This window comes from Cupriavidus alkaliphilus (assembly GCF_014191175.1).
GTDB classification, from domain to species: Bacteria; Pseudomonadota; Gammaproteobacteria; order Burkholderiales; family Burkholderiaceae; genus Cupriavidus; species Cupriavidus alkaliphilus.
This window is the reverse complement of sequence record NZ_JACHWE010000005.1, coordinates 1-55699: the sequence shown is the minus strand read 5'-3', so window position 1 is coordinate 55699 and position 55699 is coordinate 1. Positions and strand designations below refer to the sequence as shown.

The following is a 55699-nucleotide window of genomic DNA, read 5'->3' as shown; positions in this document are numbered from 1 at the left end:
TCCTGCCCGCGCTGGAGCGGCTGGCGGGACGCATCCTCGTCAATGGCTTCGGCACCGGCGTCGAGGTCGGCCACGCGATGGTGCATGGCGGGCCGTGGCCGGCCACCGCTGACGGCCGCAGCACCTCGGTCGGAAGCCTGGCGATCGCGCGCTTCGTGCGCCCGGTGAGCTACCAGGACATGCCGGCCGGGCTGTTGCCCGCGTCGCTGCGTCCGGACAGCGCGCAGCGCCATGCCTGGCGCGTGGACGGCAAGCTGGCTGGCAGCGCCGGCTGAGGCCTAGCGCGACAGCGCCCGCAACGCATCGATCAGCAGGCTCATCGATGCGGTCGGCGGGCGTCCGCGCCGCGTGACGATGCCGTAGGGCCCCAGCTTGCGCGGCAGCGGCAACGGCAGCACCGCCAGCGCGCCAAGCCGGCCATAGTAGGCCGCGACCGATTCCGGCAACACCGCGATCAGTTCGCTGTCCGCCAGCAACGAGGTGGTCATCAGCACCGCGGCGGTCTCGATGGTCGACGGCGGCGCCGGCACGCCGGCATCCTCGAACGAGCGGTCGATCAGCGCCCGCATCGGGCTGGGGCGCGGCTGCATGATCCACGGATAGCGCGTCAGCTCCGCGAACGACAGCTTGCGGCGCCGCGCCAGCGGATGCTGCGGCCCGACCACGATCGCCAACCCCTCGTCGCCCAGCTGCTCGAACTCCAGTCCGCTGCTGTCCCAGCCATCCGGCACCCGGCCCAGCACGAGATCGAGCTGGTCGCGCTCGAGCTGCGGCATCAGCACGTCGCTGGTCTCGACATGCACCGCCACCTCCAGCCGCGGGTGATCGCGGTTGAGCTGGCGGATCACATCGGCAAGCAGCCCCGGCGTCGGCGCCATCACCGCGCCGACGCGCACGCGGCCGATCTTGCCCGATTCCAGCGCCACCAGCTCGTCGCGCAAGCCGCCCATATCCGCAAACACCAGCCGCGCGTAGCGCGTCGCCGCCAGCCCGAAGCGCGTCGGCCGCAGCCCGCGCGCATGGCGCTCGAACAACGGCACGCCGAGCAGGTCTTCCATGTCCTGCAGCATCTTGCTGACCGCGGGCTGCGTCAGCGTCAGCGCTTCCGCGGCCTGGCGCAGCGAGCCGCGCTCCTCCACCGCAAGCAGCAGGCGCAGGTGCTGCATCTTGAGGCGGCCGTGGAGGGTGCTGACGGGTGGGATCATGGGAAAAACCAGGGCGGGGATGCAAGGTCAGGCTCGCGCCTGTGATCGCAAATTCTTATCGCTTTGCCCGGGATGGTCAACCTGCGATATCACTGGGCTACCGGTAGCTGGCCTCGCTGCCATGCCCGCCCTATAGTGAATGGCGATGCGGCCGGTTGTAACGTCCTCCACTTCGGGGCCGCATCCGTTACATCCATGGGAGGCCAGCACCATGCATGGCGATGCCAACCTCACCGAGGTGACGATCCCGGCCGCCGGCGTGACCTTGCAAGCCGTCCTCGCCCTGCCGCCGGGCGCCGCGGCATTGGTGCTGTTCGCGCACGGCACCGGCAGTTCGCGCCATAGCCCCCGTAATCGCTACGTGGCCGCCGAACTCAATCGCGCCGGCATGGGCACCTTGCTGATGGATCTGCTGCTGCCCGACGAAGACCAGGTGCAGGCGATCCGCTTCGACGTCGCGTTGCTGGCCGAGCGGCTTGCCCATGCCACCAACTGGGTCACGCAGCAGGCCGGCATGCCGGCTCAGTTGGGCTACTTCGGCGCCAGCATAGGCGCCGCCGCATCGATTCGGGCTGCCAGCCTGTCGCCAATCCCGATCGGCGCCATCGTCTCGCGCGGCGGCAGGGTCGACCTGGCAGGCGCCGACGCCCTTGCCAGCCTGGCGACACCGACCATGCTGATCGTCGGCGGGCTCGATGTCAGCGTGCTGGAACGGAACGAGTCGGCTTTCGCCAGCCTGTCATGTCCGAAGAAGCTGGTGATCGTACCCGGCGCTTCCCATCTGTTCGAGGAGCCCGGCGCGCTGCAGTCGGTGGCCCGCCTGGCGGCGCAATGGTTCGAGCGCTATCTGTGCAAGGCATCGTCCTGAGCAACGCGTTGACTTTCGCCACGTTGTCTTCTCTGCTCCATCTGCCATGACGTGTCGTCTGCGATGGATGGCTGCATGTCCTTCGCGACGATGGAATCATCTGGCCCGGTGCAACTTTCCGCTTTCCCTTGCATGCCCGGAACTTTCCCCTTTGTGACAAGGCGCGAGCGACGCCGCGGGTACAATGTCCCGGCCCGTGGCCTTGCCAGGCGGGCGCATCCACGCCAATTTCTCAAGGGACAGGTCACCACCCATGCGCGACACCAGCCGGGCATTCCTCCTCGGTCCGCTGCTCAAAGGCGTGTCGCGTTCGTTCTACCTGACGCTGCGCGTGCTGCCGGCCGGCATGCGCGATCCGGTTGGGCTGGCTTACCTGCTGGCGCGTGCGGCCGACACGATTGCCGATACCGCCCTGATCCCGCCGCAGCGGCGGCTGGCGCTGCTGTTGTCATTGCGTGAGCAGATCAACGACACCGCCGGTGGTGCGGCTGCTGCCAGCGATATCGCGGCGCAAGTGGCCGGGCACCAGGAACAGTCGGACGAGCGCCTGCTGCTCGAATCGGTGGGACCTGCGCTGGCCGAGCTGACGCGGCTCGGCGCGGCCGACCGGCAAGCGGTACGGCAGATCGTGTCGACGCTGACCGAGGGCATGGAATTCGACCTGCGCACGTTCCCCGACGAACGCTCCGGCCGCGTGACCGCGCTGGGCGACTGCGACGCGCTGGATCGCTATACCTACATGGTCGCGGGATGCGTGGGCGAGTTCTGGACGTGCATGACGATCGCACACGTGCCGGTTGCGATCGAAGACAGCGGCACCATGCTGCGCCGCGGCGTTCGCTTCGGTCAGGCCCTGCAAATGACCAACGTGCTGCGCGACTGCGGCAAGGACCTGCGGATCGGCCGCTGCTACATCCCTCAGACAATGCTGGAACGGCACGGCTTGCTCGTGCCGGACCTGCTGGGTTCGGACGCCTCGGCGCGGGCGCGGCCCCTGATGTTCGAGCTGGTGCGCAAGACTCTGGAACACTTCGACGAGGCGCTGGCGTACACGCTGGCCATTCCCGTGCGCTTTGTCCGGCTGCGGCTGGCGTGCCTGTGGCCCGTGCTGATCGGCATGGAGACCTTGCTGCGCCTGGTCCACAACGACGACTGGCTGGATCCGGCAAAGGCGTCCAGGCTACCGCGCAGCGCGGTTTACCGGATCCTTGCCGGTTCGCTGCCGGCGGTGCTGTCAAACCGCCTGTTGCGCCGGTGGTGTGCGCGTCTGCGACGGGACCTCGACGCCGCCGTCGTCCGCTGACGCGCACCGGATCGTTACTACTTAGTCAGACTGGTACTTAGGCGAACGCGGCCCATACAGCAAGCCGCCGGGCTGGCCCGCGGCCAGCAGCCGGTAGCTGGTGCTGCCTGCAACGGTATAGCTGGCGTCCAAGGTGTGGTTCATCGCCTGCGTGATGGCCGCACTGATCAGCATGCCGATCAGTCCGCCGCCGCTGCTGGAGCTGTCGGTGGCCGCCACCGCGGTGCCGGACCACAAGACGTCGCCATTCTTCAGGTCGACCAGTTTGGCGTTGGCCGCCACCCGCGTCACGCTGCTGAGGATCTGATAGCGGGATCCATACTCGGTCACGGTGATATACAGCGCGGCGTCGGCGCCGAAGATCTCGCGCAGCTTGGCCGCCGGCACGGCATGGATATCGTCCGGCACCGTCAGGCCGTTCTGCCGGAAGGTTTCGTCGACCACCGCCACGGGCAACACGTAGTAGCCCGATTCGGCCAGCGGCACCGTGGCTTGCGACAGCATGGCATAGGTGGCCTTGATGTCGGGCGAGGTATTCTGCGGCGGCAACACCACGATGGAGCGCGGCCGGCTCGACTTGAAGGCGGAGTAATCCACCTGCTTGGTCGGCACGGCACAACCGGCAAACAGCACGACCACGGCCACGCCGGCGACATAGGTCAGAAGGCGGCGCATCATTGGGTGCTCCCTGCGGCGGTAACGTCCTTTGCGGCGGTGGAGCCGGCCTTGATTTCCGTGCGGGCGTCGCTGTTGACATTCCTGAGCAGGAAATCCATATAGGGCGTGGATTCCGGGAACAGGGTCTTTTCGGTCTGGAACTCCTTGATCATTTGATCGCCCTTGCCGATGTTCAGGTACAGCATGCCAAGCTGGGCGTGATAGCCCGGCGGCACCGAACCGCTCTGCGCCTTGATTTTCTGCAGGCCGCTTTCCAGTGCCGTGATCTGCGCTTCCTTGGATTCGCCCTTGAAATACTCGTAGACCTGTGCCTGGTAGCCTTCCCACTGATACATGGGCTTGGGTGCCGCGCAGCCGGCGAGCAGCAGACTGCCGGCGGCTGACATGAATGCTGCGCGGCGCAGCATGACCGTGTTCTTCATTGTTGTTCTCGTTGCGTTGAACCTTGCCGCTTATTGCGGGCCCGGCTTCCAGGCGCCCGTCTCGATGGCGCTGACCAGGTTGTTCACTGCCTCGCGCATGGCCAGGTCCATCACCTTGCCGTTGAGCGTCGAGTCGTAGCTGGCCGTACCGCCAAACCCGATCACCTCGCGGTTGGACAGCTTGTATTCGCCTGCCCCCTGGGTGGCATACACGACTTCCGAGGTGTTGATGTTGACGACGTTGAGATTGACCTTGGCATAGGCCACCTGCTCGCGGCCGCGGCCGAGGATGCCGAACAGCTGCACGTCGCCGACTTCCTTGCGGCCGAACTCGGTGATGTCGCCCGTCACCACATAGTCGGCGCCCTTGAGGCGCTGCGCCTGGTTCTTGATTGCCGCCTCGCGCTTGATTTCCGCCAGGTTCTCGCGCTCCAGCACGTTGAAGCGGTTTGTCTGCTGCAGGTGGGTCACCAGGCTGGTCTTGGCCTGACCGCTGAGGCGGTCGATGCCATCCGAGAACACCCCGCGCATATAGTTCGAGCGGTTGTCGAACTTGCCGACGGCAATCGGCGTGCGCACGCCGTGGTAGGGCCGGCTGGCGCTTTCCACCTTCTGCACCGGCAAGGCGGTCGAGGTCTCGGTAGCGCAGCCTGCCAGCAGCAGCGCGGCGGCCACGCCGAGCAGGCAGCACGATTTGATGTTCTTCACTTGATTTCTCCCTGTTGTCATTGAGCGGCACCCTGGTCCAGGCGCGCCGCCGCCGCATGGCCCGCACTGCGGCGCGGCCAGCGGCGCGCGCCATGCTACACCGTGCCGTGCAAGGGAAGATCGATCTGGATCAACGGGCTGGCGCGCCGGGTCGCATGGGGCGCAGTCCTGTCTTACGGCAGGGGCCGGCAAACCCTTAGCCACACCGGCTGACGATGCAGTAAAAAAAACCGGCCCAATGGGCCGGTTCGATGCGCTATACAGCAAGAGCGTGGCGGAAGCTCAATCCACCGTCGCCCCCGAAGCCTTCACCACCTTCGCCCACTTGGCCGTTTCCGACTTCATGAACGCGGCCAGTTGCGCCGGTTTTTCCGGGTTGGGCTCGGCGCCCTGGTCGGCCATCTGCTTCTTCACGTCGGGCATGGCGAGGATCTTCACCACTTCGGCGTTGAGGCGGTCGACGATGGCCTGCGGCGTGCCGCCGGTGGCGTACAGCGCGAACCACGAGGTGGCTTCATAGCCCGGCACGCCCGATTCGGCCACGGTCGGCACGTTGGGCAGCGCCGGCGAGCGCTTGGCCGAAGTCACGGCCAGCGCGCGCAGCTTGCCCGCCTTCACGTGCGGGTACGACGACGGCATGTTGTCGAACATCAGGCCGATCTGGTTGCCCAGCAGGTCGTTCACGGCCGGGGCGCTGCCCTTGTAGGGGATGTGCTGGATATGCAGGCCGGTCATCGAGTTGAACAGCTCGCCCGACAGGTGCATCGACGAGCCGCTGCCCGACGAGCCGTACGACAGCTTGTCCGGGTTGGCCTTGACGTAGGCGATCAGTTCCTTGATGTTGTTGACCGGCACCTTGGGGTTGGCGACCACCAGGTTCGGCACCATCGCCACGCGGCTGATCGGGGCGAAGTCCTTGACCGGGTCGTACGGCAGCTTGGAGTACAACGACTGGTTGATCGCGTGCGTGCCGATGGTGCCCATGAACAGCGTGTAGCCGTCGCCCGGGGCCTTGGCGGCGAGCGAGGCGCCGATGTTGCCGCCCGCGCCCGGACGGTTGTCGATCACCACCGGCTGGCCGAGCGCCTTGCCCAGCTGCAGGCCGACGATGCGCGCCAGGATGTCGGTGGTGCCGCCGGCCGAGAACGGCACGATCAGCGTGATCGGCTTGGTCGGATAGCCGCCCTGCGCGTGGGCCGCGCCGGCAAAGCCGGCGATGGTGGTAGCCAGTGCCACGCCGGCTGCAAGCAGGCGGCGGCGCGTGGTGGAGGTCTGGGAATCTTGTCTCATCGGTAATGCTCCGGTGCTATATCGTTCCGGCGGTGATCGGTACCGCAGGAGGTTGTGCTGAATGGCGTGATTGCCGTTCCCGAACGGAGCGCGCACACGCGCGCTGCCGGTGGGCAGCCCGTTTGCGGGCCGCCATGCGTGACGCTTGGTTAACGTCTTTTCTTGTTGAATGCTTGAGTCGCGCAGGCGGCCGGTCTTTACACCGGCGCAACGCCCAGCGTGGTGCCGCCGCACACGTACATCACCTGGCCGGTGACGAAGCCGTTGTCGGGCGACAGGAAGAACAGCGCGGCACGTGCCACGTCCTCGGGCGTGCCCATGCGCTTGACGGTGATGCTGGCAAGGATGCGCTTGGTCTGCTCCGCGCCTTCCGGATTGCTCTTGCGGAACAGCTCGGTGGCGATCGGGCCCGGCGCCACGGCATTGACGGTGATGCCGTCGCCGCCCAGCTCCATCGCCAGCGTGCGGGTCATGCCGATCAGGCCGGCCTTGGTGGCCGAGTACACCACGCGCTCGGGCTTGCCCAGCGCGGCGCGAGAGGCCATGTTGACGATGCGGCCGAAGCCTGCGGCGCGCATCGCGGGCAGGCAGGCCTGCAGCAGCAACAGGGGCGCCTGCAGGTGCAGGCCGGTCACGTAGTCAAGGTCGGCGACGGTGGCGCTGTCGGCGGTGCCGGGACGGGTGGCGCCGGCATTGTTCACCAGGCGCGTGACGGCAAAGCGCGACGTGACCTGCTCCGCCGCGTCGCGGGTCGCCTCGGCGTCGGTCAGGTCGGCCTGGAAGAAGGTCATGTTGGGATGCGACCACGCCGGCGCGGCGTAGTCGACATTGACCACCTGGGTCACGCCATCGGCCAGCAGCATTTCACAGATGGCGCGGCCGATGCCGGAACTGCCGCCGGTGACGAGGGTGGCTACGGGGAGGGACATCTTTGGACTCACTCAAAAAAACTACCGCTGTCCTGCTCCCTCTCCCGCTTGCGGGAGAGGGTTGGGGAGAGGGCGGGCGCCGCCACGAAGTGCAGGCCTGTCATGCTTGACGCTCGCCTGCCCTCTCCCCCGGCCCCTCTCCCGCAAGCGGGAGAGGGGAGACAACACTCAGCAATACACAACGACCGGGCTTAAACCCGCTCGATCACCATCGCAATGCCCTGGCCTACGCCGATGCACATCGTGCACAGCGCGAAGCGCCCGCCGGTGCGGTGCAGCTGGTACATCGCGGTGGTGACCAGGCGCGCGCCGCTCATGCCGAGCGGGTGGCCCAGCGCGATCGCGCCGCCGTTCGGGTTGACGCGCTGGTCGTCGTCGGCCACGCCCAGTTCGCGCAGCACGGCCAGGCCCTGTGCGGCAAACGCTTCGTTCAGTTCGATCACGTCGATCTGGTCCAGCGTCATGCCCAGTTGCCTGAGCAGCTTCTGCGTCGCCGGTGCCGGGCCGATGCCCATCACGCGCGGCGCCACGCCGGCGGTGGCCATGCCGACGATGCGGGCACGCGGGGTCAGGCCGTGTTGCTTGATGCCGGCTTCGCTCGCCAGCAGGATCGCGCAGGCGCCGTCGTTCACGCCCGAGGCGTTGCCGGCGGTGACGGTGCCGTCAGGACGGACCACGCCGCGCAGCTTGGCCAGCGCTTCCATGCTGGTGGCGCGCGGGTGTTCGTCGCGCTCGACCACGATCGGGTCGCCCTTCTTCTGGGCGATGGTGACCGCGGTGATCTCTTGCGCCAGCGTGCCGTCGGCCTGTGCGCGCGAGGCCTTTTCCTGGCTGCGCAGCGCCATCAGGTCCTGGTCTTCGCGGCTGATCTTGTAGTCGGTGGCGACGTTCTCGGCGGTCTCGGGCATCGAGTCCACGCCATACGCCGCGCGCATCGCCGGATTGATGAAGCGCCAGCCGATGGTGGTGTCGAAGATCTGCGCATCGCGCGAGAACGCGCTGGTGGCCTTGCCCATCACGAACGGGGCGCGGCTCATGCTTTCCACGCCGCCGGCAATCATCAGGTGGGCCTCGCCGGCCTTGATGGCGCGCGCGGCGGTGCCGGTGGCGTCCATGCCGGAACCGCACAGGCGGTTGATGGTGGCGCCCGGCACGTCCTGCGGCAAGCCCGCCAGCAGCGACGACATGCGCGCCACGTTGCGGTTGTCTTCGCCGGCCTGGTTGGCATTGCCGTAGATCACGTCGTCGACGGCCTTCCAGTCGACGTTGGCGTTGCGGGCCATCAGCGCCTTCAGCGGCACCGCGCCGAGGTCGTCCGCGCGCACCGCGGACAGGCTGCCGCCGTAGCGGCCGATGGGGGTGCGGATGGCGTCGCAGATAAAGGCTTCGGTCATGGTGCGTCTCTCTCTCTTTGTGATGGATATCGATGCCGGCGCTCAGGCCTGCTTCAGGGGCACGCCGGTCAGGCGCTGCAATTCGTCAAAGCTCAGGCCCTCGACCAGGTCGCGCGCGACCAGGCCGTCGGCGGTGACGTCGAGCGTGGCAAGGTCAGTGTAGATGCGCGTCACGCAACCGATGCCGGTCAGCGGATACGTGCACGTCGGCACGATCTTGCTTTCGCCCTGCTTGGTCAGGTGCTCCATCATCACGAACACCTGCTTGGCGCCGATCGCCAGGTCCATCGCACCGCCCACGGCGGGGATGGCGCCCGGTGCGCCGGTGTGCCAGTTGGCCAGGTCGCCCTGCTGCGACACCTGGAACGCGCCCAGCACGCAGAAGTCGAGATGGCCGCCGCGCATCATCGCGAACGAATCGGCATGGTGGAAGTACGAGCCGCCCGGCTTGATCGTCACCGGCTGCTTGCCGGCGTTGATCAGGTCGCCGTCTTCTTCACCGGCGGCGGGTGCGGGGCCCATGCCGAGCAGGCCGTTTTCGCTGTGCAGCAGGATTTCCTTGTCGGCCGGCAGGTGGTTGCCGACCAGGGTGGGCAGGCCGATGCCGAGGTTGACCACGGCACCGTCGGGAATGTCTTTGGCCACGCGGGCGGCCATCTGATCGCGGGTCAGGCGTTGCATGCTGTTTCTCCTGTATTCGCGCTCAGGCGACCTTGACGACACGCTTGACGAACAGGCCCGGCGTGACGATGTGCTCGGGATCCATCTCGCCCAGCTCGACCACGCGGCTGACCTGCACGATCGCGCATTTGGCGGCCATCGCCATGATCGGGCCGAAGTTGCGCGCGGTCTTGCGGTAGGTCAGGTTGCCCCAGCGGTCGGCGGTGTCGGCCTTGATCAGCGCAAAGTCGGCGTGGATCGGGGTTTCGAACACATAGCCCTGGCCGTCGATGATGCGCGTTTCCTTGCCCTCGGCCAGCGGCGTGCCGTAGGCGGTGCGGGTGAAGAAGCCGCCGATGCCGGCGCCGGCGGCGCGGATGCGCTCGGCCAGGTTGCCCTGCGGCACCAGCTCCAGCTCGATCTCGCCGGCGTGGTAGAGCGAGTCGAACACGTAGGAATCCGCCTGGCGCGGGAACGAGCAGATGATCTTGCGCACGCGCTTGGTCTTGAGCAGCGCGGCCAGCCCGGTGTCGCCGTTGCCGGCGTTGTTGTTAACGATGGTGAGGTCGCGCGCGCCTTGCGCGATCAGCGCGTCGATCAGTTCCGCGGGCATGCCTGCCAGGCCAAAGCCGCCGGTCAGGATGGTGGCGCCGTCGTGGATGCCGGCAACCGCCGCTTCCACCGAGTCGTATAGCTTGTTGATCACTTGCGTTCCAGGTCGGAAGATCCGCCAGGCTTACCGGAGCGGGCCGCAAGCCGCGGCGCATGAAAGACGGTCTCCGGTAGTCCTGCCGGAAGGATGTTCGTTGCGGCGGGCGGCGTGGCCTGCCCGGTGAACGAGTCCAGCAGTCTGCGCGTGCTCTGCATCGGTCGAAGTGGACCAGGCACTCGTCGATCGAACCTTCGGACCAGCCGGGAAAAGCCGGGGACAAGCCGAAATGTTCGATATACGAACTTGAATTCGCAGAATGAACAGGTTACACCTGGCCCTCGGCGACGGTCAAGCCGACCGCGCGGTCGGCAAACCAGTTTGTGCGATCAGCGCGCAAGGTGACGCAGACACCCTCTGTGTAGGACAGAGCCGACATCACAATCGGCTCGCACGGGATAGGGTGCGAAGCCGGCCGGGCCTATCGTTGAATCAGAACAAGGCAGCGCCGCACAGCAGCCTCCGGACCACCCGGCTGAGCCGGCCTCGCCTGGCACCACACAAGAACGAGGAGCCCGTCATCATGGCCACCGCCAACGTCCCGTTTGCTTCCACGCCCCATGCAGCAGCGCTCGCGCGCATCCTGCATGTCACCCGCAGTGCCTGGGCAATGGACACTCACCCGACCCAAGCAACGGCGGCGCCTGCCGCAACCGGCGCCGCTACGCAGCCGCTATCGCGCCGCGCGCGCCTCGCCCGTTCGGCCGCCCGCGCCTTCGAGGCGCAGGTGATGGCGATCCGCTGCCGCCAGGCCGTCGTCGCCTGACTGTCGCCTGACTGTCGCCTGACCGTCGCCTGACCCCTGCCTCCCCCGTCTAGGCCGCTACCGGCACACCGGTCAGCAGCACGCGGCTGCCGCCCGTGCCGGGCCGCACTTCCAGCCGCACGTCGATGCGTTCGCGCAGCTCGGTCACGTGCGAGATGATCCCGACCAGGCGCCCGGCCTGCTGCAGGTCAAGCAGCGTGCGCAGGGCGAAGTCCAGGCTTTCGGGATCGAGCGTGCCGAAGCCTTCGTCGACGAACAGCGTGTCGAGCTGGATGCCGCCCGAGCGCGACTGCACCACGTCGGCCAGGCCCAGCGCCAGCGACAGCGACGCGAGAAAGCCTTCGCCGCCTGACAGCGTATTGGCCGGGCGCGCCGCGCCGGTATCGTGGTCGAACACTTCGATGTCCAACCCTCCGGCGCTGCGCTGGTCGGCCTGCTCGCGCACGCGCTGCAGCACATAGCGGCCGCGGCTCATCGCCAGCAGGCGCGCGGAGGCGGCTTCCAGCACCTCGTCGAGCAGCGTGGCCAGCACGAAGCGCTGGAACGTCATGCGGCGCGGGTTGTTGCCGTTGGCCACTTCGGCCAGCCGGCCCAGCACGGCAAAGCGCGCCTCGATGTCGCGGCCTTCCTGATCCAGTTGGTGCAGCCGCTGCTGGCATTGCAGCAGCGCGTCGCGGGACCGGCCGCGCTCTGCCTGCTGCCGCACCAGATCCTCCACGGTCGCGGCCGAAGCCACCAGCGCCGCGCGCAGCGCGTCTACGTCGGGTGCATCGAGCGCTTGCGCGGCAGCTTCCGCGCGTTCGCGGCGGTCCGCAGCGGCGGCCAGCTGGCTATCGAATGCGCGCAGCGTGGCGTCGAGCGCCTGCATCGCGTCATCGTCCAGGCGGGCGTCGGCGTGCGCTCGGGGATCGGCAAAGCCGTGCTGCGCGAGGGCCTGCACCAATGCCGCTTCGGCGTTGGCCAGGCGTTCAGTGATCTGCGCGTGAGACTGCCGTGCCGACACCAGCGCGGCCTGCGCACCGGCATCCTCCGCCGCGGCGTGGCGCTCTGCCGCCTGCGCCGCGGCCAGCGCCTGCTCCAGTCCAGTCAGCGTGGCCTGCGCCTGGCGCAGTGCCTGGCCCAAGGCCACCGGATCGCGCGAGTCCTCGGGGACCTGCGCGCTCTCGGCCTGCCATTCGCCGCGGCAATGTGCCAGTGCCTGCGTGGCGGCATCGGCAGCGGCGACGGCATCGCGATGCACGGCTTCGGCGCTGTCGCGCGCCGCGCGCGAGCTCGCGATCGCGGCTTCGCGCTGCGCCAGGCTTGCCGATGTCTGCCGCTGCTGCGCCAGCGCCGCTTGCCGCGATTCGATGTCGGCGTGGACGCTGGTGGCCGCTGCCTCGCTGGCATCGCCCAGTGCCGCGGCCAGTTCTTCCAGCCGCTCGCGGGCCTGTGCGATCGCCAGCTGCGCGGCCTGGTGCTGGCCGGCACAGCGCACTGCTTCGGCCTCCGCTTCCAGCAAGGCATGGCGCGCGGCCTCCAGCGCCAGGTCCGACAGCGGCTGCGCCACGTGCCGTGCCGGCTCGGGATGCGCGGTGCTGCCGCACACCGGGCAGGCATCGCCTGACGCCAGCGTCTGCGCCAGGCGCGCGGCCTGGCCCGCGCGCCACGCCGCTTCGGCTTCGGCCAGCGCGGTTCGGCAGCGGTCGCGCCGATGCAGCGCCTGCTGTTCGGCTTGTGCATGCCCGGCGGCCTGCGCATGCGCGCTGTCCAGCGCGCGCGCCGCTTGCCGATACCGTTCGAATTGCCGCGCGCGGTCCTGCAGCGCGGCCAGCTGCAAGGCGCTCGCCTGTGCCTGCGCCGCGGCGAGCTGCGCCTGTCCCAGTGCCGATTCGGCGGTCACGGCGGCGGCGCGGCATGTTTCAACCTGCGCCATGGCGCGATCGCGTGCGGTGGCGGCGGTGGCCTGCCTGGCTTCGGCCTCGTGCAAGGCGCGCTGCAACGCCCCCAGCCGCTGCGCGCGCGGCAGCATCGCTTCCAGTTGCGTAACACGGCGCTGCGCGGCCTGGCGTACGTCGGCCTGCTGCACCTGCGCCTGCAAGGCCGCGGCGGCCTGCGTGGCCCGTTGCCCGGCGCGCGCCGCGTGCTCGGTCGCCTGTGCCAATACCGCGGCGCCGGCGGCATGATCGCGCTGCGCGGCCTGCGTGGCCTGCACCGCCGGCATCACGCGCGCGGCGCGCTGCGCCGCCTGCAAACGGCCGCGCTGATCATCCATGGCGGCCTGCCGCGCCAGCAGCGCGGCATGGGCGGCCTGCGCCTGCTGGCGCTCTTGCAAGCGCGCCGCCACCTGCTCGCCCGCCGCGAGCGCGGCCTGCGCGCCAGCGTGCGCAGCGCGTGCGCCCTGCTCCTGGCCTTGCAGCGCCTGCAGCTCTGCCTGCATGGCAGCGATGCCGTCCGCCAACGCTTGCGCCGATGTCACGCCGGCCTGCCGCAACGCTTCCTCGCGCTGGATGGCAATGCGCTCGGCGTCGCGCCGAATACCGGCGGCCTCGGTCTTCAGCAGCTCTTCCACGCGGCGGTACAGCTCGGTGCGGAACAGCCGCTCGAGGATGGCCTGCCGCGCCTGCGAGCTGGCGGTCAGCAGTTCGCGAAAGCGTCCCTGTGGCAGCACGATGACCTGGCGGAACTGCGCGCTGTCGAAGCCCAGCAGCTCGCGCACGGCATCGGTGACCTTGCCCGGCTGGCTGGCTTTGCTGACCCAGCCGTTGCCGTCGTGCTGGTCCAGTTGCGCCCTGGCCGGCTCGGTGACCCAACCCTCGCCGCGCTGCCTGGGCCGCTCCTGCACGGGCGAGCGCACCACGCGCCAGCGCTGCGCGCCCAGGCTGAAGCTCAGCGTCACTTCGGTGCGCAGGCCCGCTGCCGCATTGGCGCTGCGCATGGCCTGCGCGCTGCGCTCGCCGCCGGAGGTGTCGCCGTACAGCGCGAAGCAGATGGCATCGAGCAGCGTGGTCTTGCCCGCGCCGGTAGGGCCATGGATCAGCACGAAGGCCTGCTCGCCCAGCCGCGTGAAATCGATCTCCTCGGTCGCGGCAAAGGGGCCGAACGCCTGCAGCGTCAGATGCAGCGGTCTCATGCCGACTCCCGTTCGGCCGCGGCGATGCCGGCCAGCACCTGGTCGAGCGCGGCGCGCTGGTCCGGGTCCAGCTCGGCATCGGCCACTTCGCGGAAGAAGCTGGCAAACAGCTCGCCGGTGCCCAGCTGCCGCAGCTTGCGGCCCGCCTCGGACGCCAAGCCACTGCGCGCAAGCACCGTGCGCTCGATTGCCAGCGCGTTGGGATACACCTGGCGCAACCGGGCCATCGGGTCCAGCAGCGCGCCGGTATCGGTGAGGCGCGCGTGGATGTAGTCGTCGCATTGCGGATCGTCGGCACCCGCGGCCAGCAACTGTGCCAGTTCACCCTCCACCACGCGCACGTCGCGCAGCGGCTGCAGCGCCACAGGGGTGATGGCGACAGCCCCGTCCGCATCCAGTTCGATGCGCGACACCGACTTCTGGTGCGCGCATTCCGACAGCGAGTATTTCAGCAGCGAGCCCGCATAGTGGATGCGGCCGCCGCCCAGCGTCTGCGGCCGATGCAGGTGGCCCAGCGCGACCAGGTCGAAGCCGGCGAACAGGTCCGCGGCCACGGCGCCGCTGCCGCCCACCGACAGCGGCCGTTCCGATTCGCTGGCCGCGCCGCCCACCACGAAGGCATGGCCCACCACCACCGCGCGCACGCCCGGCGGATGCACCGCGCGGATGGCATCGAGCTGCGCGCGCAAGGCGGCTTCATGCGATGGCACTTCGGTGCCCATCGCATCGCGCACCACCGCGGGCTCGGCATACGGCAGCGCATAGACGCGGACTTCGCCGTGCGCGTCTTGCAAGGTCACGCAACTGGCCGCCGCCAGCGTGCGGCCGGCCACATGCAGCCCCTGCGCGCGCATCAGGCGCGCACCGAATTCCAGCCGCTGCGCGCTGTCGTGGTTGCCGGCGATCATCACCACCGGCACGCCGGCGTCGACCACGATACGGCCCAGCACGCCGTCGAGCAGCGCCACCGCCTCGGGCGGCGGCACGGCGCGGTCATAAACGTCGCCGGCAATCAGCACGGCATCCGGGCGCTCGGTGCAAACCAGTTCGACAAACTGGTCAAGGAGATGGGCCTGGTCTTCCAGCAGGCTGCGCGCATGGAAGAGGCGGCCGAGATGCCAGTCGGCGGTGTGAAGGAAACGCAATCCGGGGTCCGTTGAAGTAGCGGCGAAACCCGCATCATAATGCGTCGCAGCCGGCCGCTTGTTCAGCACAGGTTCAGGCGGGCGCGCGCATCATGGCCGCAGTCGCCCCTCGATCCATCTCAACGGAGAACGCACATGAAACGCATCCTGACCACCACCACCCTCGCGCTGGCGCTGGGCCTGGGCGCCGCCGGCGCCAGCGCCCAGTACACCGGGCCCTCCACGGTGCCCGTGATGACCGTCAAGGCGCTGCAGGCCGACGGCAAGGACGACCAGCAGGCCGTGCTGCGCGGCAAGATCGTCAGCAGCGTCGGCGACGAGCGCTATCTGTTCTCGGATGGCACCGGCCAGATCAAGGTGAAGATCAAGGCCAGGACCTGGCCCGCGCAGAAGCCGGTGGATGCGCAGACCACGGTGGAACTGGTCGGCGAATACGACAAGGAACTGATCGGCGAATCGCACTTCGACGTGAAGGAGATCCGCCTGCCCTGATGACGATGGGGCTCAGACCGGCTCGGCCTCGCTGTCGGCGATCTGGTACTTGCGCATTTTTTCCCACAGCACCTTGCGGCTGATGCCCAGGCTTGCCGCCGTGTCCTGCCGCCGCCAGCCGTTGGCGTCGAGCGCGGCCAGGATGCGGCGGCGTTCTTCCATGTCGCCGCGCAGGTCGGTGCGCTCGCCGCCATCGAACGCGCCCGGATGCAGCGCGCGGAACAGCGGCCGGATGCGCTCCTCGTCCCAATGCCCGGTCTGCTGGACGGTGATGCCGACGCGCTCGGCCAGGTTGCGCAGCTCGCGCACGTTGCCGGTGAAGTAGGCGGTGCCGACCGCGCCCTTGAGCCAGTCCGGCATTGGCGGCAACGCGTCATAACCCGACGCGCCCAGCATATGGCGCAGGAACGACTGCAGCAGCGCCACCTTGTCGGCCGGGCCGCGCTCCTCCAGGCTGGGAATGCGCATCTCGATCACCGCCAGGCGGAAGAACAGGTCGGCGCGGAAGCGCCCCTGCCGCACCGCGTCGCGCAGGTCCTTGTTGGTCGCGGCCACCAGGCGGAAGTCCAGCTTGACCGCCAGCGTCGAGCCCAGCCGGGTGATCACGTTCTCTTCCAGCACGCGCAGAAGCTTGACCTGCTGGAACAGCGGCAGGTCGCCGATCTCGTCGAGAAACAGCGTGCCGCCGTTGGCCTGCTCGAAGTAGCCGCGATGCGCGAACGAAGCGCCCGTGAACGCGCCCTTGGCATGGCCGAAGAACTGCGACTCGAACAGCCCGTCGGGAATCGCGCCGCAGTTGACCGCGACGAACGGGCCCTTGCCGTAGGTGCTGTTGCGCTCATGGAACAGGCGCGCGATGCGCTCCTTGCCGGCGCCGGTTTCGCCGTACAGCATCACGTTGCTGCCGAAGTCGGCAAAGGTTTCCACGTGCTGCAGCAGCTGGCGCATCGCCGCGGAGCCGGCCACCAGGTCAGCCTCACGCTCGCCTGGCGCGTCGGTCGCGAGCAGCTGCGGCAGCAGCTTGCCGATCTGGCTGCGCAGGTCGGCGCCGGTAAAGTCATCGGCCAGGATATGCGCGTACTCCGGCGGGAAGCGTCCGGGATCGGTCTCGCGCCCCGGTCCCGCCACCCAGATCACCGGCATGCCATGCGCGGCTTCCCAGTCCAGCGAAAAGCGCGCGGCGCCGATCACCGACACGCTGATCACCGCGATGCACGGCTTCAGGCGCGGCTCGGCCGGCAAGGCCTCGAGCGCGCCGGCGCGAATCACGTCCACGCCCAGCGGGGCGAGGAAACGCGTGACGCGGTCGGCAATCTCGTACTTGCCTTCCCACACGTAGACTTCAAGGTTTTCGTAGGCCCAGCGGTCTGTCTTCATTCTGTTTCTGCCATCAGGCGGTTTGGCGCGATCATGGCTCAGTACACCAGTTCGGCGTTGTTGCAGTCGATGCTGTGGACCCAGAGGTCGGCGGTACCGAGCTGGATGCCGAGGCTCAACAACAACGAAGTCAGCAGCGTGTCCAGCGGTGCGATGACGGGCAGGAGAATCGCACTGAAGTCCATCGTCGGCAACACTTGCACCCCCACTACCTCTGGAGCGACTTTCAGTGCCAGCACCTGCGTTAGTATTCCCGTGAGCGGCGTGTCCGACTGCAGCGGTTTGTGCCCGCCCGGGGCCAGTGCAACATCCTTTACTTCCTGGCCAATACTGCGCGTCTGGGGATCATCAACGACGACGAGGTCGAGCAACGGTATGGTCAGCGCCGAGGCCTGACCGATAGAAACCTTAGAAGCGGTGCATTGATCGGTCAGGCAAACGGTGAGCACGCTGGGCTTGACCTCCAGGATCGCCAGGCGGTCCTCGGGCCTGGCAGCGCACTGCAACGCTTTCAAATTGGCTCGCGCTTTGCCTACGCTGATATGCAAGGGCAAGGTCAGCTTGATATTGGCTAGCGGCGCAAGTGCTCCGACATTGACCTCCGCACTCACCTTCAGGCTGACTTGCGAGGTGTGTGCCGATGTTTGCCACGAACCGTCGGAAAGCTGTCGTGCGGGTCCAACCGCGGTCACGGGCGGCGAGATTACCTTCAGGCTGGCCGTGGCGCCGCCCAGCCCGAGCGGTAGCGCCGGTATGGGCACCGTGGCAGATAGTGCTGCATTGGCACTGGCAACTTGTGCGCCCGCAAGAATCAAATGTGCCACATTCAGACCAACTTGCGCGGCTGATGAACCCGTCGGCGCTAGTAGATCCAAGTCAAGCAGCTGGTTAAGCTTCACTGTCGCCGCGGCAGCAGAGATGCCGAGCGTCGCCGGCACACCTTGCAACCACGCGTCAAGGACTCGATTGCGGCCCGCTGCGTCAAGTACCAAGGCATAAAAATCCCCCAATGCCATTGTCGTGCCAAGCAGACCCTGAACGGTGCCAGCCTTCGCCTGGAGCCGCAACTGGTCTACCGTTACCGTCGTATTCAGCAACCCATTCCAATCGATACTTGCAGCGAGCGCATTGCCTAACAATGGGGCCAGCAGGCTCTTCGCCGTGTCGGCGGTCAGCACACCCGAGCCAAGCGTAAATGAGGCCACGGGCGGGCTGCCACTGGCGACGGCTTCGGCATACAACTGTCGCCCGGCACCGCCTGGTAACACAAACAATATCGGTACCGTCTGTGTGGCCTGCACACGCACAGCATTGGGCGACTCCTTCTCGGGGGCGTAGTTGGCAGAGAAATATCGAGGTGCGACATTGGCAGTCGGATCCCACATGCCCAGGCAAGCCGTCATTGCATCGGCCTTGCCGCCCGTGGCTTCGCCGCAACCCAACGCGCTGCCCGAAGGGTATCCGTTCTTCGCACTGATGTTGGCAACGGTACCGAGTACTGCATTGTTCAGTTGCGTCTGGTCGGGGGTAGCCATGGTTGGACTGTCCGCCCGCTTGAGCTGCTGCGCCGCCGACATCGCCGCCAGGTCCACCATGTTCTGCAGCTGCCGCTGGCGCATGAATACATGGCCCACGTCGATCGACACCAGCGCGGCGATCGCCACGGTGGCGATCAGCAGCGCCGCCATCACGCTGACGGCGCCGCGCGCGCAGCGACGGGTGCGGGGCAACGGCAGCTGGCGCAGGCTCATTTGCCGCCCAGCATCTGCCCGGCCGAGCCGGCGCGCGTGGTACTGGCGTTGGCCTGGCCGGTGTAGAACTCGGGCAACGCGAAGCGGAAGCTGTTCAGGTAGCGCTCATAGCCCAGCGCGGCCTGCTCGCCGTGCATCGGCAGCATCGGTCCGGCCTGGGTGCCCTCGCGCTGGATCGCCAGGCTCGTGCGCGTGTCGGCGCCGATCTCGCGCTGCGCGGGCCGCGCCGGCGGCACGCCGGCGGCTTCGGTCAGCGCGGCGTCGCCCTGCGCGTATGCCAGCGGAGCCAGTGCCCACAGGCAGAGCGCCACGCATGCGGCGCGCTTTGGGATCGCAACAAGTAGATTGGCTGTCATGGTGTAGCGCTGGTTTGCGCAGCGATGGCGATTGGCTTGGCCACGACCGCCACGGCGGCGGCGGGCGCGGAGATCGGTTTCTGGCCCTGGCGCCCCACGGCGCGGTCACGCGCGGCGGCGGCGCGGGCGATGCGCTCCGCCTCCTTGCGGATCGCGCTGCGCGTGGGCTCGGGCAATGCGGCCTTCTGCATCATGGCGTTGGCCTGGGCGCGCTTGCCATCGGCCATCAGCCACACCACGGCATTGCTGATCACGCGCGGATTGCGCGCGTCCAGTTCGAGCGCCTGCATCACCGGCACGCGCGCGTCCTGCAGCGCGCCGGCGCGCATCAGCGCATAGCCCAGGTCGCTGGCGATGCGCGCGTTGACCGGGTCCAGCGCGGCGGCGGTGCGCAGTTCCGTGACCGCGCGCACAAAGTCGTCCTGGCGCCCCGCCAGCAGGCCAAGGCCGTGGTGCGCATGCGCGGCCTCCGCGCCCTTCGCGGTGGCGGCGAGCGCCTGGTAGGCCTCGATGGCGGCCTGGTCCTGTCCGGTTTCGCGCAGCGCATCGGCACGCATCACCTGGATCTCCGGGCCGGTGCCGAAGCGCTGCACATAGACCTCGATATGCGCGAGCGAGGCAAAGTAGAGCCCGTCCTGCTGCATCTTGCGGATCAGGCCCAGGTAGACCGCCTGTTCGCTGTATTCCGCGCGCGCGGTCTTGTCGCGCAGCCTGGCCAGTTCCACCTGGGCCTCGGCCTGCTCGCGCATGGCCGAGGCGCCGTTGTTGCCGGCGGCGCAACCCGACAGCGCCGCCACCAGCACGCACGCGGCCGCGGCCCGGATCCGGCCCGTCGCCATCGCGGCCGGGCGCGCCATGAAACCCATCATCGCGTTCCTCCCATGTTTGCCAGCATGCGGATCACCCCGAGAAAGCCGGGGCCCGCGGTCAGGATCAGCAGCACCGGCAACAGGCTGACCACCATCACCGCGGTCATCTTGACCGTGAGGCGGCCGATCTCGTCCTTCATGCGCGACTTGCGCGCCTCCTGCATGCGCAGCCCGAACTGGCGCAGCGGCTCCTGCACCGCGCCGCCATGCTTGTCGACCTGCGTCAGCAGCGTGATCAGGCTCTTCAGGTCTTCGCTGTCGAACAGCCGGCCGATGCGCAGCAGCGTCTGCTCGCGCGAGCGGCCCGACGCGAACTGCTGGTTGGCGCGCGCCAGTTCCGGCCCGAGCACGCGCAGCATGCTGCCGAACTCGGCCACGATCACCTGCAGGCTCTGGTCGATCGACAAACCTACGCCCTGCAGCAGCCGCAGCATGTCGATCAGCACCGGCAGCTCGTCGTCGACCATGCGCAGGCGCGCGCCGGCGCGCCGGCGCAGGAACCACTTGGGTGCCAGGTAGGCCACGGCGAAGGTGCCGAAGCCCCATGCCATGACCATGAAGGCACTGGCGCCGAGATGCCACAGCATCGCCAGCACCGACAAGGCCGTCGGCAGGCCCAGCCGCAGCACGCCGAACACCACGCGCGCCTGCACGCCATACCAGCCGCATTGCTCGAGCAACTGCTGGTCTTCCGGCGTCACCACCGCGCGGCCCAGCCGCGATTCCAGCCAGTGGGCATCGAAGCGCTCGCCCACGCGCGCACCCAGCTGGGCGCCGAGCGCGGTGGCGACACCGGACGTTGCCGCGGTGGCCGCAGGGTTGGTCGCCGGGCGCGCACCCGGGGTACCGGGCACGCCCGGTGCGCCCGGCGCGGCAGCGGGCGAGGCCTTGGCAGCCTGGGCGACTTCCGTCGTACGCTGCTGGCGCGCCAGCGCGGCGTCGATGGTGCGGGCCGACAGCCGGCGCTGGCGCCAGTCGCGCAACAGCGGCAGCGCCAGTACGCCGACGCCGCAGGCGGCGGCCAGCAGGCTCAGCGAGATCAGCGTCAGGCGGTCCATGGGAGCGATGTCATCGTTGCCTTCAGATCGACTTGGCCAGCCGGTACAGCATCAGCGCGCCGGCGACTTCCAGCGCCGCGGCCGACAGCAGCATGGTCTTGCCGGTGGGGTCTTTCCACATCATCAGGATGTAGCCCGCGTTCAGCGTGAACAGGCCGCCGGCCACCACCAGCGGCAGCAGGCCCAGCACCCACGCCGACAGCCGGGTCTCGGCCGACAGCGCCATCAGCTCGCGCTGCGCCTGCTCGCGGTCGCGCATGAAGGTGGCGGTGCGCTCCATCACCACGTCGGCGCGGCCGCCGTATCGCACCGACAGGCGCAGCACCGAAGCCACCAGCACCAGTTCCTCGACCTTGTAGGCGCGCCCGACCTGCAGCACCGCCTGGTCCAGTTCCTTGCCGGCGCGCTGCAGGTGCACGGCCTGCACCAGGCACTGGCGCAGCGGCGCCTCGGTATTGGCGATGGAATTCTGGAAGGCGGCGGGCACGCTGCTGCCGATGGTCATCAGCCGCACCACGCCATCCAGGAAGCCCGGCAGCTGCGACAGCAGCTTCTTGTGCAGCCGCCGCACGCGGTGCCAGGCCGCGCACGCCGTCACCGCCAGCGCGACCACCAGCGCCGACAACGCGCCCAGCCATTGCCCCGCAACCGCACCGGCCAGCGTGCACAGCACCAGCGGAGACAGCCACACCAGCGCGGTGCGGCGCGTCGGCGCCAGGTCGGCGCGGCGCAGGAAGTCGTCCCAGCGGCGGCGCAGGTCGCGCGCGGGCAGTTGCAGCGACGGGTCGGGCGCCTGCGTGTAGCGCATCCGCACCTGCTCGGTCTGCGCCTGCAGGAAGGCCTGCTGCTGTTCGCGGCGCGCGCGTGCCTGCGCGCCGGCGAGCAGCAGCAGCCCCAGGCCGGTGATGACCAGGGCGAGCGCGGCGAGCAGCAGCGTGGCGCTAGACATCGAAGCGGTCGTCCAGCATGAAGCCCGGGCCGCGCATGCGCGCCAGCTTGGGCGAGTGCGGCAGCAGGCCCAGCGACAGCCAGCGGTCGGTCTCGGTGCCGTCGGGGTTCACGAACGGCTCGTGCCGGTACAGCTCCTGGGTCGAGATGATGTTGTCGCCCAGGCCAGTGACCTCGGTGATCGACACGATGCGGCGCTTGCCGTTGGACAGCCGCGCGATCTGCACGATGAAGTCGATCGCATTGGCGATCTGGCGCCGCAGGCTCGTCTCGCTGCCCTGGAAGCCGGCGAAGCCGGCCAGCATCTCCAGCCGGTACAGGCACTCGCGCGGGCTGCTGGCGTGGATGGTGCCCATCGAGCCGTCGTGGCCGGTGCTCATGGCCTGCAGCATCTCCAGCACCTCGCCGCCGCGCACTTCGCCGACGATGATGCGGTCCGGGCGCATGCGCAGGCTGTTGCGCAGCAGGTCGCGGATCGACACCACGCCGGTGCCCTCGAAGCCGCCCGGCCGGCTTTCCAGCCGCACCACGTGCGGGTGGTTCAGCGCCAGCTCGGCGGTATCCTCGATGGTGATGACGCGCTCGGTGGGCGGCACGAAGGTGGCCAGCGCATTGAGCAGCGAGGTCTTGCCGGAGCTGGTGCCGCCGCTCACCAGGATATTGCAGCGCGCCTGCACCGCGGCCTGCAGCAGGTCGCAGATCTCGGGGCTCATGGTGCCCAGCGCCTGCAGGTCGGCGGGCGTCATCGGATCCTTGCGGAACTTGCGGATCGACACCACCGGTCCTTCCAGCGCCAGCGGCGGGATCACCACGTTGATGCGGCCGCCATCAGGCAGGCGCGCATCGACCATCGGGTTGGACTCGTCCAGGCGCCGGCCGATCGGCGCCAGGATGCGGCGCACGATGCGCAGCAGGTGGCCGCTGTCGGCAAAGCGCACCGGGATGCGCTCGAGCACGCCATGGCGCGACACGTACACGTCCAGGTGGCCGTTGACCAGGATATCTTCGACGGCCGGATCGTTGAGCAGGTCCTCGATCGGGCCGAAGCCGGCCAGCTCCTTGGTCAGGGCCTCGGCAATCTGGCGCAGCTCGGCCTCGTTGATGGGGATGCGCCGCAGCCGCGTAAAGCTCTCGAGCTCCAGGTCGACAAAGCGCTGGATCGCGGTGCGCGACCAGCGCCCGAACTCGGCGCCAAGCTCTTCGATGCGCGTCAGCAGGTGCTCGTGCGCGGCTTCCTTGATGTTGTGGAACTCCTGCGACACCGGGAACGGTGCGGGGGCGTTGTCGGAGAATTCGATCGCTTGCGTCATGTCAGCTTCCTGTACGTGCCGCGCGCGCGCCGCGCGCTACCAGCGCCGAGCGCAGCGCGCCGGGCAGTTTGTCCTTGATCCGCGCCAGCAGCGTGGCGTCCCGGGCCGCGGCGGTGCGGTAGCCCAGCCGTGCCAGCAGTTCGGCCAGCGCGCGCACGTAGGGGCAGTGCGGATCGTCGTCGGCCAGCACCGCGCCGCGGTTCATCGCCAGCACCAGCGCCTCGCGGCTGTCCGGCAGCGTCGCCACCGACTCCACGCCCACGCGCCGCGCGATCTGCGCGGCATCCACGCCCAGGCGCGCATCGAAGCGCGATACCAGCAGGTGGAGGTCGTCGCGCTCGACTTCGCGCGCGCGCAGTTCATGCACCAGCTCCGCCGCCGACACGATCGCGCCCACGCTCTGGTCCGCCACCAGCACCACGCTGTCGGCGGCCTTGACGATCTGCGCGGTGAACTCGGCGTTGCCGAAGCCGCCCAGGTCGACGATCTGCAGGTCGAAGAACGCGCGCAGGCGCTCGAGCAGGCCGATCGCATCGGCGTACGAGATGTCGCGCAGCTCGCTCAGCGCGGCCGGCAGCGGCAGCACGCACACGCCGTTGCCGTGGCGCGTCAGCGCGGTCTGCACGAAGACCTGGTCGAAGCGGCGCAGGTTGCGCACCGCCTCGACGAAATGGAAGCCCGGGCTCAGGTTCAGGTAGAGCGCGCCGTCGCGCGCCGGCAGGCCCAGGTCGGTCAGCAGCACTTCGGCGCGGGCATCGGTCTTGGCATGGCGCGGCAGGTGGCGGCGCGCCGCCGCGGCCAGGTTGACCGCCAGGCTGGTCACGCCCACGCCCGCGCGCGCGCCCAGCAGCGCGATGATCTTGCCCTGGCGCACGGCCTCGGCCGGGCGCACCTGCTCGCTCGGCACGGCCAGGCGCTTGACCACGGCCTCGGCCTCGGCCGGCGCGTCGCGCAGGTCGATGAAGTCCTTTACGCCCGCGCGCAGCGCGGCCAGCATCACGCCGGGCTCGCCGGCGTGGCCCACGGCCACCAGCGGCAGGCCGGGGAACAGCCGCTGCAGCTGCTCGGCCAGCCGCGCCGACGGCGCCGCGAGTTCCGCCGAGAAATGCAGGAACACCAGACCCGGGCGCAGCTCGGAGACGCGCTCGATAAAGCCTTCCTGGGCGCCACCATCGGCCACCAGCGTGCCCAGCGGGCCGATGACCTGGCCCAGCCAGTCCCTGACTTCGCCCTGCGTTGCGTGCAACAGAAAATAGTCCATCTCTCCGCCTCAAAGCTGTTGGCCATGCCAGCCGGCATGGCCGGCGGCTATTTCGAGAAACCCGGCAAAGTCGGGTCCGCGTATTCGCCCAGCATGTACCAGCCCCACACATTGGGGCTGGCACTGGTCCGGCCGTCGGCGCCGACGGCCTGCGCCGCCGGCGAGTTCTTCGCCATCGGCTTCACCAGGCGCGGCGTGACGACGATCATCAGCTCGCGGTCTTCCTGGTGGAAGTTCAGGTTCTTGAAGAACACGCCGATCACCGGCAGGTCGCCCAGCACCGGCACCTTGTTGACGTTGCTGACGGTGTTGCGGCTGACCAGCCCGCCGATCACGAAGCTCTCGCCGTCGCCCAGCTCGACTGTGGTGTCGGCGCGGCGCGTGACGATGGCCGGCACCACCGCGCCGTTGATCGAGATGCCGCGCGACGGGTCCAGATCGCTGGCCTCGGGCGCCACCTTCAGCGCAATGCGGTCGGCCGACAGCACCGTGGGCGACACCGTCAGCCCGATGCCGAACGGCTTGAACTGGATCGTGGTGGTACCCAGCGCCTGCGGCACCGGGATCGGGATCTCGCCACCTGCCAGGAAGCTGGCGCTCTGCCCGGACAGCGCCACCAGGCTGGGCTCGGCCAGCACGCGCGCCAGGCCGTTGGCCTCGAGCAGGCTGATGTTGGCGAAGATGCCGTGGGTGAGCGACGCGGCCACCAGGTTGAAGGCATTGCTCATCGGCGACGCGATATCGGCGCTGAAGCTGCCGGGCGTGCCGCCGCTGCCCGGCGTAAAGGTGAACTTGTTCAGCGTCGACGGCGAGAACGTGCCGAAGGCAAAGCCCGAGTTGTTGCGGAAGAAGTTGATGCCGACTTCCTTGAGCACGGTCTTGCTGATCTCCACCACCTTGACGTCGACCTGCACGGTGCCGGAGAGCGGCACCGTGGAGCGGTCCACCACCAGGCCCGGCCTGCCGTCGGTCTTGCCGGCCGTGGCCGCACGCGCCGCAGCTTGCGCGCGCGCGGCGCCATAGGCGTCGGGCGACTGGCCGGTGATGGTAGCGCCGGCTGCCGAGTACCCCAGCTGCGCGCCGTTGGCATCGGGCGCGATCGCATCCACCTGCACGCTGTAGCTCTGCGGCTCGGCGCTGCCGCGCGTCCACACCATCACGTCGGTCACGCCAGGCTGTTTGGCCACCAGCAGCACGCTGGGTGCGCCGCGGGTGCGCAGGATCAGCGCATCGGCCACCGCGGGGTTGCCCACGGCGACGCGCTCCACCGGCTGCGCGCTGCGCAGCTCCTTCTGCGCGCCGGCCATCAGGCGCAACTGCCGCGCCGTGGCGGCATCCTGCGCCTGCGCCTGCGCGCGCGGCGTCAGCGCACACCATGCGGTGGTGGCGATCATGGCGGCAAGTGTGAGCTGCATCAGCCGGCGGCGCAGCGTCACGGCATGGGCGGAAGTCTTCTGGATTGGCATGCGATGGGCGCCCACTTTCTTATTCGATGTCGCGCTTGCCGGCGCGGATCACTTCCACGCCGGCGCGTTCTCTGACTTGTGCCGGCGCCGGTGGCGCGGCGACCTGCAGCGGCCGCGGCGCCGGCGCTGTCGCCGGTGCGCGCGCAGCCGGCGCGCCGTTGGTGGCGGCCAGTCCTGACAGCAGCACGCCGGCGGTGGCCTTGTCGGTGGCGGCGCGCGGTGCGTCGGCAGGAACGCCGGCGCGGGCGGCCAGCGCGGGCGGCGGCTCGGCAAACATGCCGTCGCTCGGCATGGCCGGGTCTTGCGGATTGCGCAGTGCCAGCATCAGGCGCCCCGAGTGCTGCGCCATTGCCAGCCGGCTGACCTGCTCCAGCGGCACCGACAGCACCGCGGTCTTGGCGCCTTCCTGGCGCGCCATCATCTGTTCCGGCTTGGCCGCCTGCGGGCGGTTGACCGAGGCCACGCCGTAGGCCAGCACGCGCAGGCGCGACAGCAGCATGCGCGCCTGGCTGTCGGGGATTTCCTGCTGGTCGCGCCGCAGCACCAGGAACACATCGACATAGTCGCCCGGCTGCACCTGGTTGCCGACGCCGATGACTTCATCGACCGACACCGCCACCGCGCGCTCGCCCTCAGGCACCTGCGCGGCCAGGCCGGACAGCAACTGGCTTTCCAGCACCGGCACGTTGGCGCCCAGCGCCACCAGCGGCACCTGCCCGGTCACGCGCGCCACCTCGCGGTAGGCGCCGGCGGGATCGATCGGCAGCATCTCTACCTTGAGCGCCTCGGCGTCGAGCGGCTTGCCGGCTTCGGCCGGGCGCGTGGTGACCACCACGGGGTGCAGCGGCTTGGCGCCCGCCGCGGCCGCGGGCTGGGCCGGCTGGCGTCCCACCTGCCACGCCAGCAGTGCCAGCAGCAAGGCCAGGCCCAGCAGCACGACGGCCAGTAATCGGATCTGCTTGCTGGTCATGCGGAAGTCCTTGGTTCGGGCATGGGGCAGTTCGTCATGCGCATCAGATATCGGGAGAGAGCTGGACCATGGCCGAGCCCGACAGCGCGGCCGGCAGCGGCACCATCGGTACCGCGGGCATGATGTTGGTGGTGGTCAGGGTCAGCGTGACCTGTACACAGACGTCGGCCGAACCAACCGCGCATGGCACGGCCGTGGCAACGCCGGCGGGTGGAATCAGGTCGCGCAGGGACGCGGGCAGGGTGCCGCGCGCCATCGCGGCGGCGGCATCGACACGGGCCTGCTGGGTGGCCGCAAGGCCGGTGCCGGCGACGCCCGCGGGATAGCGCAGCGCGGCGCGCGCGCCTTCCTCGGCGGCCAGCGTCAGCACCTGCTGCAGCGCCAGCATCACGCCGTAGTAGACGATGCCGATCACGATGGTGAGCAGCACCGGCGCCACGATGGCAAATTCGATCGCGGCGCTGCCGGCACTGTGGCGGCGCCGGCTGATTTTCCTGTTGACCCTTGCGTGCAGCAACATCCGAAACCCCGGTCTCTTGGTGTTCTGCCGCGCCGACCGGCGGCGCGGCCTGCTGGCGTCAAGCCTTTCCGGCTATCGGCCCGCAGCCATCCAGGCCAGCACGCCCACGGCCAGGTACGCCGCATACGGGATGCCGCGCGCCAGCGAGAACTGCGCCGTGGGAAGTGTTGGGTCCTGGGAATGCAAAGCGTGATCCGCGGCCGGCGTGCGGCGTGCCAGGGCCAGCGCCAGCAGCGCGTGCACCAGCCCGAGCAGGCTGCCGACGACCCATGCCACCACCAGCCCTTGCGGACCGGTGAACAACCCCGCCACCGTCAGGAACTTGACATCGCCCGCGGCCATGCGCCCCAGGGCGTAGACCGGCAAGGTGACGGCAAGACCCAGCCCCGCGCCGATCAGGCGCGCGGCCAGCGGCAGTTCCGTGGCCTGTCCGGCGATCAGTGCCAGCCCGAGGGCAAGCACGGCGATCGCCAGCAAGATATTCGGAACCCGCCGGTGAGCGAAGTCTGTGTAGAGGGTCGCCGCGCAGAGGAGCGCGGCAATCACGTCGTGCCCAGCGAGATTTAAGGCGTCGTCGCTGGCTTGCTGAATTTCAGCACTTCGTCAGAGATCTTCTTGAAGGCATCGTCGAGATTGCCACCAAGCGAACTGACAGTACCGACAATGGCCAACGCGATGAGTCCCGCGATCAGCCCATATTCAATAGCGGTTGCCCCGCGCTCATCCTTAATAAAGCGTGCAATGAGTCGTTTCATGATTTTTGACACTCCCGAGTGATCTGATGCCGCGATCACGCTTCCCCCGTTCGATTTATCACGGTGCTCTGGTGGCCCGCTCTTTTATCGACTATTCACGCTTGCTGCGCCTTTTTTATAAGACATGGTATGTCTCAACCATACCCCTCCCTCGGGTGATAGTAATGACCCGAAGGGGTTAAAGCACCCGTTTGAAACGACCCGGTACGTGCCGGGGCCGTTGCTTTCCAAAGCGCTGGCGGGCCGGCGCAAACCGGCCCGCAGTCTGGCCACGCAAGCATTTCGGCCGCGCCGCCAGATCGAATAAAAAGATGCGCTGCGACGGGGTGATGAGCGACAGCGCACCGTGAAAACACCTATGCGGGTTGAGACATTTCAGTGGTGGAGCAGCCCGCCCAGGATCGGCAGTTGCGGCTTGCTGTCGCCGCCGCCCGAGCCGCCACCGGCGCTGCCGCCGACACCGCCCTTGATGCCGCCGACCAGACCCGTGACCGGCGCCAGCAGCGCACCGACCGGGCCCAGCGCGCCGCCGCCACCGGCACCGCCATCGCCGCTGCCGGGCTTGACCAGCGGCAGGCTGCCGAGCAGGCCGCCGAGCGCATTGCCGCCGTGGCTGCCATCGCCGCCCTGGCCGTTGCCGGCCAGCGGCAAGTTGCTCAACAGGCCGCCCAGCGGGTTGCCGCCGGTCTGGCCGTTGCCGTTGACCAGCACGCCGACCGCGGCAACGGTCTTGCCGGTCTCGGTCACCACGCCGCCGAGCGGTGCGACCACCGGGGCCTGCGTGTTGCTGAGCATGCTGCCGCCGGTGGCCACCGTATTGCCCACCTTGTAAAGCAGGCCGTCGACCGGTCCGCCCAGGCGCGTGGCCGCGCCCAGCGTCTGGGTGCCGTCGGTGACCTTGCTGGTCAACGGCACGATGACCTTGCTGAGCGAGTTGGTGACCTGCGCGACGGCGCCATCGGACAGCACCGTCTGCAGCTTGTCGCCGCCGCCCTGCACCGCTGTGCCGACCTTTGCGACCAGGCCGCCCACCGGCGTGGTCAGCGGTGCCAGCGGCGCCAGCTTCTCGGTGCCCAGGCCCTTCACCAGCGCACCGCCGCTGACCACGGCGTCGCCCACTTCGCGCACGACGTTGCCGGTGCTGGACACGGTCACGCCGAGCGGGTTGTCGACCGAGCCCATCTGCCCGAGTCCGTCCCGCACGCCGGAGCCGAGCGCGCCGACCGCTTCGCCCGCATTGACCACCACGCCGCCCGCGCCCTTGCGTGCGTCGGTGGGCAGCAGCGGCAGCGGTGCATCCTGGATCGACTTGCCGATCTCGCTGACGGCGTTGCCCGCTGCCACCACGGTATTGCCGGCGCCTTCGGTGACCTTGGCAGTCGGCGTGGTTTGCGCGGCGGCCGGCGGCGGCGGCGTGACCGGCGTATCGGCGCCGCCGCCGCTGGGCTGCGGATTGGCGCCGCTGCCGCTGCCACTCGACGAACAGCCTGCCATCAGCAAGGCAAGCGCGGCGACGCCTGCCGCGGCCAGCGAAGTCATGGAATGCGGTGCGGAATGCTTGGTCTTCATTGTCCTTCTCCTGTCTGGTTGGCCACGGCGCAGCCGGGCCGTCTTTTCTTGTGAGCCGCATGGAATGCCGACGAGCCCCCCGGTTGTCCCGCTTTGTTCGACCGGCCTGCCATCCCCATCAGCCATGGCACACGGTGGAACGCGAAATCGTCGGCGCGTCGGGAGAGGAAATGGCAAGGCCCGTGCCAGCGCTGCAAGGTACGCGGGCGCACCGACCGGCGGGCTGCTTGCATGCCTTGCGCGGCGCGGGTTGCAGCCGAATCGGAATGACAGCGGCACACACGCTGGCAGCGCCGCGGCCGGGTCAGAACGTGTTACGTGCTACGTAACGTGTTCCGCGCAGGCGGGAACACGCCGCGGCGGCGCGCGCGGCGCGCGCCGGCCGGCGACGCACCCCATCGCCCACGCTGTTTTTGTTCCCCGCTCACGCCACACGTTACGTAACGCGTAACGCGCCAACCGCTTCGCGCAAGCGCTCGCGCAACGCTCGCGGCGTTTTCCCCGACCAGCGCGCAGGCCGCATGGCGCAAGGCTTCGCGGGCGCCATACCCGACTTCGGCGGGGTCTGTGCGGTAGCGCGCTAAAAGGCTGGCATACCGATTGCGCCATCACCGTCACCGCAGCACGCAGAAGGACGAACGCGTTGCGCGGCCGAGCGATTAAACGACGGGAATGAAGGAACAGATCATGCGCAAACAACAACTCGCCGTCACGGCACTCCTCGCAACCCTGCTGGCCCTAGGTGGCTGCGCCAGCGGCAGCGGCTCGACGTCGATGGGCACCAGCGACACAGCGGGCACGAACGGCGGTACCAATGGTGGCGGTACCAGCGGCGGCACTGGCGGCGGCTCCGGGGGAACCGGTGGCGGCACCGACCTGGCCGGTGGCGGTACCGGTGGCACGGGTGGCGGCACTGGAGGCACGGGCGGCGGCACCGGCGGCAATGGCGGAAACACCGGCGGCAATACCGGCGGCGGCGAGACTCCCACCGCGCTGACCCCGACCGCCACGGTGATCAACAATGCCGGCACGGTGCTGGGCAATACGGGCAGCACCGTCAGCGACCTCGGCAACCAGCTTGGCAACGCCAACCTGCCGCTGGTACCGGGCCAGACCCAGAGCGGGCTGGGCGGCGTGGTGGCGGCGACCGGCGATGCCGTCGGCGCGCTGGCCACGGGCCTGCAATCCGGGCTGGGCAGCATGCCCAATTCGACCAACCCGGTCGGCACCACTGTCGCCAGCACCGGCAACGTGGTCACCGAACTGGGCAAGGCGGTGACCAGCGCCGGCACGGCGGTGAGCGGCCTGGGCACCGGCCAGCTGGCACCGCTGGCGCCGCTGACTTCACCGCTGGGCGCGGTGGTCGGCACGCTGGGCAATACCGTGAGCAACACGGGCGGGACGCTGACCTCGGTATTGTCGAGCGGTGCGGTCGAGCAGGTAACCATCACCACCAGCAAGCTGATCGTGCCGATCACCTCGCAGCTGACCAGCACGACGCAATCGCTGGGCGCCGCGACCGGGCTGGGCACTCCGACCGCCGGCCTGCTGGCGACGGTGGGCGGCGCGCTCGCGACGGCCGGCAGCAAGCTGCAACAGACCAACACGCCGGTGGTGTCGGGCGTCGGCGGCGTGGTGAACGCCACCGGCACCACGGTGGCCTCGCTCGGCGGCGCGGCGAACGGCCCCGCCAGCGGCGGCGGCCTGGGCGCGCTGAGCCCGGTACTTGCACCGGTAACTTCGCTGGCCGGGGGGCTGACTGGGGGTGCGGGCGCTGGCGGCAACGGTTCGCCGCTGGCGCCTGTCACCGGCCTGGTCGGCAGCGTCACCGGCGGTCTGACCGCAGCCACCGCCAACACGCCGCTGGCGCCGGTCACGTCGCTGGTCAGTGGCGCGGTGGGCGGCCTGGGCAGCGCCACCGGCGGCAGCGCCGGTTCGCCGCTGGCTCCTGTGACCAGCCTGGTCGGCAGCGTCACCGGCGGCCTGACCTCCGCGACGGCCAGCACGCCGCTGGCGCCGGTCACTGCCGCGGTAAGCGGCGTGGTGGGCGGCGTGGTGGGCAGCGTTGGCGGCGCAGCGGCCGGCACGGGCAGCACCAGCCCGCTCGCGCCCGTCACCAACGTCGTCACCGCCGTCACCGGCGGGGCCACTTCCACCGCTGGCAGCACCACCAAGGGTTCGACCACCACCGGCCCGATCGGTGGACTGGTCGGCGGCCTGCTCGGCGGCCTGAGCGGCGCGCTCGGCCAGAAGTAATCCTGCCTTGGCCGCTGTCCCGGCGATCGCGTGATTGCGTGATCGCGGGCAGCGGTGCTCACCTGATTCAACGTAGCGGCCACGCGCTGGACCGGCAGTATCGGCCAGCAGGCGCCCGGGGGTAGCGGCAATCCCCACGCCGGTGGCACGCGACGTCAATAGCCGCAGTGTTTCTTACAGGGGTTTTGCCATGCGTGCACGTCATCGCGTTGCCGCGCTGCTGGTCGGCGTCGGCGCGTTCCATCACGGCCTGGTCCAGGCCGATCCGCGCAGCCCGGTCCAGGGCGATCCAACCCAGACGCTTCCCAAGATTGCGCCGGCCCGGCCCGACAGCCGCGTGACCGTGCAGGTCGAGCGGCCGCAGCCCGCGATGCAGGACCTGCTCAACGCGCGCCTGACGCCGCGGCGCTTTCGCATCGAGGGCGCCAAGACGCTGCCGTTCGAGGAAGTGGCCGCGCAGTTCACGCCGCTGGCCAACCGCGAGATCACGGTGGCGCAGCTGCTGGAAGCCGCCAATGCGGTGACGCAGATGTACAAGGAGCGCGGCTACCCGCTGTCGTTCGCCTTCGTGCCGGCGCAGGACTTTGCCAACGGCGATGTACTGGTGACGGTGGTGGAAGGCTACGTCGCCAAGGTAACGGTGACCGGCAAGGCGGGTCCGGCCGAGCGCCGCCTGCGCGCCATCGCCGAGAAGCTGCAGCAGGACCGTCCGCTGCGCCAGGACCGCTTCGAGCACTACGTCAACGCGCTGGCGCTGCAGCCCGGGCTGCAGGTGGCCGCCACGGTGCAGCCGCCCACCACCACCGACGGCGCCTGCGAGATGGTGCTCGACGTCAAGCGCAAGCCCTTTACCTTCGGCACCGGCATCGAATACATGTCGCCGGGCCTGCGCGCCATCGCCACGGCCACCACCAACAGCCTGACGCCGCTGGGCGAGCAGATCTCGGTCTCGGCGCTGTTCCCGAAGGGCCGCGACAGCGAGGAATACTACGCCGCCAGCTATGCGCAGCCGATCGGTACCGAAGGCATGGTGGCGCGGCTCAACGCCTCGCACTACCATGGCGTGCCGCAGAACGCAACGCTGGCGCCGATCGGCTTCAACCCGCGCTATGTCAATGACACCAAGCGGATCGGCGGCACCCTGAGCTATCCGCTGCTGCTGTCCAACGCGCATACGCTCACACTGACCGGCGGCGTGTACGGCGCCGACCAGTTCGAGCGCTATACCCATACCGCCACCGGCACGCGCGTCACGCTCGGCACCAACGTGCGCGTGGCCACGGCGGAGCTGACCTACCTGCAACGCGGCGAAGGCGTCAGCCGCAACGCCACGCTGGGCCTGTACAAGGGCTTCGATGCGCTGGGCGCGAGCCGCCAGAACAACAACAACGACCTGAGCTTCTTCCGCACGCGGCTGCTGCTGTCGCAATCGAAGGACCTGCCCGCGGGCTTCGGCCTGACCCTGGCCGCCGCCGGCCAGTACAGCGGCGACCGGCTGGCCTCGGGCGAGCAGATCAGCTTTGGCGGGCGCTTCTTCGGCCTGGGCTATCCCGCCGGCGAAGTCGCGGGCGACAAGGGCTGGGGCGCGTCGGCGGAAATCAGCCGGCTGTTCCTGCCGGACCTGACCTACCTGCGCACGATCCAGCCTTATGTGTCCGCCGACGTGGCGCGCGTGTATTCCAACAGCGTGTCGCTGTCGCACCGCAGCCTGTCGTCGGTGGCGCTCGGCGCGCGCTTCTCGGACCGGCGCTATTACACGCTGGACCTGTCGCTAGCGCAGCCGGTCGGCGACAAGCCGACCAATGCCAGCCGCCGCTCGCCACGCATCAACATGATCTATTCCTACCAATTCGACTGAGTCCTGCTTTTCCAAGGTTCCCTGCACGGCCGGCGGCAGTTCAGCGCCGGCCGATTTTTTTTGGGGCCGACAGCCCGGCCGCGGTCGGGCCGGCGCCGCTATTTCGCAACACTTCTGGCAAGACTGGCCCGGACCGCACCCGTCAGCCTTGACCTGTCAACCATCATCAAATGATAATCCTTCTCATTATTGTTTCTATTTTCTAATACATTAGAGGCGTAAAGTGCAGTATTCGGCAGTCATAACAAAAAAGAGCCACGGGAAGTCGGGTGCCATTCCACGTTTGACCAGCCTGGTCGGCGCAGCCGTTGCGACGGCGCCGGTCGCCGCCCAGCAGGCGCCCAAGCCGGTCGAACTGCCGCAGGTCACGGTCACCGGCGACAGCGGTTTCAAGGCGGAAAACTCGTCGTCGATCAAGAATCCCGAGCCGCTGCGCGATACGCCGCGCTCGATCACGGTCATTCCGCAGGAGGTCATCCAGAGCACCGGCTCGACCACGCTGACCGACGTGCTGCGCACGGTGCCGGGCATTGCGTTTGGCGCGGGCGAGGGCGGCAACCCCGTCGGCGACCGGCCGTTTATCCGCGGCTATGACGCGCAGGCCAGCACCTTCCTCGACGGTTTCCGCGATATCGGCGCGCAGTCGCGCGAGCTGTTCAACGTCGAGAGCGTCGAAGTGACCAAGGGCCCGGCCGGCGCCTACGACGGGCGCGGCTCGGCCGGCGGCAGCATCAATATCACCAGCAAGGCGCCCAAGCTGGGCAATTTTGCCGAAGGCAATATCGGCGTCGGCAACGCGCAGTACGTACGCGGAACCGCCGACGGCAACTGGCAGTTCGCCGACCACGCTGCGTTCCGCCTCAATGCGATGTTCCACGATCAGGACGTCGCCGGCCGCGATGCCGTGCACCAGAAGCGCTGGGGCGTGGCGCCGTCGGTGGCCTTCGGCCTGGGCACCGACACGCGCCTGACGCTGTCGTACTACCACATGCAGACCGACGACATGCCCGACGTCGGCATCCCGTACAACAACCCCGCCTTCACCGCGCGCCGCGACGGCCGTCCGCGCACGCGCCAGACCGGCGACGGCTCGCCGGTCAACGTGCCGCGCAGCACCTACTACGGCCTGCTGGACCGCGACTTCCGCAAAGACCAGGCCGACATGGGCACGATCCGCTTCGAGCACGATTTCTCGCCGGCGCTGAAGTTCCGCAACCAGACCCGCTTCTCGCGCACCAATCAGGACTACATCTACACGCAGCCTGACGACAGCAAGGGCAACATCTACTACGACCTGCTCTGGCGCCGTGTGAACACGCGCTATTCCACCGCGCGCACGGTGGCCAACCAGACCGACCTGTCGGGCGAGTTCCTGACCGGCGCGATCAAGCACAAGTACGTCTTCGGCGTGGAGTTCTCGCAGGAAAAGAGCGAGAACGACAGCTACACCGTCGACACCGGCAACAGCAGCTGCCCCAACGGCGCGGGCGCGGCCGGCGGCTACAACTGCACCACGCTGCTCAACCCCAACCCGAACGACCCGTGGCGCGGCAGCATCGCACGCACCAACAACCCGACCAACGCCAAGACCAACACGGCGTCGGTGTACCTGTTCGACTCGGTGGAGCTGAACAAGCAGTGGATCGTCAACGGCGGCGTGCGCTTCGACAGCTACCGCTCGAGCTTCACCGCGGCGCGCGCGGCCAATGGCTCGCGTGCGGAATACTCGCGCGACGACAACCTGTTCAACTACCAGCTGGGCGTGGTGTACAAGCCGGTGGAAAACGCCAGCTTCTACGTGTCGTACGGCACCTCGTCGACCCCCGCCGGCGCGTTCCTGGCGCAGGGCTCGGATCCCAACGGCCTGGCCCCGGACCGCAGCGGCAACCGCGGCGACCAGCTGGCGCCGGAAAAGAACCGCTCGTTCGAACTGGGCACCAAGTGGGACGTGCTGAAGAACCGCCTGGCCCTGACCGCGGCGATCTTCCGCATCGAGACCACCAACGCCCGCATCGTGCAGCAGGACGGCACCGCGGCGATGGCCGGCAACAAGCGCGTGGACGGCTTCGAGCTGGGCTTCTCCGGCAACCTGACCGAGAAGTGGGCCATGTTCGGCGGCTACACCCACCTGAAGAGCGAGCTGCGCAACAACGGCGGCGCCGGCTCGGCCTTCGGCCAGACCAACGGCCAGGCGTTCCCGAACACGCCGGAAGACAGCTTCAGCCTGTGGACCACGTACCAGCTGCTGCCGAACCTGACCATCGGCGGTGGGGCGTACTACGTGTCGAAGATCTGGGGCAACGAGGGCACCAACAAGTGGGTGCCGCCGTACTGGCGCTTCGATGCGATGGCCGCATACCGCATCAACAAGAACGTGGCGCTGCAGCTTAACGTGCAGAACCTGACCGACAAGACCTACTACAGCCAGGCCTACACCTCGCACTACGCGACGGTGGCACCGGGCCGCACCGCGGTGCTGAACCTGAACCTGCGCTACTGAGCGCGGCGGCCGCCCAGGCCACACCACGCGGCACGCGGCCGGCTCCGGTCGCGTGCCGTTTTGCCTTTTCAACCGAAGCCCTTTGTATGGATACCCTGCCTTTCCGTGTCGCCACGCCGGTCGAACTGGAACAGCTCGGTCCCGCCGGACTGCGCGACAAGCTGGCCGGCCCGCCGCAACTGGCGCTGCCGTGGCTGGGCGGCGCCGCGGTGGCAGGCCATCTCGACGCGCAGATGGTGCTGGGCCAGTGGTTCCTTGCCGGCCATGGCGTCGCGCGCGACCCGATGCAGGCGTTCGCGTGGTTCAAGCACGCGGCGCACGCCGGCCACGCGGGCGCGGCCAACCTGGCCGGCCGATGCTACGAGAACGGCTGGGGCACCGCGCCGGACGACCGCGCCGCCGCGCACTGGTACACGCTCGCGGCGGAGCGCGGTTCGGACTGGGGCATGTACAACCTGGCCACGGCGCTGGTGCTGGGCCGCGGCATCGCCGCGGACCGGCGCGCCGCGCTCGGCTGGTACCAGCGCGCGGCGGCGCTGGGCCATGCCAAGTCGCTCAATATCCTCGGCGGCTTCCATGAAGACGGCTGGGAGGTGGCGCAGGACCCGGCGCGCGCGGTCGCGTACTACCGCCAGGCGGCCGAAGGCGGCGACTTCCGCGGCCAGTTCAACTATGCGCGCATGCTGGCGCTGGCGGGCCGCGAGGCCGAGGCGCAGCAATGGATCCGGCAGGTGCCGCAGACCGCCACCCGGCCCTTCATCGACAAGATGCTCGCGTTCCTGCGCGACGCGCCGCAGCAGGCGCTGCAGCGCCTGTACGCGCATGCCAGCCAGGCCGCGCAGGCCGCAACGGTCGTGCAGACCGCGCAGCCGGCGCCAGAGGCCGCTGCCGCGGCCTGAACGCAGCGAGGGATCAGGTCACGCGGAAGCCCACCTTCAACGTGACCTGGTAGTGCGCGATCTTGCCATTCTGGATATGGCCGCGCGTTTCCACCACTTCGAACCAGTCGATGTTCTTGATGGTCTCGCCAGCCTTGGCGATGGCGCTCTGGATGGCCTGGTCGCAGCCGTCGGGCGAAGAGCCGACGATCTCGACCAGCTTGTAGGTGTGGTTCGTCATTGCTTCTCCTTGGCGGCCGCGGCCGCATGGGTTGCATCCATCATAGGCGCCGGCCGCGGATAGTCCCAAGGCTGCGGCGCGACGCCATGCACACCGCAACACCGGCCACAGATCCTGTTACACAATCCCGCTTTGCCAGTGGCGTATGCGGCTGCTACGCTGCGTTCCCGCCCCCGGACAGGTGCGGCGCGCGGCGCGCGCACGCTGTCCTTTACCGACGCCAAGATCCGCCGTGACTTATCGCTTCGTTCGCCGGGCCGTGCTGGGCCTGGGCCTGGCCGCCGCCTTGTCGGCCTTCACTTCGTTCAGTCCCTTCGCGCTGCTGGCGCACGCCCGTTCTACCTCGACCTTCGACGAGGTCTCCGAGACCATCGCCAACAGCATCAGCGAGACCTTCAACGAGGCCGTCGCCAATCACTTCCCGTCCCGCACCGGCAAGCCCGCGCAACCGGCCCAGCCGCCCGACGCCAGGCCGCTGCCGACCAAACCCTTTGCCGATGGCAGCGGCTACACGCTGTGCTTCGTGCCGGATGGCGCGAGTTGCCAGGCGCTGCTGATCAATGCGATCCGCAGCACGCGCCAGCGCCTGCTGATCCAGGCCTATTCGTTCACCAGCGCGCCGATTGCCGAGGCCGTGGCGCAGGCGCACCGGCGCGGCGTCGACGTGCGCGTGATCCTGGACAAGAGCCAGCAGGGCGAACGCTATACCAGCGCCACCTTCCTCAAGCACGCCGGCGTGCCGGTGGTGATCGACAACAAGCCCGCGATCGCCCATAACAAGGTGATGGTGTTCGACGACCAGGCAGTCTTCACCGGCTCCTTCAATTTCACCAAGTCGGCGCAGGAGCGCAACGCCGAGAACGGCATGCTGATCCGCGGCGACGCGGCGGTGGTCAAGGCCTATACCGACAACTGGCACAAGCGCTACCGGCAGTCGCGCGCGTACTGAAGGCAGCATCGACGCGGCCCGCGCCTGCACGAAGCGGCATGCGGTGGCACACTGGCGGGCTGATATTGCGGCAACCCTGCCAAGTCCTTTCCGGAGAACCCTTCGCCATGACAGCCATTCCCGACAGCCAGTGGATCCGCGTCGACACCGCCGCGGGCAGCTTCGATGCCTATCTCAGCCTGCCGCCGGCGGGCGTGCAGCCCGGCGCGCCGGGCATCGTGCTGCTGCAGGAAATCTTCGGCGTGAACGAGCACATCCGCGCGGTGGCCGACCAGTACGCTGCCGACGGTTATGCCGTGCTCGCGCCGGACGTGTTCTGGCGCCAGGCGCCGCGCGTGCAGCTGGGCTACGAGGGCGACGACATGGCGCGCGCCATGGCCTTGCGCAAGGCCGTGGACGTGTCCGCCGCGCTCGACGATATCGCGGCCACGGTACAGGTGCTGCGCCAGCACACCGGCGCCGGCAAGGTCGCCGCGGTGGGCTACTGCTTCGGCGGGCTGCTGGCGTACCTGAGCGCGGCGCGCGGACTGGTGGATGCGGCCGTGCCTTTCTACGGCGGCGGTATCCAGAACCAGCTGCAGGAAGCCGCCAACATCCGCGTGCCGGTGCAGTTCCACTACGGCGCGCTCGACGCGCATATCCCGCCCGACGCTGTGCAGGCCGTCCGCGATGCGATGGCCGGCAAACCCGCCACCGAGATCCACGTCTACCCGCAGGCCGACCACGGCTTCAACTGCTGGGCGCGCGGCTCCTACCACCAGCCCAGCGCCGCCCTGGCGCACGGGCGCGCGCTGGTGTTCCTGTCGGGCTCGCTGTAGTCCGCCCCGCCACGAGGAACCGCCGGCTTGCCATGGCGAGCCGGCACACCTTATCCTCGGCGCTTGGCTTCAAGACTTGCTGGACCCCAACCATAACAATGGAGACCACCATGCAGTCAGAGCAGCAGCGCGCCCTGCGCAACACCATCCCCGACGCCATGGCCCGCGCGGTGCGGCGCAGTCCGGACAAGACCGCGATCCGTTTCGGCGAGCGGTCCTGGAGCTATCGCCAGCTCGATGACGCCACCGCGCGCGTAGCCGGCGCGCTGGCCCAGTGGGGCCTGCGTCCCGGCGACCGCGTCGCCGCCTTCGGCAAGAACTCCGATGCCTATGTGCTGTTGTGGCTGGCCTGCCTGCGCAGCGGCCTGATCCATGTGCCGGTGAATTTTTCGATGACGCGGGCCGAGGCCGAGTACATCGTCACGCAATCGGGCGCCAGCGCGATCTTTTGCGACCCGGCGCTGGCCGAGCGCGTCGACGGCCTGCCGTGCAAGGTCCGCGGCACGCTGCATGGCGGCGATCGTCGCACCGATATTCTCGCCGCGGCCGCCGACGGCCCCACGGTGCCGGTGTCCGACACTCTCGCCGAGTCCACGCCCGCGCAGATCCTGTACACCTCAGGCACCACCTCCGCGCCCAAGGGTGCCGTGCTGACGCATCGCGCGCTGCTGGCCGAATACTTCAGCACCATCGCCGCCTGCGATATCCGCGCGTCGGACTATTCGCTGGCCGCGCTGCCGCTGTACCACTCGGCGCAGATGCATGTGTTCCTGATGCCGCTGCTGCTGTGCGGCGGCACCACGCTGATCGCCGACAGCCCGGAAGCCGGCTATTGCCTGCGCACCATCCACGCCGAGCGCATCACCAGCTTCTTTGCGCCGCCGACGGTCTGGATCGCGCTGCTGCGCCATGCGGAGTTCGACCCGGCCCGGCTGGGTACGCTGACCAAGGCCTACTACGGTGCCTCGATCATGCCGGTGCCGGTGCTGCTGGAGCTGCAGCAGAAGCTGCCGGCACTGCGCTTCTACAACTGCTACGGGCAAAGCGAGATCGGGCCGCTGGCCACGGTGCTGGGACCCGACGAGCACGCCGCACGGCCGGCCTCGGCGGGGCGGCCGGTATTGAATGTCGAGACCCGCATCGTCGATGAAACCCTGCAGGACGTGCCGCCCGGCGAGCTGGGCGAGATCGTGCATCGCTCGCCACAGTTGCTGACGCACTACTGGGACAAGCCGGAGCAGACCGCCGAAGCCTTCGCAGGTGGCTGGTTCCATTCGGGCGACCTCGGCTACATGGATGCCGAGGGCTACCTGTATGTGGTGGACCGGATCAAGGACGTGATCAACTCGGGCGGCGTGCTGGTGTCGAGCCGCGAAGTGGAAGAGTGCCTGTACACCCATGGCGCGGTGGCTGAGGCAGCGGTGTTCGCGCTGCCGCACCCGAAGTGGGTCGAGGCGGTGACGGCGTGCGTGGTGCGCAAGCGCGGCCACGACGATGCCACCGAGGAGGCACTGATCGCCCATGCGCGCCAGGCGCTGGCACCGTTCAAGGTGCCCAAGCGCATCGTGTTCGTCGCGGACCTGCCGCGCAATACCGCTGGCAAGCTGCTCAAGCGCCAGCTGCGCGAGGATTACGCGCAGCTGTTCGGCGCGGACTGACGCGCTCAGTACGGCACGGCCACGCCGTTCTCGATCCTGACGCGATCGCCGATGCGCATCTGGTAGGCGTTCGCCTGGGTCAGCGTCAGGTAGGCGTTGTCGCTGGTGCGCACGCGCACGCGGTAGGCCGGGGCGCTGCTGCCGGTGCGCTTTTCGACCTCGTTGCCGGCCACCGCGCCCGCCACGGCGCCGCCGATCGTCGCCACGGTATTGCCGCGGCCGCCGCCCACCTGGTGGCCAAGCAGCCCGCCGACGATGCCGCCGACCACGGCGCCCGCGCCGCTGGTCGATGGCGGCTGGCCCGGCACCACCTCGATGCCCTCGACCCAGCCGTAGCGCACGCCGTAGGCCTGGTTGCCGTAGCCGTTGCCATAGCTGCCGTCCTGGTACGACGGCTGGGGATACGGCTGCTGCGGATACGAAGACTGCGGGTAGTCCTGCTGCGGATAGCCTTGCTGCGGGTAACCCTGTTGAGGATAGCCCTGCTGCGCCGGGTAACCGCTGATGGTGGTGCCGCTGCCGTAGCCGGTGCTGCCGTAGCCGCCGCCGTAGCCCCCGCCATACCCTGCGCCATAGCCGTTGTCGTAGCCATACGGCGTGGCACACCCGGCCAGCGCACCGGCGCCGAGCACCGCAAGCACAACCGAACGAAGGGGGATGGACATGTCAGGACTCCTGCGCGCTGCGCGTGTTGGGGAATGCGCGCGAGTCTAGGGCCGCCGCCGGCCAGCGGGTGTCACCGGAGCTTGTGATTGGTAACCGCCTGTAACGGCCTGCGGTGCCGCCGCGGCGACGCTCAGCCGCGCTCCGCGCCGTCGTCGTTGAACTGCGTGATGCGGGCTACGCGGAACGCGCCGCGCAGCGATTCGAGTTCGGTCCGGTGCAGCATGGCCAGGCGGTTCAGGTAGCGCTCGCCCTTGGCGGTCAGGTGCACCTGCACCACGCGGCGGTCTTCGGGGTTGAGGCGCCGCTTGACCAGCCCGGCAGCCTCGCAGCGATTGACCAATGCCACCACGCCGTGCTGCTTGGCCTGCAGGCGCTCGGCCAGTTCGCCGATCGAGGCCCAGTCCTTGTCGGCGCAGCCGCGGATATGCAGCAGCAACAGGTATTGCTGCACCGTCAGCCCTTCCTCGCGCGCCGCGTCTTCCGAAAACCGCAGGAAGCGGCGCAGCTGGTAGCGGAAGTCGGACAGTGCCTCGAAGTCGGCCTTGGTAAGCGGAGCGGGATGCGGCGACGAGGCGGACTTGCTGGGCATGGGCGGCAAAAAAACGCGAAAGGGAATGAAGGCGCGGCAATGCGCGCAAGCCTCCGGGCGGGGCGCTCGCAATTATAGGGGCCGCACGGCACACCGGCAGCCGATCCCGGTTTGCGCCGTGCGCGCGCCCGGCTATGGCAGAATCTGTGCGGTTGCAGACACCTTCACCCGTCACCGGAAAACGCACCGATGTTCTCGGAAATCGCTCTCTTCCTGCTGGATACCGTCTTTACCCTGTTCGGCATGGCGCTGCTGCTGCGCGTCTGGATGCAGCTGACGCGGCTGCCCACGCGCAATCCGGTCTCGCAGGGCGTGTTCCAGATCACCGACTGGCTGGTGCGGCCGCTGCGCCGGATCATCCCCGGCGTGGGCGGCATCGACTGGGCCACGATCCTGGCCGCCTGGCTGACCGCGGTGGTGTTCCTGGCGCTGGTCGCGCTGATCAGCGGCATCGACCTGCCCGGCTTCGTGCCCGCCATGCTGCTGACTGCCGTGCTCTATGTGCTGAAGTGGTCCATCAGCCTGGTGATGTGGGTCACGCTGCTGATGGCGATCCTGTCGTGGGTCAACCCGCATTCGCCGATCACGCCGGCCATCGACCACCTGACCGCGCCGGTGCTGCGCCCGATCCAGCGCGTGGTGCCGCGCCTGGGCGGCTTCGATATCTCGCCGCTGGTGCTGTTCGTGATTGCGCAGATCCTGCTGATGGTCCTCGCCCGGCTGGGCGCTGGCATCATCGGCCTGCACTGACGGCATCGGGGGCGCAGGACCGGCGCCACGCCGTCACCGACCGCGCCCTCAACCCGCGGTGCGCGCCTCGCCCGGCGCGAGCCCGTCCGCGGCGGCATCCAGCGCGGCATCCCGCGCCGACTCGGCGTCTCCCTCCGGCGGCAACTCCGACACCATCATCGATTCGATCGCTTCCATGAAGGCGCGCACCTTGCGCGGCTGCAGGCGCCGGTCCGGCAGCAGCGCGAACACGCGCAGCGGCGGCAGCGGATAGTCCGGCAGCACGCGCACCAGCCGCCCCTGGGCGACCTCGGCCTCGCAATAGATCACCGACAGCCGCGCGATGCCCAGCCCCGCCAGCGCGCCCTGCAGGCGCAGTTCGGCGTTGTGGGTCTGCATGCGCGGGCGGATCGGTACCGATACGGTCTGGTCGTCGCGGGTGAATTCCCACACCGTGTCGCCAGGCGTGGTCAGCGTCGGCATATTGGCCAGGTCTTCCGGGCGCAGCTGCGCCGGCAGGCTGGCCGCCAGCGCCGGCGCGGCGAACAGGCCGCGTTCGACGTGGTAGATCCGGCGCGCCACCGTGCCCGAGTCAGGCAGGTCGGCGTCGACGATGACAAAGGCCACGTCGAAGCCGTCGCGGATCGGATCGACCAGGCCCTGGGTGATTTCCACCGCCACATCCAGCGCGGGGTGTGCCGCCAGCGTGCGGCAGATCACGCCGCCGAGCTGCTGCGCGCCGAATTCATAAGGCGTGGCGATGCGCAGCACGCCCTGCACGCGCTCCTCGCGCGCCAGTGTTTCCTGGCGGATCTCGCGCAGCCGCGCGAACAGCGGCGCGACGTCGCGATAGACCGCCTTGCCGGCATCGGTGAGGCGCATGCGGCGCGTGGTGCGCTCCAGCAGCTTGGCGCCGATGGCGGTTTCCAGCCGCGCGACCGCGGCCGACACGCGCGACTTGGGGCAGTCGAGCTGCTCCGCCGCGGCCGTGAACGTGCCCTGCTCGACCACGCAGCAGAACGCCTCCCAGTCATTCCATTGGATTGTTTCGTTCACCGGACAATGTTTCCCTGACAACCTGTAGTTCTCGACGGTGGGCCTACATTATGCTTGAGCGATGCAACAAACGCCTGTCCAGGCTGGATCGGACGCGCCAGCCCCCGTCATTCCAGCCATCCCCGCCCCCGCCGCCCTCGGCACCACTACCTCCCAGCGCCCGCGCATGCAGATCGCCAGTCACGCCGAGATGGGTCACTGGCGTCTTTCATTGTTCGGTCTGACGCTGGGTCTGGTGACCGGCATCGACTTCTCGTCCACGCTGATGATGGGCGTGGCCAGCCAGCATATCCAGGGCGGGGTCGGTGCCGCGCCGGAAGACTACCTCTACGCGATCTCGGCCTACGCCGCCACCGCGGTGCTGATGAACATGGTGCTGGACCAGGTCGCGCGCCGCATCACGTACAAGCGCTTCACCATGGTGTCGCTGCTGGTGTTCATTGCCGGCTCGCTGATTTGCGCGGAGTTTGCCAGCCCGGCCGGCCTGATCACCGGCAAGGCGGTGCAGGGGCTGGGCGCGGGCGGCCTGTTCGCGGCCTCGCGCATCCTGGTGCAGCTGGTGTCGACGCCGGCCGAGCGCGCCCCGCTGATGCTGCGCTTCGGCGGCGGCGCGTTCTCGATGCTGGCGATCACGCCGTGGCTGACCAGCATCTTCCTGGACGATATCGGCTGGCGCGCGGTGTTCCTGTTCCAGGCTGGCATTGCGCTGCCGGTGCTGTTGTCGGTCGCGCTGACCTACCCCGCGCGCGCGCCGCGCGATCCGCATCCGCCGGTGTCGACGCTGGACTGGCCCGCCGCCATCGCCGCCGCGCTGGGCGCGCTGGTGTTCCTGCATACGCTGCAGGAAATGCGCTACACGCGCTTCTTCAGCTCGCTGGAGATGCCGCTGGCCGCGCTGTGCGGCGTGGCGCTGTTTGCCTTCAGCGGCTGGCGGCTGTATCGCCATCCGGACCCGTGGATCGACTTCTCGCGCCTGGCCGGGCGCCAGTACCTGTACGGCCTTGGCTTCTACACCCTTTACTACCTGCTGTCGTCGGCGTGGTCGTTCCTGCTGCCGACGCTGACGCAGACCGGCCTCGGCCTGACCTTCCGCACCACCTGCATGCTGCTGTCGACCAGCGGCACGGTCTCCGCCATCGGCGCCATCGTGATCACGCTGGGCATGGCGCTGGTGTTCCGCAAGCGGCGCGTGATCGCGATCGGCTTTGTCGTCTACGCCTGCGCGGCGATGCTGCTGTCGACCCGGCTGATGCCGGGCGCGCCGGACTACGCGCTGGTGCCGGTGGTGCTGCTCGAAGGGCTGACGCCGGTGCTGCTGATGGTGCAGGTGGCGTCGATGACCTACCTGGAAGTGCCGGTCGAGGATTTCTCGCACGCCTACCAGTTCAAGAACGTGTGCAAGCAGATTGCCTCGGCAATGGGCACCGGGCTCGCCAGCGTCTTCATGCAGGACGGCCTGGCGCAGCACCGCACCCACCTGGTCGAGCACATCACCCGCTTCAACCCGGTGCTGCAGATGCCCGACGCGCTGTCCGCGGCGGGACTGGCCAAGCTTTCGCAGGAAGTCGACCGGCAGGCGACGCTGCTCGCCGGCATGGACCTGCTGCATGGCTTTGCCGCGCTGTGCGTGGCGGGCGCGGTGTTCGTGCTGGCGCAGCGCAGCTTCCGCTAAAGGCCAGGCGGCTGGCGGCCCTGGCCTGTCCGGGCCCGGTACTGGCGCAATGTCGGCATTTCCTCTACCCTTTCGGCCTTTCCGTGCCAATCCGGCGAACCGCGCCGGGCTACGCAGATGGCCAGTCCCACCGATTCCCGCCAGACCCCGCCGCCAGCATCGCCGACCGCCGACAGCGCCGCCACGCCCGAAAAGCCGAGCGACAGCTATGTGCAGTCCTTTGCACGCGGGCTGTCGGTGATCCGCGCCTTCAACGCGCAGCACCCGGCCCAGACCCTGACCGAAATCGCCCAGGCCAGCGGCCTGACGCGCGCGGGCGCGCGCCGCATCCTCCTGACGCTGGTGGGGCTGGGCTATGTGCAGGCCGACGGGCGCCTGTTCCGGCTCACGCCCAAGATCCTGGACCTGGGCTTTGCCTACCTGACCTCGATGCCGTTCTGGAACCTGGCCGAGCCGATCATGGAGACGCTGTCGCAGCAGGTCCATGAAAGCTGCTCGATCTCGGTGCTGGACGGCACCGAGATCGTCTACGTGCTGCGCGTGCCGGCGCGCAAGATCATGACCATCAACCTGTCGATCGGCAGCCGCCTGCCGGCGTATTGCTCGTCGATGGGACGGGTGCTGCTGGCCGGGCTGAGCGAGCCCGAGCTCGACAGCGTGCTGCGCGCCACCGAACTGCGCGCGCGCACCGGGCGCACCGTGACCGATGTGGACGCGCTCAAGGCCATCGTCGCCGATATCCGCCAGCGCGGCTGGGCCCTGAACGACCAGGAGCTGGAGGAAGGGCTGGTGTCGCTGGCCGCGCCGATCCGCAACCGCGCCGGCCACACCATCGCCGCCATCAACATCAGCGGCCAGGCCAACCGCACCAGCGCGCAGGAGATGCTGGAGCGCTTCCTGCCCCCGCTGCTCGAGGCCTCCGAGAAGATTTCCGGGCTGGTCGGGCTGCGCACCTGAGCGCAGCCGCGCCGGCTCAGACCACTGCGGGCAGCTCGACGCTGCCGAACTCGGCCGAGCGCGTGCCGTCCAGCGGCCGGTTGCTGGCACCGAAATACGCGAACGCGACCGACAGCTTGACCGCATTGGACCCGTTGCGGCCGGCCGCATGGAACAGCCGGCTGTCGAAGCACAGCACATCGCCGCGGTGCAGCGCCAGCGGCTGCGCGGCATCCAGCAGCGGCTGGCTGGCCGGGTGCGCTTCGATCAGGAATTCGGCGGGGTCCAGCTGTCCGGGCTCGAGCCTGGCCTGGTGCGAACCCGGGATGACGCGCAGCACGCCATTGCGCTCGTCCTCGTCGCCCAGCGCCAGCCACACCGTCACCAGTTCCGGCCGCGCAAACGACCAGTAGCGGGTATCGCGATGCCAGCCGGTCTGGCTGCCGTAGTGCGGGTGCTTGGTCATCACGCAGTTGTGATGCGCCAGCGTGATGCGGGCGGGCTCGCCCAGCAAGGCCTGCACCACCGCCACCAGCTTCGGATCGCTGGCCCAGCGACGGAACACCGCATCGCGCCCGTAGGCCTGGCGCAGCCGCCTGACCGTGCCGCCGCCGGCCGCGTCGCGCGTGGCCGGGGCGCCCGGATAGCCCAGATCGGCCTCGAATTCGACCGGCGGCACCGCCGCGGCGAGATGCTGGCGCGTCACCGCCTCGAGCGCCGCGCACGCCGGCTCGTCGGCAAAGCCGCGCAGGATCACAAAGCCGTTGGCGTGGAAGGCCTGCACCAGGCGCGGCAGCGCGCCGGCATCGGCAGACAGGGTGGAAGCGGGCAGGTCGGCGCAGGGATCCAGCGAGGTCATTGCAGCAGGCGCGGCGCACGGCCGCGCAAAGAGGCGAAAAGAGAAACTGGGCCGCGGTGGCCCGACAGGCTCATGATGCCAGAACCGGCGCCATCTGGCGCAGGCGCCGCTTCCGCAGCCTGCTGGCCCGCGCCAGGACATCGGGCGCCTGCGTACGGCAACAGACGGTAACGCATGCCGGACGCGCCGCTACAATGCGCTGGTCTTTGCCCGATAATTCCTGCATCAACCGCGTTTTTTCCAGGCCCTAGCGCCGAGGTCCCACGTGACTGCACGCCCCCGCATCGTCGCTTCGCTGGCCGAGGCCCAGGCCCAGCTGGGCCGCATTGTCCTTGGCAAGCCACAGCAGGTGCGGCTGGCGCTGGCCTGCATGCTGGCACGCGGCCACCTGCTGCTGGAAGACGTGCCGGGTGTGGGCAAGACCACGCTGGCGCATGCGCTGGCGCGCACGCTGGGGCTGCACTACCAGCGCGTGCAGTTCACCAGCGACCTGTTGCCGGCCGACCTGATCGGGGTTTCGGTCTTTGTCCGCGATGCCGGCGAATTCCGCTTTCACCGCGGCCCCGTGTTCGCGCAGGTGGTGCTGGCCGACGAGATCAACCGCGCACCGCCCAAGACCCAGAGCGCGCTGCTCGAGGCGATGGCCGAGGGGCAGGTGACCCATGACGGCGCCACACACGCGCTGCCGTCGCCGTTTTTCGTCATCGCCACGCAGAACCCGCTGGAGCAGATCGGCACCCATGCGCTGCCTGAATCCCAGCTGGACCGCTTTACCATGCGGCTGTCGCTGGGCTACCCCGACCCCGCCTCCGAGCGCGTGCTGTACCTGGGCGGCGCCAGCGCGGCGGAACTGCCGCCGGTGATGGATGGCAGCCAGGTGCTGGCGCTGCAGGAAGCGGCCGCGCAGGTGTACGCCAGCCCGGCGCTGGTCGATTACGTGCTGGCGCTGGTGCAGGCCACGCGCAGCCACGGCGGCTTTGCCGCGGGACTGTCGCCACGCGCCGGGCTGGCGCTGCTGGCGTGCGCGCGCGCCTGGGCGCTGCTGGCACAACGGGACCTGGTGCTGCCCGAAGACCTGCAGGCGGTGTTCATGGCCGTGGCCGCGCACCGCCTGTTGCCGGCCGGCGCCGGTGGCCACGCCGCCGTCGACGGCCAGCTGGCCGCGCTGCTGGCCGGCGTGGCGATTCCCTGAGCGCCATGGCGGCGCGCAAGGGCGTGCTCGGCGGCGTGCCACGCCTCGCCCGGCGCCGCGCCGCAAGCCGGCGCCCTGCCGGCGGTGCGGGCGGCGTGGTGATGCTGGACCGCCGCCATCTGTACATCCTGCCCACCCGCGGCGGCGTCGGTTTTGCGGTGGTGCTGGCCGCGATGCTGATGACCTCGCTGAACTACAACATCAGCCTGGGTTTTGCGCTGACCTTCATGCTCGCCGGTATCGGCATGTCATGCATGTGGCTGGCCTACCGTAACCTGCTGGACCTCGCCGTGGCCGCGGGGCCGGTGGCGGCGGTCCATGCCGGGCACGACGCCGTGTTCCACCTGCGCGTCGACAGCCGTGGCGGCGACGCGCGCATCGGCATCGAGGCCCGCTTGTCCGCCATGCCGGAAGTCGCCGCCGCAACGCTGACGCTGGATGCCAATGCCAGCGGCATGCTGGCGCTGCACGTGCCAGCGCCGCGCCGCGGCCGTCTGGCGCTGCCGCGCGTGACGATTGCCAGCCGCTTTCCGTTCGGCCTGTTCCATGTCTGGAGCCATGCGGACCTGGAATTGTCGACGCTGGTCTACCCCGCGCCGGAAGCCGACGCCCCGCCGCCGCCGCCCGCGCACCGCCCCGACGATGGCGACGACGCGCACGCTGCCCCCAGCACAACGCACAGCGACGACGGCATCGACCAGTTGCGCCGCTACCGCAGCGGCGACCCGCTGCACCGCATCGCCTGGAAGCACAGTGCGCGCACCGGCCGATGGCTCAGCCGCGCCGGCGATCCGCCGCGGCAGCCGGCGCGCTGGCTGGACTGGCACGCGCTGCCCGCCGGCATGGAGGCCGAGGCCCGGCTGTCGCGCCTGTGCGCGTGGCTGCTTGCCGCCGGCGACGAAGCCGAGATCGGCCTGCTCCTGCCCGGCGTCGAACTGCCGCCGGCGCGCGGCGCCAGCCACCGGCGCGCGTGCCTCGAGGCGCTGGCCTTGTGGCCACAGCGGCCTGGCACGCACCGCGCCGTGGAACACGCATGAAACCCGCGCCCCGGCCGCTGCGGCATGAAGACCATGGCCTGCTGCTTGGCCAGCTGGCGCTGGTGCTGGCGCCGCAGGCGCGCACGCTGCCGGTGGCGGTCAGCCTGCTGCTGGTGCTGTTGCTGGCGTGGCGCTGGCTGCTGTGGCGGCGGCGCGCGCCGCTGCCGTCGCGCTGGATGCTGGGCACCACCGCGATGCTGGTGCTGCTGGTGGCATGCGCGCTGGTGTGGCAGGACGGTGGCGGCATCGGGCGCGAGCTGGCGGTGGCGTTGCTGGGCGCCTTTGTCATCCTGAAGCTGCTGGAATGCCGCGCGCTGTCGGACGCGACCCTGGTCACGCAGCTGTCGTTCTATCTGCTGCTGACGCTGTACCTGTCCGACCAGCCGTTCTGGCTGGCGCTGTACAGCCTGGCCATCGGTGCCTGGGTCCTGCGCAACTGGCTGCTGCTGCATCATCCCGAGGCGCGCAGCCGGCTGGCGATCTGGCCGCTGCTGGGACGCATGGCGCTGCTGGGCTTGCCGTGGGCGCTGGCGTTGTTCGTGCTGTTCCCGCGCCTGGAGCACCCGCTGTGGCAGCTGCCCCAGTCCGCGCAGAGCGGCACCACCGGCATCAGCGACACCATGCGCCCGGGCAGCGTGGGGCAACTGATCCGTTCGCCCGAGATCGCCCTGCGTGCCGAAATCGCCGGCCCGCCGTTGCCGGCGTCCGCGCTCTACTGGCGCGCGCTGGTGCTGTGGGAATACGACGGCACCACCTGGCACCCCTCGCGGCTGCGGCGGCAGCAACTGGCGCCGGCGGCCGGCGCCGGCGGCACGCCCGGCATCGACATCAGCATCACGCTGGAACCCAGCCGGCAGCGCTGGCTGTTCGTGCTCGACCGAGGTCAGGCACTGTCTGCCGGCGCGGATGCCGGCATCACGCCCGATGGCGAATTCATGGCGCGCCGGCCGGTGGAGCAACACATCCGCTATCGCACGCATTCCACGCTGTCGCCGCCGGCCGAATCGTTGCCGCCGGCCACGCTGCGGCTGGCGCTGAGCCTGCCGCCGGGCAACCCGCGCGCCCGCGCACTGGCCACGCAATGGGCACAGCGCCATGCCGATCCCGCGGCGCGCGTGCAAGCCGCGCTGCGCCTGTTCGCGGCAGCACCTTTCGCCTATACGCTTACTCCCCCACCGCTGGGAGCCGAACAGATCGACAGCTTTGTGTTCGACACGCGGCGCGGCTTCTGCGAGCACTACGCCAGCAGCTTCGTCTTCCTGATGCGCGCCGCCGGCGTACCGGCGCGCGTGGTCACAGGCTACCAAGGCGGCGAGCACAACCCCATGGCCAACCACTACGTGGTGCGCCAATCCGATGCGCATGCATGGGCCGAAGTCTGGCTCGACGGCCGCGGCTGGGTACGCGTGGATCCGACCAGCGCGGTCGCGCCCAGCCGCATCGAGCAGGGGCTGGATGCGGTGGTCGGCAACGAAGCCGCTGACTGGCGTCCGTCGCGGCAGCCGGCATGGCTCAAGGATTTGCGCTGGGCCTATGAAGGCATGGTCTACACCTGGCAGCGCTGGGTGCTGCAGTACGACCATGCGCGGCAGCAGCGGCTGCTGCAGGCGCTCGGCACCAGCGCCGGTGCCGGACCCTTGCTGGCGGCAGTGCTTGGCATGCTGTGCCTGCTGGCGCTGGTGCCGCTGTGGCGGCGGCGCGCGCCCGTGGATCCGGTCGGTGCGGCCTATGCGCGCTTCTGCGCGGTGCTTGCCCGCCACGGCTGCGCGCGCGCCCCGGCCGAAGGCCCGCAGGATTTTGCGGCGCGGGCGAGCGCGCAACTGCCGCGCGCCGGCGCGGCGATCGCAGCCGTCAGCGCCGCCTATGTCAGCCTGCGCTACGGCAACCTGCCGGCCGAAACGCAGGCGCAGGTCCTGGCGTCGATGCGGGCCGGCATCCGCGGGATCTCGGCGGCATTGCGTCGATAACGGGCGGGCGCAACCAGCGCGCGCCGGTCACGCGGCAGGCCACACTGATCGCTTGCGAGCATCTCTATCGTCTGATTGCCGGACTGGCTGGAACGGCGCCGGCTGCAGGCTACGCTCGGGGACTGCGGAAACAAAGGGGAAGTACTGGGAAGATCAGGGGAGAAGCGAAGGCACCGCGCGCGAAGGGTGGGCGCGGACGGGTCGCAGTGCCGGCGAACGCGGCACCGGCGAAGATCCTGCTCAGAACAGCGACAGCTGGCGCATGCCGAAACCGATGGTTTCTTCCACGCGCGCACGGGCGTGGGCCAGCGAGCCTTCCGCGCCGGAGTAGTTGCCGGCGGCCCAGTGGTAGACCACCGGAAGCTCGCCGCGGTCGGACAGGCGCACTTCGCCAAGCTTGTCGCCGCGCTCGTTGCGGTAGAAGTGCGAACGGTAGCCGCGCTCCCAGTGCGGGGCGACCTCCTTCTTGCGCCGCCGGGGCTTCGGCGCGGAGCCGGTGGCAGACGTCGTGGACGTCAGTCGCCGCGCTCTATCGGTACCCGGCATCGGGGCACGGGTGAAATCCAACTGCATAGACTTCCTCTTTGTCGATTCAGCAGAACCAGGGCCGGCGGGGGCTGCCGCCGCATGCTTCGTGCATCGCAGTCGAGATGATACCTGCTGGCGCGCTTTCTGTAAGCAGTTCGTTGCGCTGAATCCCGCCTCCGGTAAGGCTTAGCGGGCCGTATACCCGCACGTATACCCCCTCGTAAACGTGGCGGTATACGTGCGGGTATACGACCCGCGATGACGTCAAAGCCTTGCTGGTTAACGGCTTGCGGGCACGCAGCGGTGCCCGCGAGGATCAACCCAGATCGAGCGGAATGAAGATACGCGCATCATCGCGCTGCACCAGCAGCGCCACCTGCTTGCCCGATTTGCCCACCAGCGTGCGCAGCTGATCGACTGAAGCGATCGGCGTACCGTTGAGCGACAGGATCACGTCGCCGGGCTGGATGCCCACGCGCGCGGCGGGACCGGTCACGTCCTCGACCACCAGGCCGCCTTCGATACCGCTTTCGCGCTTCTCCGCCGGCGACAGCGGGCGCACCGCCAGCCCCAGCCGGCCATTGGCCTCCTTGCCGCCCGCTTTTTGCGCAACCGCCTGGTCCCGCGCCGTGCCGACCGTCACCGACAACGTCATCGGCTGGCCCTTGCGGATGATCTTCAGCGAGCTCTGCGTGCCCGGCTTGATATCGGCGACGTGCTCCGGCAGGTCGCCCGAATGATCGATCACGTCGTTGTCCAGCTGCACGATGACGTCGCCCGGCTTCAGGCCCGCGCGCGCAGCCGGACTGTCAGGCTCGACCGAGTTGACCAGCGCCCCGGTCGGCTTGGGCAGGCCGAACGACTGCGCCAGCGCCTGGTTGACCTCCTGCACGCTGATGCCGAGGCGCCCGCGCGTGACCTTGCCATGCGCCACCAGTTGCTGCTGCACCTTGGTCGCCACGTCGATCGGGATCGCGAACGACAGGCCCTGGTAGCCTCCGGTCTGGCTGTAGATCTGCGAGTTGATGCCGACCACCTCGCCGCGCTGGTTGAACAGTGGACCGCCCGAGTTGCCGGGGTTGACCGCCACATCGGTCTGGATGAACGGCACATAGGTGTCGTCAGGCAGCGAGCGCGATTTCGCGCTGACGATGCCCGCGGTCACGGTGTTCTCGAAGCCGTAAGGCGAGCCGATCGCCAGCACCGGCTCGCCCACGCGCACCTGCGACGGATCGCCCAGGCGCACGGTCGGCAGGTCCCTGGCATCGATGCGGATCACTGCCACGTCGGTCTGCGGATCGGTCCCAAGCACCTTGGCCTTGAACTCGCGGCGGTCGGTCAGCTTGACGGTCACTTCCTGCGCGCCGTCGATGACGTGCGCATTGGTCAGGATCAGCCCATCGGGGCTGACGATAAAGCCCGAACCCTGCCCGCGCACCAGTTGTTGCGGGCCACCCTGGGGCCCCTGGAACTGCGGGCCGAAACGCTTGAAGAACTGGAACAGCGGATCGTCCGGATCGATGCCGGGCGGCATCTGCACCGACGTGCGCTGGGCGCGCGCGGTCACGCTGATGTTGACCACCGCGGGTCCGTACTGGGCGACGACGCCGGAGAAGTCCATCGGTCGGGCCACGGCAGCCGCCGGCTGGGCGGCCGCTGCCACGGGAGCGGGAGCCGCGTAGCCGGTGGGGATGACTTCTCGCTGCAGATAGGCATAGCCGCCGCCGAGCGCGGCCAGGGCCGCGATACCGACGGCGGTGCGAGCAATGGTCTGGCGCATCATAGGAGTTCCTTTCCTTTTTTAGCATCCGGCGTCGGCACGATGCGACGCAACACCGTCATGCTAGCGACCAAGACTTAAAACAGACTTAAGGCTTGCGATCCGACGCCCGGCTCCGCGCCATCTGGGCACGACGCGAAAATTTATCTTGCGTACAATCTAATTGCGTCTAATATATCGACATGGAACGCGAAAACGAAGCCGCCACGGACTGGCTTTTGCTGGATCACCAACTATGCTTTGCGCTGTATTCGAGCTCGTTGGCGATGACCAAGCTGTATAAGCCACTGCTAAGTGAGCTCGGGCTTACTTATCCGCAGTATCTGGTCATGCTGGTCTTGTGGGAGACGGAAACGTTGTCGGTCTCGGAACTCGGCAAGCGCCTGGCGCTGGATTCGGGCACGCTGACGCCACTGCTGAAGCGGCTCGCTACGACGGGCCTGGTGACCCGCACGCGGGATGCGGCTGACGAACGCAGGGTCCTGGTCAGCGTGACTGACGCCGGCCGCGCACTGCGCCAGCGCGCGACGGGGATTCCTGAACAGATGTTATGCGCCACGCAATGCCCGGTCGAAGAGATCCAGGCGCTGACGCGGCGCTTGCATGCACTGCGGTCGACGCTCGAACAAGCGCGAACCGATTCCAGCTTGCCGGACTGACGGCAGGCATTAATGATGGCGCCCCTGCGGGCAACCAAACCGGAGCCTTAGATGAAACTCGAGAAAGTCGTATATACCGCCCATGCCACCGCCACCGGCGGCCGCGATGGCCGTGCCACCACGGCCGACGGCCAGCTCGACGCCAAGCTGGCGGTGCCCAAGGAAATGGGTGGTGCCGGCAACGGCCTGAATCCGGAGCAGCTGTTCGCTGCCGGCTATTCGGCCTGCTTCCTGGGTGCGATGCGCTATGTTGCCAGCCAGCAGAAGATCAACGTGCCCGCCGATGCATCGATCCAGGGCGCGGTCGGCATCGGCCCGATCCCGCAGGGCTTCGGCATTCAGGTCGAACTGAAGATTTCCTTGCCGGGCTTCGAGCGCGAAGCGGCCGAGAAGCTGATCGAGCAGGCGCATCAGGTGTGCCCGTACTCGAACGCAACCCGCGGCAATATCGACGTTACGTTGACCCTGGTCTGAAGCGGCAATTCAAAAGATAAAACGGCCCGCCTCGCGCTTGCGATGCGGGCCGTTTTTCTTTGATATCACGCCGTCTGCTCCTCCACGTCGAGGGCAGGCAGCTGCGCGCAAAATGACCGTTTCTGCGCCGGACTCATGCGTTTGATTTCGATTTCCGCCTTCAGCGCTTCCGATTTGGTGGCGAAGCGCAACTGGCCGAGCACGCGAATCGGCTTGCGCGAGCGCGTATATTTGGCGCCTTTTCCTGACTGGTGTTCGGCAAAACGGCGCGCCACGTCCGTGGTGATTCCGGTGTAAATGGAATCGCCGGTGCATTCGAGCAGGTAGAGATACCAGGCGCAGTCGGCGGACATGGACGGAAATGGTGAGCTGCGGGAATGGTATTACGGCGTGACGGCAATGGCGAGCACGGCGTTTTCGCCGCGCCAAAGACAAAACCCCTCGCAGCACACGCTGTCGAGGGGTTTTGCAGAATAAGAGCCTGGCGATGACCTACTTTCACACGG

Annotated in this window: 53 protein-coding genes (1 of these 53 cut by a window edge); 20 read left to right on the top strand and 33 right to left on the bottom strand. The window is 68.9% G+C overall.

Annotation, left to right across the window (positions count from 1 at the left end; genetic code table 11):
• Positions 1-275 carry the final stretch of an aldehyde dehydrogenase (NADP(+)) gene (locus FHX60_RS17940; protein WP_183284080.1) on the top strand. Its footprint begins 1309 nt before the window's first position, so only the last 275 of its 1584 coding nucleotides appear in the window; its start codon lies beyond the left edge, outside the window; its stop codon occupies positions 273-275.
• Between the two features lie 3 nt (positions 276-278).
• Here FHX60_RS17940 and FHX60_RS17935 read toward each other — a convergent pair whose 3' ends face one another.
• Complete coding sequence (locus FHX60_RS17935) at positions 279-1205, bottom strand: LysR family transcriptional regulator (protein WP_112777254.1); 927 nt, start codon at positions 1203-1205, stop codon at positions 279-281.
• A 211-nt stretch (positions 1206-1416) separates the two neighbouring features.
• Between FHX60_RS17935 and FHX60_RS17930 the strand changes: the two genes are divergently transcribed.
• Both FHX60_RS17930 and FHX60_RS17925 read left to right on the top strand, forming a co-directional pair.
• Positions 1417-2073 carry a dienelactone hydrolase family protein gene (locus FHX60_RS17930; protein ID WP_183284079.1) on the top strand — a complete coding sequence of 219 codons (657 nt, stop codon included), beginning with the start codon at positions 1417-1419 and terminating at the stop codon, positions 2071-2073.
• A 253-nt stretch (positions 2074-2326) separates the two neighbouring features.
• Positions 2327-3376 carry a phytoene/squalene synthase family protein gene (locus FHX60_RS17925; RefSeq protein WP_183284078.1) on the top strand — a complete coding sequence of 350 codons (1050 nt, stop codon included), beginning with the start codon at positions 2327-2329 and terminating at the stop codon, positions 3374-3376.
• A 21-nt stretch (positions 3377-3397) separates the two neighbouring features.
• Here the strand turns inward: FHX60_RS17925 and FHX60_RS17920 are convergent, their stop codons facing one another.
• The 8 genes from FHX60_RS17920 to FHX60_RS17885 form a co-directional block, all read right to left on the bottom strand.
• On the bottom strand, positions 3398-4054 hold the full coding sequence (locus FHX60_RS17920; protein ID WP_183284077.1) for a DUF799 domain-containing protein: 657 nt from the start codon (positions 4052-4054) through the stop codon (positions 3398-3400).
• Positions 4051-4476 (bottom strand): DUF4810 domain-containing protein, encoded by a 426-nt coding sequence (locus FHX60_RS17915; protein WP_112777250.1) that lies wholly within the window; start codon positions 4474-4476, stop codon positions 4051-4053. Before FHX60_RS17915 ends, FHX60_RS17920 begins: the two co-directional genes overlap by 4 nt.
• 30 nt (positions 4477-4506) lie before the next feature.
• Positions 4507-5205 carry a CsgG/HfaB family protein gene (locus FHX60_RS17910; RefSeq protein ID WP_221210061.1) on the bottom strand — a complete coding sequence of 233 codons (699 nt, stop codon included), beginning with the start codon at positions 5203-5205 and terminating at the stop codon, positions 4507-4509.
• Between the two features lie 261 nt (positions 5206-5466).
• A complete protein-coding gene (locus FHX60_RS17905) occupies positions 5467-6474 on the bottom strand; it encodes a Bug family tripartite tricarboxylate transporter substrate binding protein (RefSeq protein ID WP_092316187.1) in 1008 nt (335 codons plus the stop codon).
• Between the two features lie 197 nt (positions 6475-6671).
• Positions 6672-7403: an SDR family NAD(P)-dependent oxidoreductase gene (locus FHX60_RS17900; RefSeq protein ID WP_183284075.1), complete on the bottom strand. Its 732-nt coding sequence runs from the start codon at positions 7401-7403 to the stop codon at positions 6672-6674.
• Between the two features lie 191 nt (positions 7404-7594).
• On the bottom strand, positions 7595-8797 hold the full coding sequence (gene pcaF, locus FHX60_RS17895) for a 3-oxoadipyl-CoA thiolase (protein ID WP_092316191.1): 1203 nt from the start codon (positions 8795-8797) through the stop codon (positions 7595-7597).
• A 42-nt stretch (positions 8798-8839) separates the two neighbouring features.
• Positions 8840-9478 (bottom strand): 3-oxoacid CoA-transferase subunit B, encoded by a 639-nt coding sequence (locus tag FHX60_RS17890; protein WP_116384201.1) that lies wholly within the window; start codon positions 9476-9478, stop codon positions 8840-8842.
• Positions 9479-9500: 22 nt separating this feature from the next.
• On the bottom strand, positions 9501-10163 hold the full coding sequence (locus tag FHX60_RS17885) for a 3-oxoacid CoA-transferase subunit A (protein WP_092316195.1): 663 nt from the start codon (positions 10161-10163) through the stop codon (positions 9501-9503).
• A 526-nt stretch (positions 10164-10689) separates the two neighbouring features.
• Between FHX60_RS17885 and FHX60_RS17880 the strand changes: the two genes are divergently transcribed.
• On the top strand, positions 10690-10932 hold the full coding sequence (locus tag FHX60_RS17880; RefSeq protein WP_183284074.1) for a hypothetical protein: 243 nt from the start codon (positions 10690-10692) through the stop codon (positions 10930-10932).
• 49 nt (positions 10933-10981) lie between these two features.
• On the opposite strand, the gene FHX60_RS17875 is transcribed toward FHX60_RS17880, so the two are convergent.
• Complete coding sequence (locus FHX60_RS17875) at positions 10982-14044, bottom strand: AAA family ATPase (protein ID WP_183284073.1); 3063 nt, start codon at positions 14042-14044, stop codon at positions 10982-10984.
• Positions 14041-15189 carry an exonuclease SbcCD subunit D gene (locus tag FHX60_RS17870; RefSeq protein ID WP_183284072.1) on the bottom strand — a complete coding sequence of 383 codons (1149 nt, stop codon included), beginning with the start codon at positions 15187-15189 and terminating at the stop codon, positions 14041-14043. The genes FHX60_RS17875 and FHX60_RS17870 overlap by 4 nt, the downstream gene beginning before the upstream one ends.
• A gap of 135 nt (positions 15190-15324) precedes the next feature.
• On the opposite strand from FHX60_RS17870, the gene FHX60_RS17865 reads away from it, so the two are divergent.
• The gene (locus FHX60_RS17865; RefSeq protein ID WP_111521495.1) at positions 15325-15681 is read left to right on the top strand and encodes a YgiW/YdeI family stress tolerance OB fold protein; all 357 of its coding nucleotides are present in this window, start codon (positions 15325-15327) and stop codon (positions 15679-15681) included.
• A gap of 12 nt (positions 15682-15693) precedes the next feature.
• Here FHX60_RS17865 and FHX60_RS17860 read toward each other — a convergent pair whose 3' ends face one another.
• The 14 genes from FHX60_RS17860 to FHX60_RS17795 all read right to left on the bottom strand — a co-directional run bounded on the left by FHX60_RS17860 (position 15694) and on the right by FHX60_RS17795 (position 29891).
• Complete coding sequence (locus FHX60_RS17860; protein ID WP_112777245.1) at positions 15694-17058, bottom strand: sigma 54-interacting transcriptional regulator; 1365 nt, start codon at positions 17056-17058, stop codon at positions 15694-15696.
• 38 nt (positions 17059-17096) lie between these two features.
• Positions 17097-18809: a TadG family pilus assembly protein gene (locus FHX60_RS17855; RefSeq protein WP_260164037.1), complete on the bottom strand. Its 1713-nt coding sequence runs from the start codon at positions 18807-18809 to the stop codon at positions 17097-17099.
• A complete protein-coding gene (locus tag FHX60_RS17850; RefSeq protein WP_183284071.1) occupies positions 18806-19165 on the bottom strand; it encodes a DUF3613 domain-containing protein in 360 nt (119 codons plus the stop codon). Before FHX60_RS17850 ends, FHX60_RS17855 begins: the two co-directional genes overlap by 4 nt.
• On the bottom strand, positions 19162-20022 hold the full coding sequence (locus tag FHX60_RS17845) for a tetratricopeptide repeat protein (RefSeq protein WP_183284365.1): 861 nt from the start codon (positions 20020-20022) through the stop codon (positions 19162-19164). The genes FHX60_RS17850 and FHX60_RS17845 overlap by 4 nt, the downstream gene beginning before the upstream one ends.
• Positions 20023-20030: 8 nt before the next feature.
• A complete protein-coding gene (locus FHX60_RS17840) occupies positions 20031-21092 on the bottom strand; it encodes a type II secretion system F family protein (protein ID WP_183284070.1) in 1062 nt (353 codons plus the stop codon).
• Positions 21093-21114: 22 nt separating this feature from the next.
• The gene (locus FHX60_RS17835; protein ID WP_112777241.1) at positions 21115-22041 is read right to left on the bottom strand and encodes a type II secretion system F family protein; all 927 of its coding nucleotides are present in this window, start codon (positions 22039-22041) and stop codon (positions 21115-21117) included.
• Complete coding sequence (locus FHX60_RS17830) at positions 22034-23350, bottom strand: TadA family conjugal transfer-associated ATPase (protein WP_183284069.1); 1317 nt, start codon at positions 23348-23350, stop codon at positions 22034-22036. Before FHX60_RS17830 ends, FHX60_RS17835 begins: the two co-directional genes overlap by 8 nt.
• A 1-nt stretch (position 23351) precedes the next feature.
• Positions 23352-24611 carry a CpaE/TadZ family protein gene (locus FHX60_RS17825; RefSeq protein ID WP_183284068.1) on the bottom strand — a complete coding sequence of 420 codons (1260 nt, stop codon included), beginning with the start codon at positions 24609-24611 and terminating at the stop codon, positions 23352-23354.
• Positions 24612-24658: 47 nt separating this feature from the next.
• The gene (locus tag FHX60_RS17820; protein ID WP_116602994.1) at positions 24659-26077 is read right to left on the bottom strand and encodes a type II and III secretion system protein family protein; all 1419 of its coding nucleotides are present in this window, start codon (positions 26075-26077) and stop codon (positions 24659-24661) included.
• Between the two features lie 19 nt (positions 26078-26096).
• Positions 26097-27047: a Flp pilus assembly protein CpaB gene (gene cpaB, locus FHX60_RS17815; protein WP_183284067.1), complete on the bottom strand. Its 951-nt coding sequence runs from the start codon at positions 27045-27047 to the stop codon at positions 26097-26099.
• A gap of 43 nt (positions 27048-27090) precedes the next feature.
• Positions 27091-27567: a TadE/TadG family type IV pilus assembly protein gene (locus FHX60_RS17810; protein WP_116602992.1), complete on the bottom strand. Its 477-nt coding sequence runs from the start codon at positions 27565-27567 to the stop codon at positions 27091-27093.
• Between the two features lie 72 nt (positions 27568-27639).
• The gene (locus tag FHX60_RS17805) at positions 27640-28113 is read right to left on the bottom strand and encodes an A24 family peptidase (RefSeq protein WP_112777235.1); all 474 of its coding nucleotides are present in this window, start codon (positions 28111-28113) and stop codon (positions 27640-27642) included.
• Positions 28114-28130: 17 nt separating this feature from the next.
• On the bottom strand, positions 28131-28322 hold the full coding sequence (locus FHX60_RS17800; RefSeq protein ID WP_112777234.1) for a Flp family type IVb pilin: 192 nt from the start codon (positions 28320-28322) through the stop codon (positions 28131-28133).
• Between the two features lie 375 nt (positions 28323-28697).
• Positions 28698-29891, bottom strand: a complete 1194-nt coding sequence (locus tag FHX60_RS17795; RefSeq protein ID WP_183284066.1) for a collagen-like triple helix repeat-containing protein — start codon at positions 29889-29891, stop codon at positions 28698-28700.
• Positions 29892-30578: 687 nt separating this feature from the next.
• Here FHX60_RS17795 and FHX60_RS17790 point away from each other — a divergent pair.
• From FHX60_RS17790 to FHX60_RS17775, 4 genes are all read left to right on the top strand, one after another.
• Positions 30579-32147 carry a collagen-like triple helix repeat-containing protein gene (locus FHX60_RS17790; protein WP_183284065.1) on the top strand — a complete coding sequence of 523 codons (1569 nt, stop codon included), beginning with the start codon at positions 30579-30581 and terminating at the stop codon, positions 32145-32147.
• Positions 32148-32337: 190 nt separating this feature from the next.
• Positions 32338-34005 (top strand): ShlB/FhaC/HecB family hemolysin secretion/activation protein, encoded by a 1668-nt coding sequence (locus FHX60_RS17785; RefSeq protein WP_183284064.1) that lies wholly within the window; start codon positions 32338-32340, stop codon positions 34003-34005.
• Between the two features lie 223 nt (positions 34006-34228).
• Positions 34229-36505, top strand: a complete 2277-nt coding sequence (locus FHX60_RS17780; RefSeq protein WP_373861905.1) for a TonB-dependent receptor — start codon at positions 34229-34231, stop codon at positions 36503-36505.
• An 86-nt stretch (positions 36506-36591) separates the two neighbouring features.
• The gene (locus FHX60_RS17775; RefSeq protein WP_260164029.1) at positions 36592-37404 is read left to right on the top strand and encodes a tetratricopeptide repeat protein; all 813 of its coding nucleotides are present in this window, start codon (positions 36592-36594) and stop codon (positions 37402-37404) included.
• 13 nt (positions 37405-37417) lie between these two features.
• Here the strand turns inward: FHX60_RS17775 and FHX60_RS17770 are convergent, their stop codons facing one another.
• The gene (locus FHX60_RS17770; protein ID WP_018004776.1) at positions 37418-37624 is read right to left on the bottom strand and encodes a dodecin; all 207 of its coding nucleotides are present in this window, start codon (positions 37622-37624) and stop codon (positions 37418-37420) included.
• 232 nt (positions 37625-37856) lie between these two features.
• Here FHX60_RS17770 and FHX60_RS17765 point away from each other — a divergent pair, with 232 nt between their 5' ends.
• The 3 genes from FHX60_RS17765 (at position 37857) to FHX60_RS17755 (ending at position 41049) form a co-directional block, all read left to right on the top strand.
• On the top strand, positions 37857-38573 hold the full coding sequence (locus FHX60_RS17765; RefSeq protein WP_375790542.1) for a phospholipase D family nuclease: 717 nt from the start codon (positions 37857-37859) through the stop codon (positions 38571-38573).
• A 107-nt stretch (positions 38574-38680) separates the two neighbouring features.
• Positions 38681-39391 (top strand): dienelactone hydrolase family protein, encoded by a 711-nt coding sequence (locus FHX60_RS17760; protein WP_112777228.1) that lies wholly within the window; start codon positions 38681-38683, stop codon positions 39389-39391.
• A 110-nt stretch (positions 39392-39501) separates the two neighbouring features.
• Positions 39502-41049, top strand: coding sequence for an acyl-CoA synthetase (locus tag FHX60_RS17755; protein WP_183284063.1), 1548 nt, complete (start codon positions 39502-39504; stop codon positions 41047-41049).
• 5 nt (positions 41050-41054) lie between these two features.
• Here the strand turns inward: FHX60_RS17755 and FHX60_RS17750 are convergent, their stop codons facing one another.
• Positions 41055-41714: a glycine zipper 2TM domain-containing protein gene (locus FHX60_RS17750; protein WP_183284062.1), complete on the bottom strand. Its 660-nt coding sequence runs from the start codon at positions 41712-41714 to the stop codon at positions 41055-41057.
• Positions 41715-41845: 131 nt separating this feature from the next.
• Positions 41846-42304, bottom strand: coding sequence for a MarR family winged helix-turn-helix transcriptional regulator (locus FHX60_RS17745; protein ID WP_092316243.1), 459 nt, complete (start codon positions 42302-42304; stop codon positions 41846-41848).
• Positions 42305-42493: 189 nt separating this feature from the next.
• Here FHX60_RS17745 and FHX60_RS17740 point away from each other — a divergent pair, with 189 nt between their 5' ends.
• The gene (locus FHX60_RS17740; RefSeq protein WP_018004782.1) at positions 42494-43054 is read left to right on the top strand and encodes a YggT family protein; all 561 of its coding nucleotides are present in this window, start codon (positions 42494-42496) and stop codon (positions 43052-43054) included.
• A gap of 48 nt (positions 43055-43102) precedes the next feature.
• Here the strand turns inward: FHX60_RS17740 and FHX60_RS17735 are convergent, their stop codons facing one another.
• Positions 43103-44089 (bottom strand): LysR family transcriptional regulator, encoded by a 987-nt coding sequence (locus tag FHX60_RS17735; protein ID WP_183284061.1) that lies wholly within the window; start codon positions 44087-44089, stop codon positions 43103-43105.
• Between the two features lie 61 nt (positions 44090-44150).
• Here FHX60_RS17735 and FHX60_RS17730 point away from each other — a divergent pair, with 61 nt between their 5' ends.
• Both FHX60_RS17730 and FHX60_RS17725 read left to right on the top strand, forming a co-directional pair.
• Positions 44151-45761, top strand: coding sequence for an MFS transporter (locus FHX60_RS17730; protein WP_183284060.1), 1611 nt, complete (start codon positions 44151-44153; stop codon positions 45759-45761).
• A gap of 117 nt (positions 45762-45878) precedes the next feature.
• Positions 45879-46718: an IclR family transcriptional regulator gene (locus FHX60_RS17725; protein ID WP_112777222.1), complete on the top strand. Its 840-nt coding sequence runs from the start codon at positions 45879-45881 to the stop codon at positions 46716-46718.
• 16 nt (positions 46719-46734) lie between these two features.
• Here FHX60_RS17725 and FHX60_RS17720 read toward each other — a convergent pair whose 3' ends face one another.
• Positions 46735-47556: a phytanoyl-CoA dioxygenase family protein gene (locus FHX60_RS17720; RefSeq protein WP_183284059.1), complete on the bottom strand. Its 822-nt coding sequence runs from the start codon at positions 47554-47556 to the stop codon at positions 46735-46737.
• A 265-nt stretch (positions 47557-47821) separates the two neighbouring features.
• Here FHX60_RS17720 and FHX60_RS17715 point away from each other — a divergent pair, with 265 nt between their 5' ends.
• Genes FHX60_RS17715 through FHX60_RS17705 form a run of 3 tightly spaced genes read left to right on the top strand, consistent with a single transcriptional unit; the run spans position 47822 to position 51752 of the window.
• Positions 47822-48748: an AAA family ATPase gene (locus FHX60_RS17715; RefSeq protein ID WP_183284058.1), complete on the top strand. Its 927-nt coding sequence runs from the start codon at positions 47822-47824 to the stop codon at positions 48746-48748.
• Positions 48749-48753: 5 nt separating this feature from the next.
• Positions 48754-49785, top strand: coding sequence for a DUF58 domain-containing protein (locus FHX60_RS17710; protein WP_183284057.1), 1032 nt, complete (start codon positions 48754-48756; stop codon positions 49783-49785).
• On the top strand, positions 49782-51752 hold the full coding sequence (locus tag FHX60_RS17705; RefSeq protein WP_183284056.1) for a transglutaminase TgpA family protein: 1971 nt from the start codon (positions 49782-49784) through the stop codon (positions 51750-51752). Before FHX60_RS17710 ends, FHX60_RS17705 begins: the two co-directional genes overlap by 4 nt.
• Positions 51753-51992: 240 nt before the next feature.
• Here FHX60_RS17705 and FHX60_RS17700 read toward each other — a convergent pair whose 3' ends face one another.
• Positions 51993-52325, bottom strand: a complete 333-nt coding sequence (locus FHX60_RS17700) for a hypothetical protein (protein WP_112777218.1) — start codon at positions 52323-52325, stop codon at positions 51993-51995.
• A 271-nt stretch (positions 52326-52596) separates the two neighbouring features.
• A complete protein-coding gene (locus FHX60_RS17695) occupies positions 52597-54063 on the bottom strand; it encodes a DegQ family serine endoprotease (protein WP_112777217.1) in 1467 nt (488 codons plus the stop codon).
• A gap of 179 nt (positions 54064-54242) precedes the next feature.
• On the opposite strand from FHX60_RS17695, the gene FHX60_RS17690 reads away from it, so the two are divergent.
• The gene (locus FHX60_RS17690) at positions 54243-54719 is read left to right on the top strand and encodes a MarR family winged helix-turn-helix transcriptional regulator (protein WP_116602982.1); all 477 of its coding nucleotides are present in this window, start codon (positions 54243-54245) and stop codon (positions 54717-54719) included.
• 51 nt (positions 54720-54770) lie between these two features.
• Positions 54771-55193 carry an organic hydroperoxide resistance protein gene (locus FHX60_RS17685; protein WP_092316263.1) on the top strand — a complete coding sequence of 141 codons (423 nt, stop codon included), beginning with the start codon at positions 54771-54773 and terminating at the stop codon, positions 55191-55193.
• A gap of 65 nt (positions 55194-55258) precedes the next feature.
• Here FHX60_RS17685 and FHX60_RS17680 read toward each other — a convergent pair whose 3' ends face one another.
• On the bottom strand, positions 55259-55546 hold the full coding sequence (locus FHX60_RS17680) for a GIY-YIG nuclease family protein (RefSeq protein ID WP_183284055.1): 288 nt from the start codon (positions 55544-55546) through the stop codon (positions 55259-55261).
• Positions 55547-55699 lie beyond the last annotated feature (153 nt).

What these genes read in the sequence shown, in the direction of transcription:
- FHX60_RS17850 (WP_183284071.1), bottom strand. Translation starts at nt 19,165, where the DNA reads ATGACAGCCAATCTACTTGTTGCGATCCCAAAGCGCGCCGCATGCGTG.
- FHX60_RS17740 (WP_018004782.1), top strand. Translation starts at nt 42,494, where the DNA reads ATGTTCTCGGAAATCGCTCTCTTCCTGCTGGATACCGTCTTTACCCTG.
- FHX60_RS17725 (WP_112777222.1), top strand. Translation starts at nt 45,879, where the DNA reads ATGGCCAGTCCCACCGATTCCCGCCAGACCCCGCCGCCAGCATCGCCG.
- FHX60_RS17900 (WP_183284075.1), bottom strand. Translation starts at nt 7,403, where the DNA reads ATGTCCCTCCCCGTAGCCACCCTCGTCACCGGCGGCAGTTCCGGCATC.
- FHX60_RS17795 (WP_183284066.1), bottom strand. Translation starts at nt 29,891, where the DNA reads ATGAAGACCAAGCATTCCGCACCGCATTCCATGACTTCGCTGGCCGCG.
- FHX60_RS17920 (WP_183284077.1), bottom strand. Translation starts at nt 4,054, where the DNA reads ATGATGCGCCGCCTTCTGACCTATGTCGCCGGCGTGGCCGTGGTCGTG.
- FHX60_RS17785 (WP_183284064.1), top strand. Translation starts at nt 32,338, where the DNA reads ATGCGTGCACGTCATCGCGTTGCCGCGCTGCTGGTCGGCGTCGGCGCG.
- FHX60_RS17810 (WP_116602992.1), bottom strand. Translation starts at nt 27,567, where the DNA reads ATGTTGCTGCACGCAAGGGTCAACAGGAAAATCAGCCGGCGCCGCCAC.
- FHX60_RS17705 (WP_183284056.1), top strand. Translation starts at nt 49,782, where the DNA reads ATGAAACCCGCGCCCCGGCCGCTGCGGCATGAAGACCATGGCCTGCTG.
- FHX60_RS17710 (WP_183284057.1), top strand. Translation starts at nt 48,754, where the DNA reads ATGGCGGCGCGCAAGGGCGTGCTCGGCGGCGTGCCACGCCTCGCCCGG.
- FHX60_RS17905 (WP_092316187.1), bottom strand. Translation starts at nt 6,474, where the DNA reads ATGAGACAAGATTCCCAGACCTCCACCACGCGCCGCCGCCTGCTTGCA.
- cpaB (WP_183284067.1), bottom strand. Translation starts at nt 27,047, where the DNA reads ATGACCAGCAAGCAGATCCGATTACTGGCCGTCGTGCTGCTGGGCCTG.
- FHX60_RS17680 (WP_183284055.1), bottom strand. Translation starts at nt 55,546, where the DNA reads ATGTCCGCCGACTGCGCCTGGTATCTCTACCTGCTCGAATGCACCGGC.
- FHX60_RS17775 (WP_260164029.1), top strand. Translation starts at nt 36,592, where the DNA reads ATGGATACCCTGCCTTTCCGTGTCGCCACGCCGGTCGAACTGGAACAG.
- FHX60_RS17770 (WP_018004776.1), bottom strand. Translation starts at nt 37,624, where the DNA reads ATGACGAACCACACCTACAAGCTGGTCGAGATCGTCGGCTCTTCGCCC.
- FHX60_RS17925 (WP_183284078.1), top strand. Translation starts at nt 2,327, where the DNA reads ATGCGCGACACCAGCCGGGCATTCCTCCTCGGTCCGCTGCTCAAAGGC.
- FHX60_RS17800 (WP_112777234.1), bottom strand. Translation starts at nt 28,322, where the DNA reads ATGAAACGACTCATTGCACGCTTTATTAAGGATGAGCGCGGGGCAACC.
- FHX60_RS17915 (WP_112777250.1), bottom strand. Translation starts at nt 4,476, where the DNA reads ATGAAGAACACGGTCATGCTGCGCCGCGCAGCATTCATGTCAGCCGCC.
- FHX60_RS17840 (WP_183284070.1), bottom strand. Translation starts at nt 21,092, where the DNA reads ATGGACCGCCTGACGCTGATCTCGCTGAGCCTGCTGGCCGCCGCCTGC.
- FHX60_RS17720 (WP_183284059.1), bottom strand. Translation starts at nt 47,556, where the DNA reads ATGACCTCGCTGGATCCCTGCGCCGACCTGCCCGCTTCCACCCTGTCT.
- FHX60_RS17755 (WP_183284063.1), top strand. Translation starts at nt 39,502, where the DNA reads ATGCAGTCAGAGCAGCAGCGCGCCCTGCGCAACACCATCCCCGACGCC.
- FHX60_RS17845 (WP_183284365.1), bottom strand. Translation starts at nt 20,022, where the DNA reads ATGGCGCGCCCGGCCGCGATGGCGACGGGCCGGATCCGGGCCGCGGCC.
- FHX60_RS17860 (WP_112777245.1), bottom strand. Translation starts at nt 17,058, where the DNA reads ATGAAGACAGACCGCTGGGCCTACGAAAACCTTGAAGTCTACGTGTGG.
- FHX60_RS17730 (WP_183284060.1), top strand. Translation starts at nt 44,151, where the DNA reads ATGCAACAAACGCCTGTCCAGGCTGGATCGGACGCGCCAGCCCCCGTC.
- FHX60_RS17890 (WP_116384201.1), bottom strand. Translation starts at nt 9,478, where the DNA reads ATGCAACGCCTGACCCGCGATCAGATGGCCGCCCGCGTGGCCAAAGAC.
- FHX60_RS17865 (WP_111521495.1), top strand. Translation starts at nt 15,325, where the DNA reads ATGAAACGCATCCTGACCACCACCACCCTCGCGCTGGCGCTGGGCCTG.
- FHX60_RS17760 (WP_112777228.1), top strand. Translation starts at nt 38,681, where the DNA reads ATGACAGCCATTCCCGACAGCCAGTGGATCCGCGTCGACACCGCCGCG.
- FHX60_RS17835 (WP_112777241.1), bottom strand. Translation starts at nt 22,041, where the DNA reads ATGTCTAGCGCCACGCTGCTGCTCGCCGCGCTCGCCCTGGTCATCACC.
- pcaF (WP_092316191.1), bottom strand. Translation starts at nt 8,797, where the DNA reads ATGACCGAAGCCTTTATCTGCGACGCCATCCGCACCCCCATCGGCCGC.
- FHX60_RS17935 (WP_112777254.1), bottom strand. Translation starts at nt 1,205, where the DNA reads ATGATCCCACCCGTCAGCACCCTCCACGGCCGCCTCAAGATGCAGCAC.
- FHX60_RS17820 (WP_116602994.1), bottom strand. Translation starts at nt 26,077, where the DNA reads ATGCCAATCCAGAAGACTTCCGCCCATGCCGTGACGCTGCGCCGCCGG.
- FHX60_RS17695 (WP_112777217.1), bottom strand. Translation starts at nt 54,063, where the DNA reads ATGATGCGCCAGACCATTGCTCGCACCGCCGTCGGTATCGCGGCCCTG.
- FHX60_RS17790 (WP_183284065.1), top strand. Translation starts at nt 30,579, where the DNA reads ATGCGCAAACAACAACTCGCCGTCACGGCACTCCTCGCAACCCTGCTG.
- FHX60_RS17830 (WP_183284069.1), bottom strand. Translation starts at nt 23,350, where the DNA reads ATGACGCAAGCGATCGAATTCTCCGACAACGCCCCCGCACCGTTCCCG.
- FHX60_RS17910 (WP_221210061.1), bottom strand. Translation starts at nt 5,205, where the DNA reads ATGACAACAGGGAGAAATCAAGTGAAGAACATCAAATCGTGCTGCCTG.
- FHX60_RS17875 (WP_183284073.1), bottom strand. Translation starts at nt 14,044, where the DNA reads ATGAGACCGCTGCATCTGACGCTGCAGGCGTTCGGCCCCTTTGCCGCG.
- FHX60_RS17685 (WP_092316263.1), top strand. Translation starts at nt 54,771, where the DNA reads ATGAAACTCGAGAAAGTCGTATATACCGCCCATGCCACCGCCACCGGC.
- FHX60_RS17880 (WP_183284074.1), top strand. Translation starts at nt 10,690, where the DNA reads ATGGCCACCGCCAACGTCCCGTTTGCTTCCACGCCCCATGCAGCAGCG.
- FHX60_RS17750 (WP_183284062.1), bottom strand. Translation starts at nt 41,714, where the DNA reads ATGTCCATCCCCCTTCGTTCGGTTGTGCTTGCGGTGCTCGGCGCCGGT.
- FHX60_RS17690 (WP_116602982.1), top strand. Translation starts at nt 54,243, where the DNA reads ATGGAACGCGAAAACGAAGCCGCCACGGACTGGCTTTTGCTGGATCAC.
- FHX60_RS17745 (WP_092316243.1), bottom strand. Translation starts at nt 42,304, where the DNA reads ATGCCCAGCAAGTCCGCCTCGTCGCCGCATCCCGCTCCGCTTACCAAG.
- FHX60_RS17825 (WP_183284068.1), bottom strand. Translation starts at nt 24,611, where the DNA reads ATGGACTATTTTCTGTTGCACGCAACGCAGGGCGAAGTCAGGGACTGG.
- FHX60_RS17930 (WP_183284079.1), top strand. Translation starts at nt 1,417, where the DNA reads ATGCATGGCGATGCCAACCTCACCGAGGTGACGATCCCGGCCGCCGGC.
- FHX60_RS17700 (WP_112777218.1), bottom strand. Translation starts at nt 52,325, where the DNA reads ATGCAGTTGGATTTCACCCGTGCCCCGATGCCGGGTACCGATAGAGCG.
- FHX60_RS17855 (WP_260164037.1), bottom strand. Translation starts at nt 18,809, where the DNA reads ATGAGCCTGCGCCAGCTGCCGTTGCCCCGCACCCGTCGCTGCGCGCGC.